This window comes from Halanaerobium congolense, assembly GCF_004366375.1.
Taxonomy (GTDB): Bacteria; Bacillota; Halanaerobiia; order Halanaerobiales; family Halanaerobiaceae; genus Halanaerobium; species Halanaerobium congolense.
Window position 1 is genome coordinate 1 of the sequence record NZ_SOEF01000009.1, and the last position, 57,671, is coordinate 57,671.

At 35.8% G+C, this 57,671-nt stretch carries 56 protein-coding genes; 54 read left to right on the forward strand and 2 right to left on the reverse strand.

Going from position 1 to position 57,671, the window contains the following annotated elements:
* The first annotated feature begins 296 nt into the window (after positions 1–296).
* The 48 genes from fba to C7954_RS04795 all read left to right on the forward strand — a co-directional run bounded on the left by fba (position 297) and on the right by C7954_RS04795 (position 47,362).
* The gene (fba, locus tag C7954_RS04560; protein WP_073158541.1) at positions 297–1,154 is read left to right on the forward strand and encodes a class II fructose-1,6-bisphosphate aldolase; all 858 of its coding nucleotides are present in this window, start codon (positions 297–299) and stop codon (positions 1,152–1,154) included.
* 115 nt (positions 1,155–1,269) lie between these two features.
* Positions 1,270–2,286, forward strand: coding sequence for a sodium:calcium antiporter (locus C7954_RS04565; RefSeq protein ID WP_089655618.1), 1,017 nt, complete (start codon positions 1,270–1,272; stop codon positions 2,284–2,286).
* A 67-nt stretch (positions 2,287–2,353) separates the two neighbouring features.
* Positions 2,354–3,613, forward strand: a complete 1,260-nt coding sequence (rho, locus tag C7954_RS04570; protein WP_073158556.1) for a transcription termination factor Rho — start codon at positions 2,354–2,356, stop codon at positions 3,611–3,613.
* Between the two features lie 151 nt (positions 3,614–3,764).
* Positions 3,765–3,992 (forward strand): 50S ribosomal protein L31, encoded by a 228-nt coding sequence (rpmE, locus tag C7954_RS04575; protein WP_089716724.1) that lies wholly within the window; start codon positions 3,765–3,767, stop codon positions 3,990–3,992.
* Positions 3,993–4,218: 226 nt separating this feature from the next.
* On the forward strand, positions 4,219–4,749 hold the full coding sequence (locus C7954_RS04580) for a thymidine kinase (protein ID WP_371807012.1): 531 nt from the start codon (positions 4,219–4,221) through the stop codon (positions 4,747–4,749).
* A 37-nt stretch (positions 4,750–4,786) separates the two neighbouring features.
* Positions 4,787–5,869: a peptide chain release factor 1 gene (gene prfA / locus C7954_RS04585; RefSeq protein WP_073158561.1), complete on the forward strand. Its 1,083-nt coding sequence runs from the start codon at positions 4,787–4,789 to the stop codon at positions 5,867–5,869.
* A gap of 1 nt (position 5,870) precedes the next feature.
* Entirely contained in the window at positions 5,871–6,731 is an 861-nt protein-coding gene (gene prmC, locus C7954_RS04590) for a peptide chain release factor N(5)-glutamine methyltransferase (RefSeq protein ID WP_073158562.1), read from the forward strand.
* Between the two features lie 52 nt (positions 6,732–6,783).
* Complete coding sequence (locus C7954_RS04595) at positions 6,784–7,917, forward strand: L-threonylcarbamoyladenylate synthase (RefSeq protein WP_081374552.1); 1,134 nt, start codon at positions 6,784–6,786, stop codon at positions 7,915–7,917.
* Positions 7,904–8,401, forward strand: coding sequence for a low molecular weight protein arginine phosphatase (locus tag C7954_RS04600; RefSeq protein WP_073158571.1), 498 nt, complete (start codon positions 7,904–7,906; stop codon positions 8,399–8,401). Before C7954_RS04595 ends, C7954_RS04600 begins: the two co-directional genes overlap by 14 nt.
* Positions 8,402–8,426: 25 nt before the next feature.
* Positions 8,427–9,074, forward strand: coding sequence for a uracil phosphoribosyltransferase (gene upp, locus C7954_RS04605; RefSeq protein ID WP_412458606.1), 648 nt, complete (start codon positions 8,427–8,429; stop codon positions 9,072–9,074).
* A 104-nt stretch (positions 9,075–9,178) separates the two neighbouring features.
* Positions 9,179–10,219: a glycosyltransferase family 4 protein gene (locus C7954_RS04610; RefSeq protein WP_073158575.1), complete on the forward strand. Its 1,041-nt coding sequence runs from the start codon at positions 9,179–9,181 to the stop codon at positions 10,217–10,219.
* Between the two features lie 80 nt (positions 10,220–10,299).
* Positions 10,300–10,521 (forward strand): AtpZ/AtpI family protein, encoded by a 222-nt coding sequence (locus tag C7954_RS04615; protein ID WP_073158577.1) that lies wholly within the window; start codon positions 10,300–10,302, stop codon positions 10,519–10,521.
* A 96-nt stretch (positions 10,522–10,617) separates the two neighbouring features.
* Positions 10,618–11,277: a F0F1 ATP synthase subunit A gene (gene atpB / locus C7954_RS04620; protein ID WP_073158580.1), complete on the forward strand. Its 660-nt coding sequence runs from the start codon at positions 10,618–10,620 to the stop codon at positions 11,275–11,277.
* A gap of 21 nt (positions 11,278–11,298) precedes the next feature.
* Positions 11,299–11,556, forward strand: a complete 258-nt coding sequence (gene atpE, locus C7954_RS04625; RefSeq protein ID WP_073158583.1) for an ATP synthase F0 subunit C — start codon at positions 11,299–11,301, stop codon at positions 11,554–11,556.
* Positions 11,557–11,640: 84 nt separating this feature from the next.
* On the forward strand, positions 11,641–12,048 hold the full coding sequence (locus tag C7954_RS04630; protein ID WP_073158586.1) for an ATP synthase subunit I: 408 nt from the start codon (positions 11,641–11,643) through the stop codon (positions 12,046–12,048).
* Positions 12,049–12,085: 37 nt separating this feature from the next.
* Positions 12,086–12,343: an ATP synthase F0 subunit C gene (gene atpE / locus C7954_RS04635; RefSeq protein ID WP_073158589.1), complete on the forward strand. Its 258-nt coding sequence runs from the start codon at positions 12,086–12,088 to the stop codon at positions 12,341–12,343.
* 116 nt (positions 12,344–12,459) lie between these two features.
* Positions 12,460–12,960: a F0F1 ATP synthase subunit B gene (gene atpF, locus C7954_RS04640; RefSeq protein WP_073158590.1), complete on the forward strand. Its 501-nt coding sequence runs from the start codon at positions 12,460–12,462 to the stop codon at positions 12,958–12,960.
* Complete coding sequence (atpH, locus tag C7954_RS04645; protein ID WP_073158592.1) at positions 12,957–13,517, forward strand: ATP synthase F1 subunit delta; 561 nt, start codon at positions 12,957–12,959, stop codon at positions 13,515–13,517. Before atpF ends, atpH begins: the two co-directional genes overlap by 4 nt.
* Before the next feature lies 1 nt (position 13,518).
* The gene (gene atpA / locus C7954_RS04650) at positions 13,519–15,147 is read left to right on the forward strand and encodes a F0F1 ATP synthase subunit alpha (protein WP_089716720.1); all 1,629 of its coding nucleotides are present in this window, start codon (positions 13,519–13,521) and stop codon (positions 15,145–15,147) included.
* Between the two features lie 2 nt (positions 15,148–15,149).
* Complete coding sequence (gene atpG / locus C7954_RS04655; RefSeq protein WP_134058856.1) at positions 15,150–16,070, forward strand: ATP synthase F1 subunit gamma; 921 nt, start codon at positions 15,150–15,152, stop codon at positions 16,068–16,070.
* Positions 16,071–16,093: 23 nt separating this feature from the next.
* Entirely contained in the window at positions 16,094–17,506 is a 1,413-nt protein-coding gene (gene atpD, locus C7954_RS04660) for a F0F1 ATP synthase subunit beta (protein WP_134058859.1), read from the forward strand.
* A 3-nt stretch (positions 17,507–17,509) separates the two neighbouring features.
* Positions 17,510–17,941: a F0F1 ATP synthase subunit epsilon gene (locus C7954_RS04665; RefSeq protein WP_089655622.1), complete on the forward strand. Its 432-nt coding sequence runs from the start codon at positions 17,510–17,512 to the stop codon at positions 17,939–17,941.
* Between the two features lie 264 nt (positions 17,942–18,205).
* Entirely contained in the window at positions 18,206–18,769 is a 564-nt protein-coding gene (locus tag C7954_RS04670) for a YueI family protein (RefSeq protein WP_089655623.1), read from the forward strand.
* An 85-nt stretch (positions 18,770–18,854) separates the two neighbouring features.
* The gene (locus C7954_RS04675; RefSeq protein WP_089655624.1) at positions 18,855–20,105 is read left to right on the forward strand and encodes a UDP-N-acetylglucosamine 1-carboxyvinyltransferase; all 1,251 of its coding nucleotides are present in this window, start codon (positions 18,855–18,857) and stop codon (positions 20,103–20,105) included.
* Positions 20,106–20,187: 82 nt separating this feature from the next.
* A complete protein-coding gene (locus C7954_RS04680; protein WP_133618040.1) occupies positions 20,188–21,141 on the forward strand; it encodes a 1-phosphofructokinase family hexose kinase in 954 nt (317 codons plus the stop codon).
* Positions 21,142–21,144: 3 nt separating this feature from the next.
* Positions 21,145–21,606, forward strand: a complete 462-nt coding sequence (locus C7954_RS04685) for a CBS domain-containing protein (RefSeq protein ID WP_134058862.1) — start codon at positions 21,145–21,147, stop codon at positions 21,604–21,606.
* An 87-nt stretch (positions 21,607–21,693) separates the two neighbouring features.
* The gene (locus C7954_RS04690; RefSeq protein WP_089719538.1) at positions 21,694–22,977 is read left to right on the forward strand and encodes a cation:proton antiporter; all 1,284 of its coding nucleotides are present in this window, start codon (positions 21,694–21,696) and stop codon (positions 22,975–22,977) included.
* 151 nt (positions 22,978–23,128) lie between these two features.
* Positions 23,129–24,163, forward strand: a complete 1,035-nt coding sequence (gene mreB, locus C7954_RS04695) for a rod shape-determining protein (protein WP_089655628.1) — start codon at positions 23,129–23,131, stop codon at positions 24,161–24,163.
* A gap of 23 nt (positions 24,164–24,186) precedes the next feature.
* A complete protein-coding gene (locus C7954_RS04700; protein WP_089655629.1) occupies positions 24,187–26,082 on the forward strand; it encodes a SpoIVB peptidase S55 domain-containing protein in 1,896 nt (631 codons plus the stop codon).
* A 38-nt stretch (positions 26,083–26,120) separates the two neighbouring features.
* Entirely contained in the window at positions 26,121–30,557 is a 4,437-nt protein-coding gene (locus C7954_RS04705) for a translocation/assembly module TamB domain-containing protein (RefSeq protein ID WP_134058865.1), read from the forward strand.
* Positions 30,558–30,567: 10 nt separating this feature from the next.
* Positions 30,568–32,295, forward strand: a complete 1,728-nt coding sequence (locus C7954_RS04710) for a BamA/OMP85 family outer membrane protein (RefSeq protein ID WP_073158624.1) — start codon at positions 30,568–30,570, stop codon at positions 32,293–32,295.
* 80 nt (positions 32,296–32,375) lie between these two features.
* The gene (locus C7954_RS04715; RefSeq protein ID WP_089655632.1) at positions 32,376–32,828 is read left to right on the forward strand and encodes an OmpH/Skp family outer membrane protein; all 453 of its coding nucleotides are present in this window, start codon (positions 32,376–32,378) and stop codon (positions 32,826–32,828) included.
* Positions 32,829–32,862: 34 nt separating this feature from the next.
* Entirely contained in the window at positions 32,863–33,750 is an 888-nt protein-coding gene (locus tag C7954_RS04720; RefSeq protein ID WP_223174466.1) for a hypothetical protein, read from the forward strand.
* Positions 33,751–33,775: 25 nt separating this feature from the next.
* The gene (locus C7954_RS04725) at positions 33,776–34,096 is read left to right on the forward strand and encodes a hypothetical protein (protein ID WP_073158626.1); all 321 of its coding nucleotides are present in this window, start codon (positions 33,776–33,778) and stop codon (positions 34,094–34,096) included.
* A gap of 31 nt (positions 34,097–34,127) precedes the next feature.
* Positions 34,128–35,192: a UDP-3-O-(3-hydroxymyristoyl)glucosamine N-acyltransferase gene (gene lpxD / locus C7954_RS04730; RefSeq protein ID WP_089655634.1), complete on the forward strand. Its 1,065-nt coding sequence runs from the start codon at positions 34,128–34,130 to the stop codon at positions 35,190–35,192.
* A 65-nt stretch (positions 35,193–35,257) separates the two neighbouring features.
* The gene (lpxC, locus tag C7954_RS04735; RefSeq protein WP_073158630.1) at positions 35,258–36,124 is read left to right on the forward strand and encodes a UDP-3-O-acyl-N-acetylglucosamine deacetylase; all 867 of its coding nucleotides are present in this window, start codon (positions 35,258–35,260) and stop codon (positions 36,122–36,124) included.
* 1 nt (position 36,125) lies between these two features.
* A complete protein-coding gene (gene fabZ / locus C7954_RS04740) occupies positions 36,126–36,575 on the forward strand; it encodes a 3-hydroxyacyl-ACP dehydratase FabZ (protein WP_073158632.1) in 450 nt (149 codons plus the stop codon).
* Between the two features lie 21 nt (positions 36,576–36,596).
* On the forward strand, positions 36,597–37,415 hold the full coding sequence (gene lpxA / locus C7954_RS04745) for an acyl-ACP--UDP-N-acetylglucosamine O-acyltransferase (RefSeq protein WP_073158635.1): 819 nt from the start codon (positions 36,597–36,599) through the stop codon (positions 37,413–37,415).
* A 10-nt stretch (positions 37,416–37,425) separates the two neighbouring features.
* Entirely contained in the window at positions 37,426–38,256 is an 831-nt protein-coding gene (locus tag C7954_RS04750; protein ID WP_073158638.1) for an LpxI family protein, read from the forward strand.
* Entirely contained in the window at positions 38,250–39,395 is a 1,146-nt protein-coding gene (gene lpxB, locus C7954_RS04755; protein WP_081374554.1) for a lipid-A-disaccharide synthase, read from the forward strand. The genes C7954_RS04750 and lpxB overlap by 7 nt, the downstream gene beginning before the upstream one ends.
* Positions 39,388–39,990 (forward strand): LPS export ABC transporter periplasmic protein LptC, encoded by a 603-nt coding sequence (gene lptC / locus C7954_RS04760; protein WP_073158640.1) that lies wholly within the window; start codon positions 39,388–39,390, stop codon positions 39,988–39,990. Before lpxB ends, lptC begins: the two co-directional genes overlap by 8 nt.
* Complete coding sequence (locus tag C7954_RS04765; RefSeq protein ID WP_073158643.1) at positions 39,983–40,642, forward strand: LptA/OstA family protein; 660 nt, start codon at positions 39,983–39,985, stop codon at positions 40,640–40,642. The genes lptC and C7954_RS04765 overlap by 8 nt, the downstream gene beginning before the upstream one ends.
* The gene (gene lptB / locus C7954_RS04770) at positions 40,632–41,351 is read left to right on the forward strand and encodes an LPS export ABC transporter ATP-binding protein (RefSeq protein ID WP_073158645.1); all 720 of its coding nucleotides are present in this window, start codon (positions 40,632–40,634) and stop codon (positions 41,349–41,351) included. Before C7954_RS04765 ends, lptB begins: the two co-directional genes overlap by 11 nt.
* A gap of 15 nt (positions 41,352–41,366) precedes the next feature.
* Complete coding sequence (locus C7954_RS04775) at positions 41,367–42,467, forward strand: LptF/LptG family permease (protein WP_134058868.1); 1,101 nt, start codon at positions 41,367–41,369, stop codon at positions 42,465–42,467.
* Positions 42,468–42,493: 26 nt separating this feature from the next.
* The gene (locus C7954_RS04780) at positions 42,494–43,789 is read left to right on the forward strand and encodes a DUF3084 domain-containing protein (protein ID WP_089716709.1); all 1,296 of its coding nucleotides are present in this window, start codon (positions 42,494–42,496) and stop codon (positions 43,787–43,789) included.
* On the forward strand, positions 43,782–44,198 hold the full coding sequence (ruvX, locus tag C7954_RS04785; RefSeq protein ID WP_089716747.1) for a RuvX/YqgF family protein: 417 nt from the start codon (positions 43,782–43,784) through the stop codon (positions 44,196–44,198). Before C7954_RS04780 ends, ruvX begins: the two co-directional genes overlap by 8 nt.
* Positions 44,199–44,521: 323 nt before the next feature.
* Complete coding sequence (locus C7954_RS04790; protein ID WP_134058871.1) at positions 44,522–46,504, forward strand: S-layer homology domain-containing protein; 1,983 nt, start codon at positions 44,522–44,524, stop codon at positions 46,502–46,504.
* A gap of 111 nt (positions 46,505–46,615) precedes the next feature.
* Positions 46,616–47,362, forward strand: coding sequence for an outer membrane protein (locus C7954_RS04795; RefSeq protein WP_134058874.1), 747 nt, complete (start codon positions 46,616–46,618; stop codon positions 47,360–47,362).
* 85 nt (positions 47,363–47,447) lie between these two features.
* Here the strand turns inward: C7954_RS04795 and C7954_RS04800 are convergent, their stop codons facing one another.
* Positions 47,448–48,140, reverse strand: coding sequence for a cytochrome c biogenesis CcdA family protein (locus tag C7954_RS04800; protein ID WP_089716706.1), 693 nt, complete (start codon positions 48,138–48,140; stop codon positions 47,448–47,450).
* A 166-nt stretch (positions 48,141–48,306) separates the two neighbouring features.
* On the opposite strand from C7954_RS04800, the gene C7954_RS04805 reads away from it, so the two are divergent.
* From C7954_RS04805 to galU, 6 genes are all read left to right on the forward strand, one after another.
* Positions 48,307–49,359, forward strand: a complete 1,053-nt coding sequence (locus C7954_RS04805) for a hypothetical protein (protein ID WP_073160452.1) — start codon at positions 48,307–48,309, stop codon at positions 49,357–49,359.
* Positions 49,360–49,386: 27 nt separating this feature from the next.
* Positions 49,387–50,319: a hypothetical protein gene (locus C7954_RS04810; protein WP_073160450.1), complete on the forward strand. Its 933-nt coding sequence runs from the start codon at positions 49,387–49,389 to the stop codon at positions 50,317–50,319.
* 71 nt (positions 50,320–50,390) lie between these two features.
* The gene (locus C7954_RS04815; protein WP_134058877.1) at positions 50,391–52,082 is read left to right on the forward strand and encodes an LPS-assembly protein LptD; all 1,692 of its coding nucleotides are present in this window, start codon (positions 50,391–50,393) and stop codon (positions 52,080–52,082) included.
* Positions 52,083–52,179: 97 nt separating this feature from the next.
* Positions 52,180–52,875, forward strand: a complete 696-nt coding sequence (locus C7954_RS04820; RefSeq protein WP_081374623.1) for a hypothetical protein — start codon at positions 52,180–52,182, stop codon at positions 52,873–52,875.
* A gap of 180 nt (positions 52,876–53,055) precedes the next feature.
* Complete coding sequence (locus C7954_RS04825; protein ID WP_089655643.1) at positions 53,056–54,801, forward strand: phospho-sugar mutase; 1,746 nt, start codon at positions 53,056–53,058, stop codon at positions 54,799–54,801.
* 137 nt (positions 54,802–54,938) lie between these two features.
* Positions 54,939–55,808, forward strand: a complete 870-nt coding sequence (gene galU, locus C7954_RS04830; RefSeq protein WP_073160444.1) for a UTP--glucose-1-phosphate uridylyltransferase GalU — start codon at positions 54,939–54,941, stop codon at positions 55,806–55,808.
* A gap of 57 nt (positions 55,809–55,865) precedes the next feature.
* Here the strand turns inward: galU and C7954_RS04835 are convergent, their stop codons facing one another.
* On the reverse strand, positions 55,866–57,503 hold the full coding sequence (locus C7954_RS04835; protein WP_134058879.1) for a radical SAM protein: 1,638 nt from the start codon (positions 57,501–57,503) through the stop codon (positions 55,866–55,868).
* Between the last annotated feature and the right edge of the window lie 168 nt (positions 57,504–57,671).

Consider the following 57,671-nt stretch of genomic DNA (forward strand, 5'->3'; position numbering starts at 1 on the left):
ATTTAATATTATAAAATAACACTGATTTTAATAAAAATAATTTACACATTATGGTTTCATTGCTATATTTTTTAAGCTTTTTGTGGTAGAATCATATCATAAATATAGAATTGTTTTCTGATAAAATTCAATTAATTTGTAATGATTGTGGAGCACGCTTAAATATAGCAGCTGTCAATGAAAATGATCTTAAAAGATTGAGACAGCTCAACAAAGTGTGTATTCACTCTATTCAGGGAAAACCAAATAACTTTTAAAAGGCCCTGAATTACTATCTAATTAAGGAGGAAATAATTATGAACTTAGTTCCAATGGCAGATATTTTACAAGATGCACACGAGAAAACTTATGCAGTCGGTGGCTTTAATATTAATAATATGGAATTTCTACAGGGTATAATGATGGGAGCGGAAGAGCTTAATTCTCCTGTTATTTTACAGGCTAGTGAAGGTGCAATTCGCTACATAGGTATTGATTATGTAATGCAGATGGTAGAGGCTGCAACCAAAAATACTAATATTCCTGTTGCTTTACATTTAGATCACGGTAGTGATTTTGAAAGTGTTATGAAATGTATCCAGGCTGGATTTTCATCTGTAATGATTGATGCTTCTAAAAAGCCATTTGAAGAAAATATAGCTTTGACTAAAAAAGTTGTAGAAGCTGCTCACAGTGTTGGAGTTAGTGTTGAAGCAGAATTAGGAACAATCGGTGGTACAGAAGATGATCATACAGTCGAAGAAAAAGATGCAATGTATACTGATTCAGATCAGGCAAAAGAATTTATTGAGGCAACTGGAGTAGATGCTCTTGCAATCGCAATTGGCACTGCTCATGGTGTATATGAAGGTGAGCCAGAATTAGATTTTGAAAGACTTGATAAAATTAAAAAGTTAATCGATATGCCTGTTGTTTTACACGGAGCTTCCGGTATTTCTGCCAAAGATTTAAAAACAGGTGTTAAATATGGTGTTAACAAAGTTAATGTTAATACTGATTTTCAGCAGGTATTTACTGCTAAGGTTAAAGAAATTTTTGCTGAAAAGCCAGAATTATATGATCCACGTAAATACTGTGGACCTGGTAGAGAAGCTATTGCCGAAAAAGTAAAAGAAAAGATTAAAATTTTAGGTAGTGACGGTAAAGCCTGGTAAGTAGTTGTTGGTGCCGGGTATCTGCGAAATATTTCCAAGTTGATTAACTTATGCTAGAATTTTGGAAATATTTCATAGATGCCCGGTATCTTTATTTCAGCTAAGGAGGATTCAGTTGACACAGCTTTGGTTAGAATTTATTTTGATGGCATTATTCATTATTATTTCGGGAACATATTTATCACGCTTTGGAGATATAATTGCAGATAAAAGTGGTTTGGGACAGGCTTTTATCGGTGGGATTTTAATAGCAATGGCAACTTCACTACCTGAACTGGTAACAAGTATCAGTTCAGCACTTGTTGGTGCTCCAGATATTGCTGTTGGTAATGCTTTTGGAAGCAATACCTTTAATCTTGTTATTTTAGCCTTTGCAGATTTACTCCAGGGCAAAGGTCCTTTACTACTTCGAGTTAACTACAGCCACATTCTTTCCGGCCTTGTTGGTGTTTTACTTTCAGCTTTGGTAGTTTTCAGCTTGATATTATCCCATTTTATGAACTTTAATTTAAATGTTTTCGGAGTAGGATTAGATAGTATAATTTTACTATTAACTTACCTTGTTAGTGTTAGGATGATTTATCGTTATGACCAGAATAATCCTCTTGATGCCAAAGATGAGGAAAAAGAAAACCTAAATTCAGAATATACATTAAATAAAGCTCTGCTTGGTTTTGCTGCCTGTGCAGTTGTGATAGTATTCAGCGGTTATCGTCTAACACTAACTGCAGATCAGATATCAGCAGTGACTGGTATTGATCAAAGTTTTATTGGTTCTATTTTAGTGGCTGCAGCTACTTCACTGCCGGAACTGGTTGCTACTATTTCAGCTATTAGAATTGGAGCCTATAATATGGCGGTTGGAAATGTTTTTGGCAGTAATATCTTTAATATGACAGTTATTTTCTTTGCCGATGTTTTTTATCGTCAGGGAGTTTTGCTGCAGGATGTCCGGATAGTTCATATTTTAACTGCAACTGTTGGTATAGTAATGGCAACAATAATTTTGATTGGTTTATTTTACCGTTCACGCCGTTCTTTTATGTGGATGGGCTGGGATGCAATTGCAGCAGCAGTCGTTTATTTTTTAGGAGTATATTTGCTGTTTCAGCTGGGCTTGAATGTGATTTAAGTTAAAATTATTAGATTTTTAATTATTTTATAAAAACAAGGTAGAATTTAAGAAAGGTGGACTCGATGTGCTTAACATCAGTGAACTAGAGAGAAAGACAATTACAGAATTACATGAAATAGCAAAGGAAATGGATGTCAGCGGTTATTCGCAGATGCGGAAAAAGGATTTAATCTTTGCTATTTTAAAAAAAGGGACAGAAAAAGGGGGTAATATTTTTGCTGAAGGAGTTTTAGAGATTATTCAGAGTGAGGGCTATGGTTTTTTAAGACCTTCTAAATATATTCCTTCCAGTGATGATATTTATATCTCTGCTTCTCAGATTAGACGTTTCGATTTAAGAACCGGAGATGTTGTTTCCGGTCAGGTGAGGGAGCCTAAAGATAATGAAAAATATTTTGCGATTTTAAGAATTGAAGCTGTTAATTATCAGGATCCAGAAAAAGCAAGAGAACGCTCCTATTTTGAAGATTTAACTCCACTTTATCCCGAAGAAAGATATAAGCTGGAATATCACAAAAATGAGATTTCCTCACGAATGATTGATTTGATTTCTCCTATTGGTAAGGGGCAGCGGGGACTATTAGTTTCCCCCCCTAAGGCGGGTAAAACGGTATTGTTAAAGAAAATAGCAAACAGCATCCGTTATAATTATCCAGAAAGTAAAATGATGATTGTACTTATTGATGAGCGGCCGGAAGAAGTTACAGATATGAGGCGCTCGGTTGATGCTGAAGTAATTGCCTCAACCTTTGATGAGCCGCCAGAAGAACATATTCAGGTAGCAAAACTGGTTCTGGAAAAAGCTAAGCGGCTGGTTGAACACAAAAATGATGTAGTGATTTTATTAGATAGTATAACCAGATTGGCTCGAGCTGCCAATGTTACAATTCCACCCAGCGGCAGAACTCTTTCCGGTGGTTTGGATCCAACTGCAATGCACTTTCCTAAAAGATTTTTTGGGGCTGCTAGAAACATTGAAGAGGGAGGCAGTTTAACAATAATTGCGACTTCTTTAGTTGATACTGGAAGCAGGATGGACGATGTAATTTATGAAGAATTTAAGGGCACCGGTAATATGGAGCTGCACTTAAGCCGCCGTCTTGCCGAAAGAAGACTGTTTCCTGCTATTGATATTAATCGCTCGGGAACCAGAAAAGAAGAAATGCTGTTAGAAGAAAAAGAACTGGAAATAATTTGGAAACTTCGCCAGCAAACTGCAGATATGACTGAATATGAGTTAATGGATACTTTTTTAAAGCAGCTGAAAAACACCACAGATAATAAAGAGCTGCTGCAGATACTGGATAAAATATTTAAGAGCTGAGCTTGAAATTTTGATTTGCTTTTTTCCTTGCATAGCGAAAAAGCCTGTGTTATAATAAATCTTAGCTTGAAGATTTATGTCTTCAGTCCGGTTGTTGAGACAGAAGTCAATCGGTGTATCAATAATTATGTGTGCAAGAGAGGTGATATAGATGCGTGAAGGAATCCACCCAGACGTAAAAGAAACCACAATAACCTGTGCCTGCGGCGAGGTTTATAAAACTAAGTCAACTAAAGAAGATATCAGGGTTGAAGTTTGTTCTAGCTGTCATCCATTCTATACAGGAAAACAGCGTAAAGCTAAAAAAGGTGGTCGTGTCGAAAGATTTAATAAAAAATATGGGATTTCAGACGAAAGCTCAGAAGAAGATGATGAGTAGAACGGGAAAGAAATCCTTTTTTCTACTGCAGGGCTTAATTGCTCTGCTTTTTTTTTAGAAAATTTTTTATGAATTGCCTTTAAAACTATATATTTTGATAAAGCTTAAATTCGAAAAAAATATTCATTTGCTTAAATTTTTTCAAAATAGATAAGTAAAAAATGACGAGGTGGCATAATTGTACAAAATAACAAAAAGCGGCTGGTTGGAAGTGATTACTGGTCCAATGTACTGTGGTAAGAGTGAAGAATTAATTAGAAGGCTGAGAAGAGTAAAAATAGCCAAACAGAAAATTAAAGTTTTCAAACCTGTCTTAGATAACCGTTACAGTAAAAAAGATGTTGTTTCTCACAGTGGAGACAGTATAGAAGCAGTTCCGGTTGATCACCCGGAAGAAATTTTAGAGAGAATTGACAATACAGTTGATGTTGTAGGTATTGATGAAGCTCAATTTTTTCATGAAGATTTAGTGCCAATTTGCGAAGAACTGGCAGATCAAGGGATTAGAGTTATTTTAGCCGGTTTAGATCGAGATTTTCGTAACCAACCATTTGGACCAATGCCGGAATTGATGGCAAGAGCCGAATATGTTGATAAACTGCATGCTATCTGTATCCAGTGTGGAGAACCTGCAAGTAGAACTCAAAGACTAATTGATGGTGAACCAGCAGCAGCAGATGATCCTGTTATTCTTGTTGGAGCAGCGGAAGTTTATGAAGCTCGCTGCAGAAGCTGTCATGCCATTAAAGGAGAATAACTTTTTAATTTAAAGATAAATATGAGGTGAAATATAAATGTTTGATTTAAATGACTTAGAAGAAAAGCTGGATAAATTAGTTGATAATTATAAAAAGCTTAATTCTAAACTGAGTGATCCAGAAGTAATTAATGATAGCGATAAATATCAAAAATTATTAAAAAAACATGCTAAATTAAAAAAAATTGTAGATAAATACAAAGAATACAAAGAAGCAAAAGAGGGAATTGAAGAAGCAGAAGAAATGATGGAGCTTGATGATGATCCAGAAATGCAGGCTTTATTTGAAGAAGAAATTGCAGAATTGAAACCTAAAAAAGAAAAATTGCAGGAAAGGCTGCCAATTATGCTGCTGCCTGATGACCCCAATGATGAGAAGAACGTTATTGTGGAAATTAGAGCTGGAGCTGGTGGTGATGAAGCTGCACTCTTTGCAGCAGATTTATATCGAATGTATACCCGTTACGCAGAAAGCAAAGGTTGGAAAGTAGAGGTCATGAGCGCCAATGAATCGGGAACTGGTGGTTTCAAAGAAATTATCTTTACTATTGAAGGTACAGATATTTTTAAATATCTAAAGTACGAAAGTGGAGTTCATAGAGTCCAGCGTGTCCCTTCAACTGAATCCAGCGGTAGAATTCACACTTCAACTGCTACTGTAGCTGTGCTGCCGGAAGCTGAAGAAGTTGATGTAGAAATTAATACTAATGATTTAACAATAGATACTTTTCGCTCTAGTGGCCCAGGTGGTCAGAGTGTAAATACTACTGATTCAGCAATCAGGATTACTCACAAGCCAACTGGACTTACTGTCTCCTGTCAGGACGAAAAGTCACAGCATAAAAACAAGGCAAAGGCGATGCGTATTTTACGGGCCCGTCTGCAGGAGAAAAAAGAGCAGGAAAAACAGCAGGAAAGAGCAGAAGCTAGAAAATCTCAGGTTGGTACTGGTGACCGTAGTGAAAAAATTAGGACCTATAATTTTCCACAGGGAAGGGTCAGTGATCACCGAATTAATTTAACCATTCATCAGCTTGATAAAATTTTAGATGGTGACCTCGATCCGGTAGTTGAAGCTTTAATTGAGGAGGATAATATCAAGAGATTGGAGAAGATCTAAAATGAATATTAAAGAACTTCTTAACCGCAGTGATCAATTTTTAGCTGCAAGAGGGATCGAAAGTTCCCGCCTTGATGCAGAAGTACTGATGGCAGATCTGCTTGATATGGAAAGAATTAATCTTTATGTAAAATATGATTATCCTTTAAAAAATGTTGAGATTGATAATTATAGAGAAAGAATAAAGAAAAGAGCTCAGAGGATTCCTGTTGCTTATATTACTGAAAAAAAAGAGTTTATGTCTTTAGAATTTAAAGTAAAGGAAGGGGTTTTAATACCTCGTCCGGATACTGAAAATCTAGTTGAGGCTGTAATAGAGTACTGCCGTAAAGAGGAACTTCAAAGCCCACAGATTATTGATGTCGGCACCGGCAGTGGAGCAATAGCAGTCAGCTTGGCCCACTATCTTGAGGATGCAAAAGTAGTCGGGGTTGATCTTTCGACAGAGGCGATAAAAGTTGCCCGTCAGAATATGGATGAACATGAACTATCTGAGAGAATGAGTATTTTAAAAAGTGATTTATTAAAAGAATTTATCAAAAGAGAAATCACGGGAATAGATATTATAGTTTCTAACCCGCCCTATATTTCTAAAAGTGAAATGGAAAAACTGCCGCCTGAAGTAAAAAAAGAACCTAAAACTGCACTAGCTGCAGGAGAAGATGGACTTGCTTATTATAAAAAACTTATTCCACAAGCTGAGAAAGTTCTTAAAAATGGAGGTAAATTATTTTTAGAAATAGGTTACCAGCAGGCAGAAGCTGTCAAAGCACTTTTCGGCAGCAGCTGGGTTGAAGTTGAGGTCAAAAAAGATTATTCAGAAAATGATCGGATAGCAGCTGCTCAGTTTAAAAAAGAATAAATTAGTTTACTTTTAAGCTGAGACTGCAGCATTAAAAATTAGGTGAAATTAAATGCAATTTAAGACTGTAATCAAAAAAACTGAATATCAGGCTGAATTAGAAGTGGGGTCTATAAAACTGTTGGCTCTGGATTCTTTTTTTCTAGAGAAATTAAAGCAGGATGCAGCAGTTGCTGAAGCTGCAGAATTTCTGCAGAAGGGGGAAGTTGTTGGTCTGCCGACAGAAACAGTTTATGGTCTGGCAGCTGATGCTCTGAATCCGAAAGCAGTTAGAAAGATATTTCAGGCAAAGGGTCGCCCTCAGGATAATCCTTTAATTGTACATATAGCAAAAAAAATACAGCTGCAGCAGCTGATAAATGAGGATATTTCTGAGAAGGCTGAGAAATTAATGTCTAAATTCTGGCCCGGACCCCTAACAATCATTTTTTCTAAAAATAAAATTGTGCCGAGTGAGACATCTGCTGGTCTGGAAACAATTGCAGTCAGGATGCCTGCCCATCCGCTGATTTTAGCGGTGATTGAAAAGACAGGACTGCCTCTTGCAGCCCCCAGTGCAAATACTTCTGGTTTTCCCAGCCCAACTCGAGCCCGTCATGTTTATAATGATTTAAAAGGGAAGATCCCACTTATTTTAGATGGTGGATCTTGTCAGGTGGGAGTTGAATCTACAGTGATAGATATCAGAAGTAAGCAGGTTAAAGTTTTAAGACCGGGCGGGATCAGCCGAGAAGAGCTTTCTCAATATTTAGGAGAAGAAGTAATTCTGGCATCTGACTTAAAAGATAAAAAAGTATTATCACCGGGGATGAAATACCGTCATTATGCTCCACAAAAAAAACTATATATTTTTAATTTTACTGATAAAAATTACGTATTAAAACAGGCTTTAAAAAAAGCTGAGATAAAAAAAGTAGCTATAATAACTGCTAGAGAAAGTAAATTTGAGGCTGAAGAGCTTGCAGATAAAAAAATTGAGATTTTAAAGGTTTTCAGTCACGATCAGCCGGAAGAATTGGCTCAAAAGCTATTTCATTTACTTAGAAAACTTGATGCTGATGACAGTATTGCTGAAATTTATATTGAAGAATTAAATTCGGAGGGTATTGCTGAAGCTGTTATGAATAGAGTTTATAAGGCTGCTGCTGCCGAAAAATATTCTCAGCCAGGAGGTGGAGACAATTAAAAGGATTTTATTTGTTTGCACAGGAAACACATGTCGGAGTCCGATGGCAGAGTATTTATTTAAAGATTTAATTAAAAATAATAAAGAATTTAAAGAAGAAAACTGGGAAGTTTTTTCAGCAGGAATTTCAGCTGTTAAGGGAGCTGAGGCCCACGATAAGGCAAAATTTGTGATGGAAGAAATCAATATTGATCTTTCAGATCACAGCTCTCATAATATAGATGAGATTGAATTAAAAAAAGAAGACATAATTATCACTATGACCCGCAAACACAGTCGAGCTTTAGTTCTCAGGCATCCTGATCTAGCTGATAAGATATTCACCTTAAAAGAGTTGAGTGGGCTGGAAACTGAATCTAAAGATATTCAAGATCCTTTTGGTCTTTCTAAAGAGTTTTATAGGGAAACTAGAGAGGAAATCAAAGAAAATTTAAAAAAACTTTTAAAAAAATTGAAGAACATTGAGCTGATAGAGAAGGATTAAGCCTCTTTTAGTAGAATAATATTATATGAAGGGAGAAATTATTTTGAGTGAATTACATGTAATGGAACATCCGTTAATTAGACACAAAATTGCAATTATGAGGGATAAAAATACCGGTCCTAAAGAATTTAGAGAGCTTGCTGATGAGGTAGCCACTTTAATGGCCTATGAGGTAACAAGAGATATGCCATTAGAAGATGTAGAAATTGAAACACCAATTACCAAAGGTAAGTTTAAAATGATTGCTGGTAAAAAAATGGGTATTGTACCGATTTTAAGAGCTGGTCTGGGAATGCTGGATGGAGTTTTGAAACTAATTCCTGCGGCTCGGGTTGGTCACATTGGTTTATATAGAGATCCTGACACTTTAGAAGCAGTTGAATATTACTGTAAGCTGCCAACTGATGTTGAAGAGAGAGATCTGCTGGTAGTAGATCCAATGTTGGCCACAGGTAATACGGCTATGGAAGCTATTAAGTTTATCAAGAAGAGAAATCCACGCAGTATTAAGATGATGGTTTTAGTTGCAGCTCCTGACGGTATAAAAAAAATCCAGGATGCACATCCGGATATTGATATTTGGACAGCTGCTTTAGATGAAAAGTTAAATGATCATGCTTATATTGTTCCTGGTCTTGGGGACGCAGGAGATAGATTATACGGTACTAAGTAAATGAAATTGGCACCGGCTGCTTGTAAAAATATACCAAATTACTAAATTTATAATGGATTATTTTTACAAATGATTTGTACTTTTTTAAAGGGGAGTTGAGGGAATTGCTATATCTAGCTGCTTTTTTAATAGCTTTAGTTTTAGCTTTAGGAATAACTCCAGTCGTAATTAAGCTGGCTAATAGGTTTAATTTTGTTGATAAACCTGGAGAAAGAAAAATAAATAAAAAGATTGTGGCAACAGCTGGTGGTACAGCAATTTATCTTGCCTTTATGATTCCATTAAGATTTTTTATACCTCTTAATCAAACAATCAAAGGTATTATAATCGGCGGCAGTTTCATGCTTGTTTTAGGGCTGCTGGATGACAAATTGGAGATCTCAGCTCCGATAAAATTCGGGGGACAAATAATAGGTGCCTTGATTTTAATTTTTTATGGTGTTAAAATTAATTTTATAACCAATCCCTTTGGTGGTTTTATTTATCTGGGTATTTATACAATACCATTCACTGTTTTTTGGATTGTTAGTATTATTAATACTATCAATTTAATTGATGGACTTGATGGCTTAGCTGCTGGAGTTTCAATAATAGCAGTTTTAACTCTTTTTGCAGTGGCTTTACAGGAAAATCAGCTTGTCGCTCCGATGCTCGCAGTTTTGCTTGCTGGAAGCTGTCTTGGGTTTCTAAAATATAATTTTAATCCTGCTGAAATTTTTATGGGTGACACTGGCTCAATGTTTATCGGTTATATAATTGCGGCTGTTTCGATTACAGGAGCTTTAAAAAGTGCGGCGGCAGTGACGATTTTTGTACCGATGCTGGCCCTAGCGGTCCCGATTCTTGATACAACTTTTGCAATAATTAGACGAGTTTTTAATGATCGTCCAATTGGAGAAGCAGATCACGGCCATATTCATCATCGATTACTGGCGATTGGTATGAACCAAAAACAGGCAGTTATTTCAGTCTATATAATTAGTGCATTTCTTGGAACAGTTGCTTTTATAATAAATGGAATTAAATTTGATCAGGCTTTAATAATTTTTATTGCTGTTATTTTAACTGTTATTTATGGAGCCAAAAAAATAGGTATTTTTTCTGTTGAACTCCCTCAGGAAGGGTGTTCTTTAGAAGATAATTAAAAAGTTTGTTGTTAAATTTACAAATTTACTTGCAACTTTAGCTTTTATATAATAAAATATTAAAAAAAGGTAAGATTAAAATGGATAACAAAGATTGGCGTCAAATTATGAGAGGACTTTCTTTGCTGACTGAAGTTGGATTGATAATAGTTTCTGCTGCCGGAATTGGTTTTGGTTTTGGTTATTTAATTGACAATTTTTTTAATCTTAATCTTTTTTTCAAATTAAGTGGTTTAATTATTGGACTGGCAGCTGGATTTTATTCTGTTTATAAATTGTTGATGTCAACTTTTGAAGATTAAAAAGTTTATTTTCTGATTATTTCATTTATTTAAATTGTTGATTTAAACTCTATTGAACTTTAAATTTAAAATTATTTGAAGAGAGGAGGAAACATTTTGAATCCAGGTCCACAGATACAATTTTATTTATTTGGTAATGAATTATTTCCAATAACTGATACTCTAATTGTTGGCTGGGTTTCTGTTATTATAATTTTGCTTGGAGCTAAGTATTTAACTTCACAATTAAGTATTCGCCCGAATGGGAAACAAAATATAGCAGAATTTATGATAGAGCTAATCTATCAACAGATCGAGCCAATGCTGCCGGGTGAAGGATGGAGATTTCTTCCTTTTATCGCAACTATTTTTATTTATATTGGAGTTGGGAATTTAATTGGAGTTGTTCCTGGTGTTACTAGCCCGACTGGTGATTTAAATACGACACTTGGTCTTGCTCTTGTAGTTTTTATTGTTGTTCAGTATGAAGGAATGCGGGAGTATGGTGTTTGGGGTTATATTAAAGGTTTTGCAGAGCCAGTTATTTTCTTGCTTCCAATTAATGTGATTGGAGAATTAGCAAAACCAATTTCACACTCTTTCCGTCTTTTTGGTAACATAGTTGGTGGTGGAATTATAATTACCTTAATTTATCAGGCAGCACCTGCTTTAATACCAGTTCCTTTACATGCTTGGTTTGGTGTTTTTGTAGGAGCAATTCAGGCTCTAATCTTTGGTATGGTTGCTATTGCCTATATATCAGTGGCCAAGTCTTAACATTTAGAAAGGAGGCAAATTATGATTGAATTTACGCCTGAAGTAGCAAATACAGTTATCACAACTGCTTCTTATGTTGCTGCTGGAGCCGCAATGATGGCTGGTATGGGTCCAGGAATAGGTATGGGTTTTGCCGCAGGAAAAGCAACATCTGCCGTGAGGAGACAGCCTGAGGCCAGAGGACCAATTATCACAACAATGTTATTGGGCCAGGTTATTTCAGCCTCAACAGGTATTTACTCACTGGTTATTGCTATCTTTTTGATTTATGGAATTTAACTTGTATTTTATTAATTAATTCATTTTGTTTTTAATGCTTAAGAGAAGTAAAGAACAAATTATATTAAACTGAAGGAGTATTAGATGAAAAACATTGATGATCCACAGAAATTACAGAAGGAAATCTTGAAAATTACATATTTGATTTCTCTTCTGCCAATAATTTCTTCTCTGCTCTTTGGTGAATATGACATAACCTTAGGTTTTGTTTTTGGCCTGGTTATTGCCACTCTTCTTTTAAGATTAAAATATAATAACATAATTAGGGCATTGAGTATGGAGGAAGATTCAGCAGAAAAATTTATTCGTAACAGGTATTTTATAGAATATGCCCTTTATTTTGTTGTGCTTTTCAGTGCAGCTAAAAATGCAAATTTAAATTTTTTGGCTGCAGCAGTAGGACTATTTATGATAAAATTTGTAGTCATACTGATGTCAATTGTTGATTTACTTAAGGATACTTTTCAAAGGAAATTTGATGAGTATAAATAAGACTTTTTGTTTTTAATATTGAAAGGAGGAAATTATAATGGTAGAGTTTTCACCAGAAGTTATTGACACAGTTATTAGAGCATCAGCACTTTTAGGAGCAGGTTTTGCAATGATTGCAGGTATTGGTCCTGGTATTGGTCAGGGGTATGCTGCTGGTAAGGCTGTAGAATCTGTAGCTAGAGATCCAGAAGCTAGAGGTAATATTATTACAACTATGCTTTTAGGCCAGGCTGTTGCTGAGTCAACAGGTATTTATTCTCTGGTTATTGCCATTGTTTTAATTTTTACAATATAGTACAGAGTAGATTAAGTCGGGAGATCATTCTCCTGACTTAATAATACTTACTATATTATGCAACTATTTTCCCATCCGATAGATGGGTAATTATATTTCAGGAGGTGAATGTACTCTTGGTTAATATTAACACTACAATGTTATGGCAGTTATTTAACTTTTTTGTTCTTCTTTTCTTACTGCGAAAATTTCTCTATTCACCAGTTAAAGAGATACTTGATAAAAGAGCAGCACAGATTAATGGTGATTTAGATGATGCTGAAGCCCGCAGAAAAGAGGCTGAAGAAATTAAGGCTGAATATGAGCAGAAATTAAAGAATGCTCATACAGAGGCACAGGAAATTGTAGATAAAGCAGAAACTAGAGCTAATAAAAAAGCTAAGAATATTATAAATGAAGCAGAAGAAAAAGCTGAGAACTTAAAGGCTAAGAAGTTAGAAGAAATTGAACAGGCTAAAAAAGAGGCAGCAGCTGAACTTAGAGACAGCATAGCTAATTATACTGTTCTGGCAGCAAACAAACTAATCCGAGAGCAGTTAGACGAGAACAAACATCAGCAGATGATTATGGATTTTATTGATGATTTAGATAAAGAAGAACTAGGTGAGCTGCGATGAGAAATGAAGTAGCCTCAAAATACAGCCGTGCTTTATTTGGACTAGGTAAAGACCATGATAATCTGGTAACTTTAAAAGAAAACATAAATGAATTCTGGGAGCTTGTCTTAGAAAATGAAGATTTAAATGAAGTTCTTTTTCACCAGCGAATCACTCCCGAAGATAAGAAAGGTATTCTGAAAAAGTTATTTGCTGAAGAAATGAATGAGGATGTTTTACATTTTCTTTTTATTTTAATTGACAAAAGAAGAGAATTCTTTTTGGAATCGATTATTAAAGAGTTTAATAATCTTGTTGATGATGCTGAAAGTATCTTACATGTAGAAGTTACATCAGCTGTAGAATTAAATGATTCGATACTTGATAAATTAAAAGAGAAACTGGATTCACTATTAGATTATAATATTCAGATCAAAAATAATGTTGATGAGGAAATTATTGCTGGTATTGTTCTGAAAATTGAAGATTACATTATTGACGGCAGTTTGCGGAATGAACTTAACTCATTGAAGCAAAAACTGCAGGCAATTCCAGTAAGTAAGTTAGGGGTGAATTAATTTGAAACTGAGACCTGAAGAAATAAGTTCTATTATAAAAAAAGAAATAGAAAATTATGGACAGAAATTAGAAGCCGTAGGAGTAGGTACTGTATTAGATGTTGGAGATGGTATTGCTCATGTTTACGGACTTCAAGATGCTATGTCCGGAGAACTTCTAGAATTTCCTAATGAAGTATTCGGGATGGCTTTAAACCTTGAGGAAGATAATATCGGGGTTGTTTTACTCGGTGACGAGACATTAGTTGCAGAAGGTGATGATGTAAAACGTACCGGACGTGTGGTTGAGGTTCCTGTTGGAGATGCTCTCTTAGGTCGAGTAGTAAATCCACTAGGTCAGCCACTTGATGGAAAAGGGACTATTGACAGTGATATATATCGTCCTGTAGAATCTGAGGCTCCTGGTGTTGTTGAGCGTCAACCTGTAGAAGTTCCTTTACAAACTGGTTTAAAATCAATTGATGCAATGACACCAATTGGTAGAGGCCAGCGTGAATTAATTATTGGTGACCGTCAGACTGGTAAAACAGCGATTGGTATTGATACAATTATTAATCAGAAAGATAATGATGTAATCTGTATTTATGTTGCTATTGGTCAGAAAAACTCAACCGTAGCCCAGCTTACAGAAAGATTAAGAGAAGAGGGAGCAATGGACTACACTATTGTAGTTTCTGCTACAGCAAGTGAGCCGGCTCCAATTAGATATATCGCTCCTTATGCCGGTTGTGCCATGGGTGAGCATTTCATGTACGAAGATGATAAAGATGTATTAGTTATTTATGATGATCTTTCCAAACATGCGGTAGCTTACCGTGCCATGTCACTTCTTTTAAGAAGACCACCTGGACGTGAAGCCTATCCGGGAGATGTTTTCTACCTCCACTCACGTTTATTAGAACGTGCGGCTAAGTTGAATGATAATTTAGGTGGCGGTTCTTTAACAGCTCTGCCGATCATTGAAACCCAGGCCGGAGATGTTTCTGCTTACATTCCTACCAATGTAATTTCAATTACTGATGGACAGATTTATCTAGAGAGTGAGTTATTTTTCTCAGGTGTAAGACCTGCTGTTAACGTAGGTATTTCTGTATCTCGTGTTGGTGGTAATGCTCAGATTAAAGCGATGAAGGATGTTGCTGGTACACTGCGTCTTGACTTATCTCAGTATCGTGAACTTGAGGCTTTTTCACAGTTTGGATCTGACCTTGATAAGTCAACTCAGCAGAAGCTGGCTCGTGGTGAAAGAATTGTAGAGATTCTAAAACAGAATCAATATTCACCAATGCCGGTAGAAGAACAAGTTATTATAATTTATACTGTAACCAATGGTTATTTAGATGATCTTCCGGTTGATAATCTACAGCGTTTTGAAGAAGAATATCTTAACTTTGTAGACAGTAATTATGTTGAAGTAAAAGAAGAAATTGTAGAAAGTGGAAAATTATCTGATGAACTTAAAGAAAAATTAGATGAAATGGTAAAAGAGTTTAAAGAGATGTTCCAGGTTCAAAAAAATACTATTGTAGATTTGGACACTGATGAATCTGATGATGCTGGAGAAACTGCAGCTGAATCTAGTGATTCTAATGAGTCTGATACCGAAGCAGAGGAAGCTGAGGTGAAATAACAATGCAGAATATGCGAGATATTCAGCGGCGGATAGGGAGTGTTAAAAATACTCAAAAAATTACCAGAGCCATGAAAATGGTTGCTGCCGCTAAGTTGAAAAATGCTCAGGATAGAGCCGAAGATGCCAGACCTTTTTTCAATAAAACAGTAGAAGTTTTGAGAGGTGTTTTTACAAGAACTAGAGAAACATCTCATCCGCTTTTAGCAGAGAGAGAAGGCGGCAGGCATTTAGTAATTGTTATTACAGGTGATAGAGGTCTTTGTGGAGCCTATAACCACAAGGTAATTGACATAGCGGAGGAAATTCTAGAAGAGGAAGAAGAAGTTTCTTTAATGGTACTCGGCCGTAAGGCAAGAGACTATTTTCGCCGCCGTGAGACAGATATCATGGCCGAATATATTCAATTAGATGATTACCCGGGTTATGGTTTTGCCAACAATCTTGCTGATGAGATCATTCATCATTTTAGGGCAGAAGATGTTAATAAGGTGTCTATGATTTATACTCATTTCAATTCTGCAATCAGCCAGACAGTAAAAACAATGCAGCTTTTGCCTGTAGAGAAATTTAACAAAGCAGAAGAGGATTCAATTGCTGTAGAAGAGCAAGCAGAACAAATGGATGCAGAAACTGCAGGAGAAGAAGCTAAAAGCAAAAAATATGTTGATTATATCTTCGAACCTTCTCCAGCTGAAGTTTTTGATAACATTTTGCCGCAATATTTAATTAATGTTATTTATTCAGCTCTTCTAGAATCAAAGGCTAGTGAATTTGGTGCTAGGATGACAGCGATGGATTCTGCTACAGACAATGCAAATGAAATGATAGATAAATTGACCTTGAAATATAATAGAGCCCGTCAGGCAGAAATCACCAAAGAAATCACAGAAATTGTTGGTGGAGCAGAGGCACTTAAATAAAGTTTTATAAAGGAGGAATTTGTGTGAGTGACCAGAACATTGGTAGAGTAGTTCAGGTTATTGGTCCGGTAGTTGATATCGAATTTCCGGATGGAAAATTACCAAAGGTTAAATATTCGGTTAAAATAGAGAATGAAGAAAAAGATATAAATCTAACCTGTGAAGTAATGCAGCAGCTCGGTGATGACCGGGTTCGTGCTGTTGCTATGTCATCAACAGATGGCTTAGTAAGAGGAATGGAAGCTGTAGATCAGGGAGCTCCAATCAGCACACCTGTCGGTGAAGCTGTATTGGGTCGTGTTTTTAATGTTTTAGGTGAGACAATTGATAATCGAGGTGAGGTAGGAACTGATGAAAGAATGCCTATTCACCGTCCTGCACCTAAATTTGAAGAACAGGAATCGACAACAGAACTTTTCGAAACTGGAATCAAGGTAATTGACCTTTTAGCACCATATACTCGTGGTGGTAAGGTAGGACTCTTTGGTGGTGCTGGTGTAGGTAAAACAGTACTTATCCAGGAATTAATTAATAACATAGCGACAGAGCACGGAGGTTATTCAGTATTCTCTGGTGTAGGAGAAAGAACCAGAGAGGGTAATGACCTCTGGTTGGAATTCCAGGAAGCTGATATTTTAGATAAGGTTGCCATGGTTTTCGGTCAGATGAACGAGCCACCTGGAGCCCGGATGCGTGTAGGTTTAACAGGGCTAACAATGGCCGAGTATTTCCGTGATGAGGCCGGTCAGGACGTATTATTATTCATTGATAATATCTTCCGTTTTATCCAGGCTGGTTCTGAGGTATCTGCCCTTTTAGGTAGAATGCCTTCAGCTGTAGGTTATCAGCCTACACTTGCTTATGATGTTGGTACCTTACAGGAAAGAATTACTTCAACTAAGAAGGGTTCAATTACATCTGTTCAGGCAGTATATGTACCTGCAGATGACCTGACTGACCCTGCTCCTGCAACTACATTTGCTCACTTGGATGCTACAACAGTACTTTCTAGAGATATTGTGGAAAAAGGTATTTATCCTGCTGTTGATCCACTTGATTCAACTTCTAATATTCTTGATCCAAGAATTATAGGAGAAGAGCACTATAGTGTAGCGCGTGAGGTTCAGGAGATTTTACAGGAATACAAAGACTTACAGGATATTATCGCCATCTTAGGTATGGACGAATTATCTGAAGAAGATAAGATAGTTGTAAATAGAGCCCGTAGAATTGAGAGATTCCTATCTCAGCCATTCTTTGTTGCTGAGCAGTTTACAGGAACTCCAGGTCAGTATGTTGAGCTGGACGACACAATTCGCGGATTCAAAGGAATTTTAGAAGGGCGTTATGATGATCTACCTGAGGAAGCATTCTATATGGTAGGGACTATCGAAGACGCAGTAGAAAAAGCTAAACAGCTGGAAGAAGGTGAGTAGCCAATGGCTGCTGCACCAAAAATTCAGTTTGAAGTAGTAACACCGCAAAAATTGGTTTACAGTGAAAAAATTGATAAATTAGAAGCACCTGCAATTGACGGTTTGATTGGTATTTGGCCTAAACATGCTCCTTTAGTGACTGCAATGAAAATTGGAGTCGTTAGAGTTGTAAAAGATGGTGAAGAAAGCCAGATTGCAATCAGTGAGGGTTTTATGGAAGTTCAGCCTGATAAAATTAATTTAGTTGTTCGAACAGCAGAATTACCAGATCAGATTGATATTGACCGTGCGAAATCTGCAAAAGAACGAGCAGAAGAGAGATTGGAAAAAGAGCGTGATAATATCGATTTTGCTCGTGCAGAAGCATCCTATGATCGTGCACTAGCCCGACTAAAAGCAGCTGGACACCAAGATCATGGTTATGACCGTCTATAATCACCGTGCACCTTCCGGGTACGCGACTAATTTATGAAAAAATAATATAAAATTATATTTATCAGCTGAATAACCTGATTTAGGTCAGGACATTTAAAACGCTGAATTAGCAAAAACATACAAGAAGGCCCCTGTGCAGGGGCTTTTTTGTATTTAATTAAGATTACTTAATCCCCAATAATTAATACCATTTATTGGAACGATAAACGGAAGGTGTACATCCTAAACTTAAAATGTTAAAATAATAAAAGGAGGGTAGAATTTATGAAAAACAATAATGGAGAGAGCAAACTTGAAAAAACTGCCCGTGAGGGTGCTTTTGGTTCAAAAGAGATCAAAAAAGGCGAAAAAAATAGATTTCTGGGAGAATTTGAAGAAAGAGTAATTACCTATTTAACTGATAAACAGGTTAAAGAAAAAGCATTATACCCTGAGATTAAAGAAGCCTTAAAAAATAAAGAAGCAGCTAAATTAATTATTAGAGGAGATATTGACAAAGAATATATCTCAGATTATATAAAATGGGCCCGACAAACGGGAGTAAGATTTAATAGGAAAAATTCTCCTGAATTCCGTGGAAATGTAGCTCTGGCAGTAGTTGGAAAAGATGCAGTATCTCAACAATTTGGTGTGATTCCAGAGCGAGAAGAAAAGTTGCAAAAAAAGGGCGTATCTGATAACATTATAGAGAATGCAGGCTCTTTGCTCTGCAGTGATTGTTGGAATGAATTAATGGAAAAAGCGCCGGAAGAAAAAATCAATTATAAAAAAGCCGGCATTTTAGATAAAATAACTGGTACAAGCTGTATAGGCTGCAGGAAAAAATAATTATCATCAGTAAGATGATAAGAAAATGATAAGGTTTGATTGACGCGGCCTTTAAAGGTATAATTTTAGAAAGGGGCTTTTAGAGGTGGACAAGTATATAATTCAAGGTTTGAATCCACTTAAAGGAGAAATTAAAGTTGGGGGATCTAAAAACGCAGCACTACCAATTATAGCTGCATCACTACTTGCTGATTCTGAGGTAGTATTAGAAGATATCCCAAGACTGAGAGATGTTACAAATTTATGTAGTATAATTGAAGATATGGGTGCAAAAGTAATAAGAGACAAAAATCGGATAGAAATTGACCCCAGATTAGTTTCTAAAACAGAGGCTGATCATGAACTTGCTAGAAAATTAAGAGCATCATATTATATTTTAGGAGTGATGCTTGCTAAATCAGGACATGCAAGAACCACCCTGCCTGGGGGCTGTAACATCGGTAACCGTCCTATTGATCTTCATCTTAAAGGTTTTAGAGCTTTAGGAGCAGAGGTTAATCTTGACCATGGAGTTGTGGATGTTAAAGCTGATAATTTAACTGGAGCCGAAATTTATTTGGACTATCCAAGTGTTGGAGCGACAATTAATATTATGATTGCTGCCAGCCGGGCTGAGGGTAAAACAATAATTGAAAATGCAGCTCGAGAACCTGAGATTGTAGATTTGGCAAACTTCCTAACTGTAATGGGAGCTAACATTAAAGGTGTAGGTACAGATATCATAAAAATTGAGGGTGTAAATGAGATGCATGGAGTTGAGCATCGAATTATACCTGATAGAATTGAAGCAGGTACATATATGATTGCATCTGCTATTACTGGTGGAGATGTTTATATCCGCAATGTTTTAACTGAACATGTTAAACCACTGATTGCAAAAATGCATGAGATGGGAATTATTGTCGAAGAAGATATAGCAGGGGTTAAAGTTAAAGCAGACGGTAAATTAAAAGCTGTTGATGTCAAAACTCTGCCCTATCCTGGCTTTCCGACAGATATGCAGTCTCAAATGATGGCTTTATTAACCCAGGCTGATGAGACAAGTTTAATCATTGAAACAGTTTGGGAAAATCGTTTTATGCATGTAGATGAATTAAAAAGAATGGGAGCAGATATCAAGATTGATGGACACAGTGCTCTCGTAAAACCTGGTTGCCTAACCGGTGCTGAAGTAAGAGCTACAGATTTGAGGGCAGGAGCTGCACTTATTCTGGCCGGATTAGCTGCTGAAGGTCAAACAGAAGTTAAAGATATCTATCATGTTGAGCGAGGTTATGAAAATATAGAAGAGAGGCTCAAGGAAGTTGGGGCTTCAATAAATAAAGTATCTGAGTAAATAAAACCTGCCGCTGATATTTCAGCGGTTTTCTGTTTTGAAATTGATTTTGGTTCTTCAATAAAACAAGGTGGTGAATAAAATGATTACAACGGTAACGTTAAACCCGTCAATTGACCGTGAGTACTTTGTTGAAAAAAATGAGGTTATGAAAAACCAGTTTATTTACAATGAAGAAAATCTAAAGGTTTATCCAGGTGGTAAAGGCTTGATTAGTGCGATTAACTTTAAAGAACTGGGTTATGGTGATGTGCAAAATATTGGTTTTGTTGGCGGCAAACAGGGTTTATTTTTCGAAAAAATGGTTCAAGAACATAATATTATAAGCAACTATATTCATACTGAAAGAGAAATAAGAAACAATGTAAAAATTATTGGTAAAGAACCTGCAACCTATACTCAGTACAATGATTATACATTTGAGGTTGAAAAGGAAGAAGTTGATGAGCTGATAATTAGGTTTAAAAGATCAATTTCGGAAAGTGAGTGTATTTTAATTTCTGGATCAGTTCCAGTTGGAGTAGATTTTGATATTTATCAGCGTTTAATTAAAATTGCTAAAGATAAAGGAAAAAGTGTTTTTCTGCAGGCCAGTGGTGAAGCTTTAAAATTAGCTTTAGAGTCAGAACCAGATGTTGTAACCCCATATTTCAAACATCATAAAACTATTTTAGATATGGAGATGGAAGAGAAAAAAGATTATATCAAAGCAGGAAAAAAAATGCAGGAAATGGGAGCCAAAAGAGTTATGATTCCCTTCCACTGTGACCGTATACTCTTTGATAAAAATGGTGATGTTTATCAGCTTTCACCCAGAGGATATTGTATCATTAACTGGTTGGGAGCAGGTGATGCCTATAACACGGCCTATTTAGATTATGCTTTTAAAACAGATAAATTTGATTTTATTGAAGCTAATTTAAGAGGGGGAGCTGCTGCCTTATGGATAGCAGAAAATAGAGCAGTTTATCTAAAAGAAAGAAAAGATTATAATGGTTGTTCAGATAGATTAGAAGTCACTAAGCTGGAGGTGTAAAAGTTGAGCCTAGTAAAAGATTATATGATTAGAACAATGAATTCAGTAACTCCTGATGATAATATCCGCAAGGCAATAATTTTAATGTATAGATCAGAACAGTCTGTATTGCCGGTAGTAGATCATCAAAACCAGTTTGTGGGAACTATTTACAGTAATAATATCCTTAAAAATATAATTCCTGAGAGCTTTGGATTTTTAGACAGCAGCCGCCTTTTTTATGAAGTAAATGAAGCAGTAGAAAATCTAAAGCATGTAAAAGATGAAAATGTTGATAAATATATGGCCCGCAACAGAGATGCTGTTAAAGAAAATAGTGATATGAAAAAAATTGCTGATATTATGCTAAACAACAAAGAATCATTACTTTTTGTTGTTAATGATCAAGGGTATTTGCGCGGTTTTATTGAAAGATCGAACCTGCTTCACTACTTACTAGATGAAGTAGAAAATAATTATGAGTAGTTATATTTGAAAATATAGTTTTGGTTGGTTAGACTGCTGATAGCTTAATAATTGTATTATAGGATTGGATAAAATGAGGTGTATTTTATGAACGAATTAATTAACTTTTCTGCCCATGAGGTTGAAGAATGGTTGGTGTTAAATGATGTTGCCAATAAAGAACTTTATTTAATTTCTTTATTGTTATTATTTGCATTTTTAGTAGTTTTACTGGCCAAAAAATATAGAATTCCAATAGTAGTTGGTTATGTATTTTTGGGTATCCTATTAAGTCCAGATATTATTTCTATTTTTTCAGTAATAGATTCGGAAACAGTTAACATGTATACTTTTGTTCTGTCTAATTTAGATTATGTTACAAATATTGCTCTGGCATTTATTGCTTTTACAATTGGTAGTGAACTTTCAATCAAAACACTAAAAAGGCTGGGGAAAAGTATATTTTCAATTGCAATAATGGAATCTGTTTTAGCCTTTGTAGTTGTTACAGCAGCATTGTATTTTATTGGTCGTCCTCTTTATATGGCACTTTTATTTGGAGCAATTGCTTCTGCTACTGCACCAGCTGCAACTGTAATGGTTTTAAAAGAATATAATGCTGAAGGTCCGCTAACTTCAACAATTATGGCTGTTGTAGGTCTTGATGATGCCTTTGCTTTAATAATCTTTTCATTAATTAACCCAATTGCTTATTCACAGTATAGAGGAGAAGGAGCAATTAAATTATCAGAGATCATTGTTTTACCTTTAATTGAAATTTTTGGAGCCATAATTTTAGGGCTGTTTTTTGGCTATATTACCCAATATTTGCTAACTAAATTTAATGAAAAAACTCGCAAAATATTAACTATTGTTACTTCCATTACTTTAAGTTCTGCTGTGTCTATTTTCTTTGGCTTATCAGCATTGATAGCAAATATGTCAGTTGGTTTTGCAGTCCGTAATTTTGCCAAAAAGAATTTGGAAATTTCTGAAGAGATGGACACACTAACAGTACCTCTTTATGCAATGTTTTTTATAATTGCTGGTACAGAAATTCGATTTTCAGAGATGGGTTCCCTCAGTTTTCTGCTGATAGCTTTTACTTATTTAATTGCGCGTATCATCGGTAAGGTGGGGGGGTCAACCCTGGCGGCGAGAATCTCTGGAGCTCCTGAAGCAGTCCAAAAATTTATTGGTTTTGGACTTTTACCTCAAAGTGGAGTAGCGATTGCTTTAGCCTATTCAGTTCAGAAACAGTATGTACAGGATACTAAGGTTGGACTATTGATTTTTAATACTTTACTGCTTACAGCGGCAATGACTGAAGTTTTTGGTCCATTGTTAACAAAATATGCAGTGATTCAATCAGGAGAAGGTAAAATAGATTAGCAGGAGAAGGTACAACAGATTAGTTATTTTGATCTTAACCAAATAATTATATTATTTTAATTTTATTTTAAGATTAATAGTCTATAATGAGGTGTAAGAATGGGAAATAATATAGAAGCAGCAGAATAAGTATTATGGAAGGAGTAATCTATTGAGTTTTCTAAATAAATTTAGCAAAAAAATTGCAATTGATCTTGGAACAGCAACAGTAATTATTTACGAAAGCGGTAAAGGAATTGTTCTGCAGGAGCCTTCCTTTGTGGCTTTGGATTCCAAGTCAAATAAAGTAATTGCTGTAGGAGAAGAGGCGCGTAGAATGTTAGGTCGAACTCCTGCAAACATAAAAGTAGTACGACCTCTAAAAGATGGGGTAATAGCAGATTTTGAAATAGCAGAAATGATGCTTAAAAGTTTTTTGGAAAAAGTGGGTGTTAAAAGTAGGTTTATCAAACCACAGATAATGGTCTGTATCCCGGTTGGTGTAACTGGTGTAGAAAGTAGAGCTGTTTTGGATGCAGCAGTACAGGTTGGAGCTCGCAAGGCTTATCTAATTGAAGAGCCAGTAGCAGCCGCAATTGGAGCTGGTCTCCAAATTGAAAAAGCTGAAGGAAATATGGTGATTGATATCGGTGGTGGAACTACTGAAATTGCTGTTCTTTCGTTAGGTGGAATTGTTGTTGGCGAATCAATTAGAGTTGGTGGCGATAAGTTTGATGCTGCCTTAGTTCGTTATGTTCGAGAAAACTATAATTTAGTTATTGGAGAATCCACAGCTGAAGAAATAAAAATAAATATTGGCAGTGCTGGCCCAGGATATTCAGCCACATACGAAGTTAAAGGGAGAGATTTAATGACTGGTTTACCAAAACATATAGAATTATCGGCTGAAGAAACAACTAAAGCTTTTAAGGAGCTTCTGGATAATATTGCCCAGGCAGCTCGAAGAGTACTTGAGCAAACTCCGCCAGAACTCTCGGCTGATATTGTTGAAAAAGGAATTATTTTAACAGGAGGGGGTTCTTTGCTAAAAGGAATAGAAAGTTTTATTAGCAGCCGAACAGAAGTTGGGGTTTTTGTCAGTGATGATCCCTTAACCTGTGTTGCTGAAGGTACAGGACAAGCTTTAAGTGAATTAGATAAAATTTCAAATGTTTTAAGTACAGGGAATCAAGGCATTTTTTCCTAAAAGTTACTGGAGAGTGATCAAAGTTGAATAAAAACAGAAGAAGAGTTTTATTATATATTTTAATAGTATTAGTTTTTCTTAATGCCCCAGTACTTGCTGCAGAAGATATTATGTCTTTAGAAGAAGTAGAGGCAGGAATGACAGGTTATGGGAAGACGGTTTTTTCTGGCAATGAAATAGAAAAATTTGAAATTGAAGTTATTGATGTACTGGATAACCGCAGTTTAGATGAAGATCTAATTTTAATTAAATTAACTGGTGATAAAGCAGAAGAATTTGGAGGTATTGCTGCTGGAATGAGCGGCAGCCCGATTTACATTGAAGACCGGCTAATTGGAGCAATTGGTTATGGTTGGAATAACAGCAGTCATCGTTATGGCCTGGTGACTCCGATTGAAAGAATGCTTAAACTTTTAGATAAAAATGATGTAAAAGCTAGAAATGATAATCTTAGTGATTTAGAAATTGATATCGATAAATTTACCCCAGATAAAAATTTAATCAGAAGTTCAAGTCCAATAATGGTCAGTGGGATCAAAGGCAGAGCTCTGGATAGATTAGAAAAAACTTTATCAGAACTTAATTTAAAGGTTGTACCATCTTCAGGAATAAAAGAAGAGGATAAAAGTTATAAAGAACCCAAACCAGGGGAAGCAATTGCTGTCCAGCTGGTTCGAGGTGATATCAGTGTTGCTTCTATAGGTACCCTGACTTATATTGACCAGGGGAACTTTTTAGCCTTTGGTCATCCATTTACAAATAGAGGTAATGTTAATTATCTTTTAAGTAGGGCTAATATTAGTGCTGTAATACCAAGTTCAGAACAGCCATTTAAATTAGGTTCCCCCTATCACAGATTATTGGGTTCAGTAACCCAGGATAGAGGAGCGGGAATTGCGGGCAGGATGAATAGTTATCCGCATATTACCCCACTCTATATCAATATTTCTGAAAATGGAGAACTGCTGAAAGAAGTTAGCTTACAGATTATCAATGATGAATATTTATTTTCATCACTTGCTAATAACTCTGCTCTGCAGGCGGTTGACTCTGCTTTGGATAGAATTGGCCCTGGCTCAGCTGAATCAAGGGTTAAGATTATGGGGAGAGGTTTACCACAGCTGCAGATAGAATCAACTGATATGTACTACAGCCAAAATGATATCGGCAGTATGGCACTCTCTGATTTCTCACAACTTTTGGATTTAATCTTAACAAATCCATTTAAAGAAATTAATCTAATAGATATTCGCTTAGAATTAGATTTTCAGAAAAAAGACAGTGTTGCTTTAATTCAGGAGGCAAAAGTTTTAAATGAGGAAATTTATCCTGGAGATGAATTAGAAGTAGAGGTAATTTTACACCGTTATCGAAATGGAACTGAAACTAAAACATTGACTATGAAGGTTCCAGAAGATGTGGAGCCGGGAATAGCGACTCTATTTATTGACGGTGGCTATACAGGAGAAACAATGCGGCCTGAAAACACTGCTCCCACACAAAGTCAGGGTGGATTAAATGAAGCTGAAATATCCGGTCATAAAAGTTTTGAATCAATTTTAAACGCTTATCTTGAGTCACCGGATAATAATGATCTAATATTACAACTTTATCCTTCTTATGCAGCCCCTGTTTATCAAGAAAGCAGTGCAGAAGCACCTGTTAAAAATTCAGATAAAAAGAAGCAGGGAGAAGAATCAAAAGAGCAGGATCCTGATAATAAAAGCAATCAGGATTTACCTGCCGCCGAAAATGAAATTAAAGAAACTTTTGCTACAGAGTATGTTTTAGAAGGAAGCTTGAACCTTGATTTAGAAATTCTAAACCCAGCAGAAACAGAAACTGCTGCAGACTCAGAAGCTGAGTCATCTGAATCGGATTCGGCTCAAGCTCAAGGCAAAACAAAAAACAAACAGTAGAGCATTAATTAAAGTCAGGGCTTTGTGGAGGTTTTTAAATGAATAAGCAAATAAAATATCTTTTGGGGGTTTTGATTTTAATGCTGATTGCAGCTTATTTTTTAAGTCTGTTAAGCGGTTTACCCCAATATTTCAAAAATGATATTATTGCTTTTCTGGAAGAGAGATTTTCAGGTGAAATTTCTTTCAGCTCTGTTTCTTTATGGCCTCTAAATCGGCTCCGGCTTGAATCATTTTCTTTTGCAGATCAAAATGGAAATCTTGTAAAAATAGAGCAGCTTAATCTTGACTATAATTTTAATTTTAGCGATTTTGATAACTTAATCAAAATTTCATTTTTAGAAGCTGAAAATGCAGAAATCATCCTGACTGGAGATTTTTCAGCTGTTGAGAAAGGAAGTCAGTCAGCTAACTTAAATAATCAAAATTCGGAAGCGGGAGAATTTAAGCTTGCTAGTTTTGATTTACCAAAATTTTTGGGAGATATTAATGTCAATCTAGTTAATTCAAAATTAACTATAAAAAATGAAGATTATGATTTAGAGCTTTCCAATTTGAATCTTGGGGCTGCTGCTCAGAGTTCTAAAGATTATGTTTTGAATTTGTCAACTTCTATTTTTATAGATCAGTTAAGTTATAATAATTTTAAATTAAATGATTTTGAAGCAGAAAAACTTGAGCTGCAGCTGAAACGAGAAAGCGAAAGTGCTGATTTATATTTTAAGACTGATAACTTGGCCGTTAATTCAATGGTCAATCTATTAGAGCAAAAAAATTATAATTTTGAAGGTTTTAACATTGACTTAAATACTTTAACTGGACTTTTTTCTGCTAAAGGTGAAATTAAATTTGCTAAAAATAAAATTTTAAATTATAAATCAGAAATTGACTTTTCTGAATTAAAAATGACTGCTTTTTATCAGCGTCAAAATCAAAGTGAAAACTTTAATTTAAGCTTTAATGACTTAAAGCTGGTCCTGTCAGGTCCCGAATTTAATTTGGCAGCAGCAGATAACAGTTTTTTGCTTGACGGTAATCTGGTTGATTTTTCTTTCAAACTGGATCAGAACTATCAGTACCAGCTCGAATTAGCAGCCGCTAACTTTAATTATAACTATGATTTATTAAAACCGGAGCTTAGCTCGGGGAATATAAGCTTTGCTCTAAAAGTTGAAGGAGATCAGCAGCAGCTTAAACGAGCTCAGGCAGATATAACTGCCGAAAATGTAGTAAGCAAATATGCTGAGCTTCAAAACTCACATTTAATTGTAAAATTAGTTGATAAAGAAATATTTGTTGAAAAAGCTGAATTTGAGCTGGCAAACAATTCAAAACTTAATCTTCAGGCAAGCTATAACCTGCAGGATGGCAATTATCTTTTAAGTGCGGAAGCCGCAGAAATGAAAATTTCTAATAACCTGATTTCTCTACTTGAAGAATACAATTTGGCTGCTGATTATTTAAATCAACTGCGAAAAATTGAAGATGACAGTCTTGATTTTATTTTAGATATTGCCGGTTATTATAACCATGAAAGTGGGATTTCTGCTGCAGGTGATCTTGACTTCGACTTCAGCTTTGTCGAAGAAGAGAGCGAAATTCAGCTGGAAAGTAAGTTTTGGTATACTGATCAGAAATTATTCTTTGATTCCTTAAAATTGATTAGTGATTTTGCATATTTGGATTTGTTAGGAGAAATAGATTTTGCAGCAGAAAACTTTGATCTTCGTTATGCTGCTAAAAATATTGAGCCTGCTTTTTTGAATCAGCTTTTTGACTTAAATCTTAATTATTTGACTGAGATTAATCCAACAATTAATTATATAGAAGGCCATCTGGCTGATAGTTTCAGCAACCCGACTTTTAGTTTAGATTTGGAGATGGACGAACTTCGCTATCAAAACTATGTTCTAAAAGATATTAAAATGAGGGCTGATTATGCCGATGATAAACTGGAATTAGCTGAAGCAAAAGCTTCCGTTAGTCAGGCGCTGCTGCGGGCAAAGGGTAAAATTACTGATCTCACAGGAACAGCAGCAGTAGACTTTAATATTAGAAGTGAAAACTTATATTTTCAAGATATAGCGGCTGCGGCAGGAACTGAGATCCCTTTAACAGGACAGCTGCAGTTAAATGCTGATTTAAGCGGTCCTCTTAGAGATTATGATTTAGATTTTAGTATCAACACTTCAAATCCTGCATTTACCTTTGGTGATCGGGAATTTGAACTCTCAAATTTAAGCAGTAATATTAAAAAGGAAAATGGAAATTTTAAGATTGAAAATTTTTCTTTTAAATATCAAAATTTAAATTTTAAAGCTGATGGAATTTATAATCCGGCAGCAGGTTTTGATTTGAACTATCAATTAACAGGTTTGGAAATTCAGAGTTATTTAAATAGTTATCCCAACCTGACTGAAAAAATTACAGGAAGCTTAAATTTAAATGGAAGCTTAAATGGTCCTTTAGAAGCATTAAGTCTCAATTTCAAGCTTGGATCTGAAGCTTTATATTTTGATGGTTTTGAATTAGATATTCAAGAAAACAATTTTGAATATAGTTTCCAGGCTGATCAGCTTGATATTAATCAATTTAACTTTAGTTTTGCTTCAGGCAGCTATCAAATAACAGGTGAGGCCTTTGATTTTAATACAGTACCTCAATCAAAGCTTAACTTTAAACTGCTTGAGGTACCAACTGAAGAATTTTTTCAAAAATATTTAACCTTTTATCCTTTTGCCCAGGAAGTAATTTTAAAGGGAGAAAGCGAGATTGAAACAAACGGCAGTGAATATAATATTTTCTTAGATATTGCAGCTTATTTGGGACAATCAGCTCAAAGTAGTTTTGCTATAAATGGTGAAATAGGAAAAGAGATAGCTTTAAATTTCAGCGGCTCAGAATTACCACTTGCAGTTGCAGTTGATCAGTATGGTTTTAATTTAGATTTACAATCAGATCTTGATCTTAGTGGTAATATAAGTGGTGGTTTAATGACACCAGTTTTAAACTTGAGCCATACTCTGACCAATATTGAAATCAATGAAACTATTATAGAATCAATAACAGGTGATATTTTAGTTGAAAACCGCAGAAGATTTTCTGCCTCCGAAACTGTTAACTTTAGTGAGGGTGGGAATCTAACTCTAGATGGTAGTTATTCTTTAAATGACAAGCAGCTGAGTTTGACTTCCGATCTGCAGTCACTACCTCTGGCCTTTATTTTATCTTTCTTTGGCGAAGAGATTTCCAGTGATGGCCATCTAAATGGTAACTTAAGGGCTGAAGGAAACATTGATGATCTGCAGTTTAGCGGAGAATTAGCAGCACGGGGAGAGACTCTGGAAGTTGGAATCTGGTCCCCAATAAAGAATTTTGAGGCTGAGATTAATTTCCAGAATGAAAAAGCTCTGCTGCAAAATGTAAACGGTCAATTTGGAGAGGGAAGATTTGAAATCGGAGGTGCTTTTAATCTCTTAGATTCAGATAATTTTTGGGATCTAACTCTAACCGGTCAGGATTTATACTTTGACTATGGATCTTTAACTGGAAACTTTGACAGTCAGTTAAGCTTTAGTGGTTCTCTTCAGGATCCACTCTTGGCAGGAGAACTGCAGATATTTGATTTTATAATTGGCATTCCTTTTAAATGGCCTGCTGGGGGAGGAAAAACTGGAGCTGAAGCTGATGGAGCTGGAGGCAATACGTTCATCCCGCGTATTGATTTAAAACTTGTTCCGGGAAACAATGTAAGGGTAAAAAATAATAACATGGATATTTTAGTTCAAAATGGTGATTTGCACCTTGACTTTAACCACCGCCGTGAAAATCGGTTGATGATGGAAGGCAGACTTAGAAGTAGTGAAGGTAGATTTACTTACTATAATTCTCGCTTTACTTTAAATAGTGCAGAAATCACATTTACACCGGTTGATGAGGGAGATATTCCTAACCTACTGGTTAATGCGACAACTTATGCTGGTGGTAGAGAAATTAATATAATCCTTAATGGACCGGCAAACAATATGCGGATTAGTTTTAGTTCGAATCCCGAAATGACAGAAGAAGAAATTTTAAACCTTCTTTCAAGTAGAGGCGCTCTGGGTTCGGCAATAATTGGCGGTGAAAACATTGGAATCCAGCAGATAATCTTACAGGAACTAATTAGAATTGCTAGTGGATTTCTGCAGGAAAATTTAATTTCCGGTATTGAATCCGACTTTAAAACAGTTTTATCATTAGATAGAATAGAAATTGATACCCTGCAGTATGGTACAGAAAGAGAAGTTGCAATTTATCTCGGTAAAAATCTCAGTCAGCGCTTTTATCTTGAGTATGCAGCATTTTTTGGTGAGGAAGAAAGAAATAACGAGATATCTTTTCAATATAGATTAAATGAGATTACGACCTTAAAAGGAAGTTATTTAGGTGAAGATGAATATCAGATAACTTTAGAAAATGAAATTGAATTTTAGGAGGAAAAAAATGCGGAAGAAGTTGTTTTTGGGTGCAATAATTGTTTTAGCTGCTCTGTTATTTTTTACAGGAATAACTGCAGCGCAAAATATTCCTATTGATGAGGTGACTAAAATTACAGTTGATGGGAATCAATATGTCAGTGATTTTGAAATTTTGACTGCTGTTACAACAGAGGTTGGAGATCAAACTGACCAAGAATCTTTAAGAGCAGATATGCAGTCTATCTTTGAGCTTGGTTATTTTTCAGATGTGAATATTGTTTTTGAAAATTACCAGGGAGGACTTAATGTTATTTTTGAAGTTGTAGAAAACCCGGTTTTAGAAGAAATAGAGATATCGGGTAATGAGCCTATTTACAGTCGAGATAAAATTATCGAGATTTTGGATCTGGAATTAGGTGCTGTTTTAAATGTAAAAAAAATGAATAAAAATCTTAAATCCCTGCAGGAAAAAATGCAGAATGACGGCTATATATTAGCACGGTTTAAGGATGTCAATATTTCTGAAGAAGGAGTATTAACAATAGATATTAGCCCAGGTTATTTAGCCGATGTAAAAATTAAGGGTAACACTAAAACTGACGATAAGGTTATCTTAAGAGAAATTCCGATTACAGCCGGTGATGTTGTTAATATCAACAAGATTCAAAAAGGTTTTCAGAACTTAAGCCGTTTGGGTTATTTTGTTAACCTTAATCCAACTTTAGAGCGAGTAGGTACAGAAGGAAACACAGTAAATTTAGTTATTAATTTAGAAGAAGGGAAAACAGGTAACTTAAAGTTTGGTGGAGGTTATAGCTCCAGTGATGGCTTGATAGGTTTTGTAGATGTCAGCGAAAAGAACCTTTTTGGTAATGGTCAAAATATAGGGGTTAAATGGCAGTTTGGTGATACTACAACTTATTCACTTAATTTTTATGAACCTTATCTCTGGGACAGTGATTTTTCCTTTGGTTTCAGCATCTATGATCGAGAAACAGATAGAACAACTTTTGAAGACTTAGATTACATTAAAAAAAGTAAAGGTGGCAGTATTAGTTTAGGCCATCCACTGCCTAATGATTGGAGAACTTCTTTAAGATATAGAATTGAAGACACAGAAGAGACTTGGGACGAAACAAATCTCAATTATAATGATGTTGTAGAGGGAAATACTTTTTCTGATAATAAACTGCGCTCGATAACTCTTTCTTTTAATCGCGATACTTCAAATAATAGATTTCACCCGACCTCAGGTTCGATAAATAATGTTAGCTTCGAAAATGCTGGCGACTTTTTGGGTGGAAATATGGATTTCACTAAAATTCAATGGGATACCAGAAGATACTTCCCTGGTTTTAGCGATCATGCCTGGGCTCTGAGAATGAAAGTGGGTTTAAGTGACCCACGTACTGATTCTGGAGGTCTGGAAAACGAAGAATATGACCTTGGTGGATCAGATACCCTCAGAGGTTATGACCGAAGTGACTTTGACTTTGAAGACCGTTATAATAACGATCTCTTATTATTTAATGTAGAATATAGAATACCATTTAATGATAGTTTTACTGGAGTTTTATTTACAGATGCTGGTAATGTCTGGGAAGAAAGAGACAGCATCTCTCTAAATGATTTATACTATGGTTATGGATTAGGAGTTCGGATGAATACACCTGTCGGTCAGCTGAGACTTGATTATGGTTGGAATGAAGATTCTGATGGTCAGCTGCATTTCAGTATCGGAAATACATTTTAGGTAGATTATAATTTAACTAAATAAACTTGGCAGTAATCAATCCAGCAGAGTGATAAAATAATTTTTGGAGGCAGATAGTAATGGAATGGAGTGATCGCAAGTTTCAGTTAGCAGTAATTTTACTGCTGCTTGTTATCTTAACATCAATCTTTCTTTTGGACTTTTTAAAGCAGGATGAAAGCGTTGATAGTGTAGCTTATGTAAATTTAAAAAGGGTTTTTGCTGAGCATCCTGCCAAAACAGCAGCTGAAAAAAAGCTGAATCAAAAGGCGGCAGAATACCAACAGCAGCTTGAGCAGAAAGGTGAAGAACTAACTGGAGCAGAACAGAAAGAGCTCCTGCAGTCATACCAAAAAGAGCTCGAGAACTTAGAAGCTGAATTGCTGGCTTCAGTTTTAAACGAAGTAGAAACAATCATTATCGAAACAGCCGCAGCAAAAAGGGTTAAGTTTGTACTAGAAGAAGAAGACGTGCTTTATGGCGGCTATAATTTAACTGATGATGTACTGGCTGAACTAAAAGCCAATTGGTAAAAAGCAAACTTAGAAATTTAAAGGAGGGGGCTTAATGCTGGATGCAAAAGATTATCATCTAATTTCACTTAAATTTTTATATGCCATTTTGCTGGCCCTGTTTTTTGCCTTCCTCTTTGTTTTTGTTTTTATACCAGAGACCAAAGATAGTTATCCGATTTACAGTTTTGAGCGAGAAAGCATAGCTGACTCGAAGAAAATTGAGGTTTTTTCAGAGAATAAAAATGGCAGTTTGCTTTTAGATCTTTCTAAGCAGGAGAACTTTGAGACAGAACTCAAAAATCGGAGTTTTCAAATTATGGAAGCAGCTAAAGGAGCAGTTCTAATCGTTTTAACAAGTAATCATTTAGACAGAATCAATGGTTTACAGGAAAAGGAAGAGCTGCTTTTAACCGAACTAAAAATGCGTTTGAATAATGAAAGTGAAGAACTGCTGCAGCAGAAAAGGCAGGAGCTAGAAGCCAAGCTCTCAGATAAACTACAGACTGTTAGAAGAAATATTCGAGAAAAATATTCTGATTACAGTCAGCAGAAAATTAGAGATAATTATTTAAAAATAATTAATTTAAGGATTGCAGTTGAGGTTCTAGCCAGTAATGAAAGTGAAAAAGAAAAATATCAGTCAGAGCTGAAGCAGGTGCAGCAGCAGCAGAATCAGCTGTTGGCAGAAAAAAATAGTGTTTTAAATGAAGATATTTCTGCTGAAACTAGAACTTTAATTATGGATTTCAACCGTGAATATGCTGAATACAGACAGCAGCTTGAAAACAGACATCAGGAATTAATTGCGGCAAGAGAGGCTGAAATTGAAGAAAAAGTAGCAGCCTACAGACAGGAAATCAAGGCAGAACTCAGCACTAAAAGAGAAGCAAAAGTGGCAGCAATGGATCAGCTGATTGCTAAAAGCAGAAAATATTATTAAGAATAAAAAATAGGGGTTAAAGCAAATGGAATATTATCGAAAAGCAGCAGCAATTTTTATTGTAATTATTACACTAACACTTCCCTTTTATTTGGAAGTTGAATCAGAGGTAGCGGTGGTTGAAATCGAAGCTTTGATTGCAGAAAGTGAATACCTCAGTCAACTAGCAGCTCAGGATATAAAAAAAGAGGCTGTTGAAGCTGAGATAATGTCAGTAATTAAAGAATCTGCAGCAGAATATGCGGCCGCAAATAATTACAGCAGTGTGGTTACAAAACATCTTATTTATAAGGGTGGTAAAAATATAAGCAGCCAATTGGCTCAAAAAATTGATGCTGAAAATTAATTTTATCTAAAAATGGGGAGGACATATTACATTGATAGCAGAAAACGTGAAAGAAAATAAATATAAAATATCTAAATTAGCAGAGATGACAAACTCTGAGGTTAAAGGTGATCAGGAAATTGTTGTAGATAATGCATGTGGGGTTGCTGAAAGTATAAACAGCTCTGTCACTTTTGCTGATCAAAAAGAGTATTTAAGTGAAGCTTTAAAATCTAAAGCTGCAGTGATTGTCAGCAGTTATAAAATTTGCGAAGAGATGGAATCTGATTTAAAAGCTAAAAAAACATTTTTATTAACAGATCATCCACGTCGAGTTTATGCTAAGATTGCTGACATTTTAACACCTCGTCCTTATGAAAATGGAAAAATTTCTAAAAGAGCAGTAATTGATCCAAGCTGTCAACTGGGTAAGGGACTTTCTATTCACCCGGGAGTTGTGATTGCAGAAAATGTTAAAATCGGTGATAACAGTATTATTGCCCCAGGAGTAATTATAGGACCGGATGTTGAAATTGACGAAAATTGTCTGCTTCATCCAGGAGTAATAATAGAAAGAGATACTATTATTAAAAATCATGTTATTATCCAATCCGGTGCTGTAATTGGTTCTGACGGCTTTGGCTTTGCTACAGATAAGAGTGGACATCATAAGATTCCCCAGCAGGGTAATGTAATTATTGAATCAGAAGTAGAAATTGGAGCCAATGTAACTATTGATAGAGGTGCAAGCGGCCCCACAATTATTAAAAAAGGAACAAAACTTGATAATTTAATTCAAATCGGTCATAATGTTGAAGTAGGAGAGGAATCTTTACTTGTGGCTCAATCTGGAATTGCAGGCAGCACAAAATTAGGCCGCAGAGTTACCTTAGGTGGTCAGGCAGGAGTTGTTGGTCATATTAATCTGGCTGATAATACTATTGCTGCCGCTAGAGCAATGGTCACTTCCAGAACTAATGAGGGTGATTTCATTTCTGGCGCTCCAGCTCAACTTCACCGTGATGCGCTTAAGGAACAGGCTTATTTAAGGCGTTTGCCCAAATATATTGAGCGAATTAAAGAACTGGAAAAAAGACTTTCTGAATTAGAAAAATAAATAATTCTTGAATTCTACTGTCAGGAAATATATAATAGACTATTGAAAGGCATTAGAAAGAAAGGATGACGGATTTGTATATAGAAAATGAAGTACAGCAGACGCTAAAAAAAGAAATTGTTGTTCAGGGAATTTCCCTGCATTCTGGTAAGGATGCAGAAATTAGACTGATACCTGCAGCTGAAAATACTGGTATAGTATTTTACCGTGCAGATTTAGATAAAAAAATAAAGATATCAGCTGAACCAGCTTCAGTTGTTAACTTAATCAGAAATACTACAATTGGAAGTAAAGAAATAAAAGAAGCTAAAATAAGCACGATAGAACATCTTATGGCGGCAATCTGGGGTAGTGGGATTGATAATTTAGAAATTGAGGTATCTGGTCCGGAAATACCGGTAATTGATGGCAGTGCTTTTCCATATTATCAGGAAATGATCAAAAGTGGTTTAAAAAAACAGCAGGCTAAAAGAAAAGTCTACCAAATAGAGGAAACAATTTTTGCTAGAGAAGAAGATTCATATATAGCTATTCTCCCTTATGATGGTTTTAAAATTTCATATACTTTAGATTATGATCATCCTGTAATTGGCAGCAGCTACTTTGAATTTGATGCTGCAAAAATGAATTTTGCTGAGGAAATTTCTAAGGCTAGAACATTTGGTTTTGCTTTTGAGATAGAAAAACTGCACGAACAGGGATTAGCCCTGGGTGGAAGTCTTGATAATGCAATTTTAATAGAAGAAACGAAAACAGTTAATTCACTTAGATTTGAAAATGAATTTGTAAGGCATAAGATTTTGGATGTTGTTGGAGACATGTTTTTAAATGGTAGGATCAGGGGTCACATTATGGCCGTTAAATCAGGCCACAGGCTCCATGTAAAATTAGCAGAAAAAATCAGAGAAAAAATGCTTGAGGAGGAAAATTAATTTGAATGAGGTAAACGAAATAATTGATATCAGTGTAATAAGATCGATACTCCCACATCGTTATCCTTTATTATTAGTTGATAAAATTGAGGAAATAAAGAAGAAAGAATCTATTGTAGGAATCAAAAATGTTACTATTAATGAGGAGTTTTTTCTGGGACACTATCCAGAACATCCAATTATGCCGGGAGTTCTAATTGTAGAGGCTATGGCCCAGGTTTCGGGCATTTTAATCTATTATAGCTCTGAAGAAATGGAAGGGAAACTTCCAATCTTTACCAGCATAGATAAGGCAAAATTTAGAACACCTGTTAAGCCAGGTGATCAACTAAGAATAAAGGTTGAAATAGTAAGATTACGCAAAAAGATTGCCAAAGTTCGTGGTGAAGCTTATGTGGGCGATGATCTTGCTGCAGAAGCCGAAATGATGTTTACTTTTGAAAAAATATAGTTCGGAGACCTAGGAAGGGGAATGATAGTCTTGGCAGCAGAAAAAAAGGGGAAAGTGCTCCACATGAGCAATATTCATAAAACAGCAATTGTTGCTCCTGGAGCTAAAATTGGGAAAAATGTAGAAATTGGTCCTTATGCTATTATTGAGGAAAATGTTGAAATAGGAGAAGGAACAGTAGTTGGTCCTCACGTTGTAATCAAAGGTTGGACCACTATTGGCAAGAATAACGAAATATTTCATGGAGCATCTATAGGTTTTGAACCTCAGGACTTAAAGTTTGACGGAGAAAAGAGTTATCTCTTTATTGGAGATAATAATACAATAAGAGAAAATGTAACTATTCACCGGGGGACTGCTGATGGTGGTGGGGAGACAAGAATTGGTAATGATAATTTAATTATGGCCTACTGTCATGTAGCACATGACTGTCAATTGGGCAGTCATATTGTAATGTCTAATGCGACAAACTTAGCAGGTCATGTAGTAATTGAAGATCATACAGTTATTGCAGGTATGGTTGGAGTCCACCAATTTGTCCGCATCGGTAAGATGAGCATGGTTGGTGCCCATTCTAAGGTTGTAAAAGATGTACCTCCTTATATTTTAGTAGACGGTCATCCAGCTGGAGTCAATGGAATTAATGTAGTTGGCTTGAGAAGAAATGGCGTGACCCCTGAAAAAAGAAGAGAAATTAAAAGAGCTTATAAAACTCTTTATAGATCTAAATTAAATATTGATGAAGCAATAGAAAAAATGGACCAGGAATTAGATGCCAGTGAAGAAATTGAGCATTTCCTGCGTTTTTTACGCAATGCCAGCCGCGGAATTTGCCGGTAGGTGAAAATAAATGACTAAAAAAGCTTTAATTGCAGGCTGGGGTGATTTACCAGATCTCTGGGCCGCAAGGGCTCAGGCGGTAGGAGAAGATTTTATAATTTTAAAAATAGCAGAAGAAATTACAGCCGATTTTTCTGAGCTGTCTGTGGAAGAGTATACTGTTAATTTAACTCAATTTGCAGAAATCATAAAAATTATAGAAGAAAATAAGATTGAGGAGATTATCTGGCTGGGTAAAGTGCAGAAGGCTCATTTGTTTGATAATTTTAATCCTGATCAGGTTCTACAGCAGATATTGACTGAGCTGCCTGATTATAACGATGATACAATTTTATTAGCTCTGGCCGAAGAATTTATAAAACGAGATATTAAACTTTTGCCTCAAACTTATTTACTGGAAGATCACTTAGCTGAAGCAGGTATTTTAGCAGGTGAACCTGATTCCCAAATAAAAAAAGAAATGAAATTTGCCTTTGAGGTTGCTTATAATTTAGGCCGTTTTGATATTGGTCAAACTGCTCTGGTTAAAGAGGGGGCAGTAATGGCTTTAGAGGCAATAGAAGGAACTGATGCAGCGATCAAAAGAGCTGCCAAATATGGTGGACCGGGTGTTGTGATGGCTAAATGTAGTAAGAAAGAGCAGGATATTCGTTTTGACCTGCCAACTGTTGGCTTAAAAACTCTGGATAATCTGATCGAAGCTCAGGCTAAAGCTCTAATTATTGAAGCAAATAAAACATTTATTTTAAATAAAGAAGAGTTCTGTCAAAAAGCAGCTGCTAATGATTTAATTGTGGCGGCAGCAGAATTTAATAAAGGAGAATTGATTCTACCTTGCTGAAAATAATGGTTTCTGCAGGAGAAATATCTGGTGATATGCATGCTGCTGCAGTGCTGAAAAAAGTAAAAGGAAAATATCCGGAAGTTGAAATTTTTGGGATGGGATCTACTGCCTTAAAAGAAATGGGAGCGGAAATTTTAATTGACCCAACTGAAATTAGTACGATTGGCTATATTGAGGCTCTCAAAAATCTAAGGCAGCATTTTAAGCATTTATCTAAGATGAAAGAACTGCTTCGAGAAAGAAAGCCGGATCTAGTTTTTTTGGTAGATTATTCTGCTTTTAATATGAAATTAGCTAAAGCCTGCAGTCAGGCTGGGGTTAAAGCGGTTAATTATTTTCCTCCATCTGCCTGGGTTTATAATAAAAAAAGAGCAGCTAAGATGGCTTCTTATGGGACTAAAATTGCGGCTGTTTTTCCGATGGAAAGGGAAGTCTACGCAGAAGCGGGTGCAGATGTGAGCTTTGTCGGTCACCCACTTTTAGATATGGTTTCAGTTGAGGCTGAACCCGAAGAACTGAGAAAAGAATTTAAACTTTCTGATTCAGAACGGTTGATTGGTCTTTTCCCCGGCAGCCGCCGCGGAGAAATAGAATCATTATTACCTGAGATGCTGAAAGCAGCTTCTGAACTAAAGAAAGAAAAGGACGATCTCAAATTCTTAGTTTCAGCTGCTGATGGAATTAAAGAGGAATATCTACAGTCTTTTGTTGATCAGAGTCAAATTAAAGCTCAGATAATAGGTGAAAGTAATTATAAGATTATGAAGGCAGCGGAATTTATAATTACAGCTTCCGGGACTACTGCACTTGAATCTGCAATTTTAAATACACCGCAGATTATCTGTTATCAGGCAGCCTGGACCTCTTATTTTCTGGCTAAGTATGTTTTTAAGATTGAATTTGTTGGTCTGCCAAATATTATTTACGGCAGTCAGATTGTTCCAGAATTACTGCAGAATGATTTTGAAGCAGCAAAGATTGTAGAAATTGCTTTAGAGTGGTTAAACGATCAAAACCAATTAAATAAAATAAAAAATAAACTGCAGATCGTCCGAGAAAAACTTGGCGGTGGTGGTGCAGTAAATAAAACAGCAGAATTACTGCTAAAAGAAGGAGGGCTAAAAAATAGTGGATAAAAAAAGTATTTTTTTAGTGCTCTTTATTTTTATCATTATAGCCTTGGCTTTTTATTTCAGCCTGGATGAAGTTGGTGTTGTTCCCGAAGCAGCTCCACCAGCAGATAATTCTGCCGAAGAAAAATTAAAAGGTGTTAACTTTACAGTTTATAATGACCAAAAAAATCAGCGGTTAAAGCTGATCAGTGAAGAGGTAGATAATTTTAAGAGTGAAAGCCGGATGGAATTAAAACCTATTAAAGGCGAGGTTTATTCTACTGAAAGTGGAAAACTGCTTTATACCTTAGATGGTGATTTTGGTACTTACTACACTGAACTCAAGTATTTAGAAATTAGAGATAATGTTGTTTTAGCTAGTGAAGAATATCATATTCTGGCAGATGAGCTGGATTATGATATGCAGCAAAACTACCTGGAAGGTAGAGGCTCGGTTAAAATTACGGGCAGTGAATTCAAATCATTTGCTGAGGCTTTTAATTCTAATCTTAATTTAAATGACCTTGAGTTATCCAAAAAAAGCAGCCCGGAAAGAGCAAAAATAATTTTTGATGAGCTGCCGGAGGATTCTAAAACAGAGGAGCCTAATAATGAATAAAAAAATTTTTCTTATTTTATTAATAATATTTTTAATTGTACCTGCTGGAGCAGATGCAGCCAGAGAACTGAATGGTGACCAGCTGGACCTGCAGCAGACTGAAGCCGGTCAGGTAATAATTGCCAAAAATAATGTGGAGCTGATCTACGATGAACTTCGGATTACAGCAGAAGATGAGGCTATTTACCGCCGCTATAATGGTGAAATTGAATTCAGAAATAATGTGGAGTTCTTTTACCGCCAGTATGAAGGACAGTCAGTTGAACTAACAGGTAACTTAGAGCAGGAAATTATTCACTTAATCGGTGAAGCTCAAATCACAGGCCCTACTTCTTATATAGAAGCTGATAAAATCGATTTTTATCAGGCTGAAAATAGAATAGAAGTGCAGGGTAATGTTTATCTAGAATATCAAGATTTTTGGGCTGAGGCTGATCAGCTGACATATTATACAGAGCGAAAGTTTATGCATTTAGAAGGAAATGTTAAAGGAGAAAGAAATGGTGAAAGCTTTACAGCTGATGCTGCAGATATAAATCAAAAGACAGAAGAGGTTAAGCTGCAGGGACAGGCACGGGTAACTCTGCCGCGAGCAGAAGAATCAGAAAGCTCTACTGATGAGAATTCGGAGGCAGCAGAGAATGACAATTAGAGCAGAGGCTTTAATCAAAGAATATAATAAAGAAAGAGTAGTTAACGAAGTCGATCTGCAGGTAGAAAGAGGAGAGATCGTTGGCCTTTTGGGTCCCAATGGTGCTGGTAAAACAACAACCTTCTATATGATTCTGGGTTTAATTAATCCTGATGGAGGCGAAATTTATCTTGACCAGCATAATATTTCTAAGTTTCCGGTTTACAAAAGAGCCCGACTCGGTATCGGCTATTTACCACAGGAAGCTTCTATCTTCCGCAAGTTAACAGTTGGCGAAAATTTAAAAGCAATTTTAGAGTATAGAGATTTAAGTAATCAGGAAATGGAATCAATTATTACTGAACTTTTAGCTGAATTTCATATAGAAAATTTAAGAAATCGTAAAGGTTTTCAGCTTTCAGGTGGAGAAAGAAGAAGGGTTGAAATTGCCAGAGCCCTCGCAGCTGATCCGGCTTTTATTCTGCTTGATGAACCTTTTGCCGGGGTTGATCCAATTGCGGTTAATGATATCCAGGAGATTATTAAATATTTAAAAAATAGAGGTCTGGGAGTTTTAATAACCGATCACGGTGTTCGGGAAACCCTGTCGATTACAGATAGAGCTTATATTATGCATGAGGGTAAGATACTTTTATCGGGAACTGCAGACGAAATAGCAGATAATGAACTGGCCCGGAAATTCTATCTGGGCGATAAATTTAAAATTTAGTGAGGTGCATCTTTTTTGAAAACAATTAACAAATATATTTATAAGGAATTGATTGCACCATTTTTCTTTGGCGTAGCAGCTTTTACCGGTATTTTTATCGGGACTGATTTAATTTTTGAGCTGACAGAATTTTATACTGAATGGGGAGTAGATGTTTTTACCCTGATTAGACTTTTCTTTTTAAGTCTGCCCGAAATTATAGTGCTTACCTTCCCCATGGCTTCACTTCTGGGAACTATTATGGCCTATAACCGGCTTTCGGGTGACAGTGAGATTACAGCAATGAGAGCTGGAGGGATCAGTATTATTTCTCTGGTTTTACCTGCTTTAATTATGGGGCTTGTGACCAGTGGGGTGACCATCGGTATTTCAGAATTTCTAGTTCCCAATGCCAATTATCAGGTGGAACAGATAATGTATCGGGCCCGCCACGGAGAGCAGCGGCCGGAAACTCAGTACGATTTGTTTTTAACACCAATGGACAGCAGCACCCGCCGCCCTGATTACATGCTCTATGCTCACAGTTTTAATGGAGATAATGGAGTAATGAAAGATGTAGTTATCCAGAGCTTTGAAGACGGCAGGCCCGATTCAGTGCTGGAGGCAGAAAGTGCTGAATGGTTAAGTGATGGCTGGCATTTCTATAATGGTACGGTCTATTTTTTAGATCAAGAAAACAGACAGCCGGCCCTGAAATTCAGCACCTATCGTTCACGGGAGGAAATTCATTCTCCCTCTCAGACTGGAAAATTGGGTAAGGATATAGATGAAATGAATATTCGGGAGTTAAATGAATATATAGCCTTAAAAGAGAAGCAGGGTAGTACGGCTTATGAGGAGAGAGTTGAGCTGCACAACCGTTTTTCTATTCCTTTGGCCAGCTTTATCTTTGCTCTGCTGGCAGCACCGCTTGGAATTAAACCCCAGCGCTCTGCCGGTTCAGCTACAGGTTTTGGAATCTCAATTATCATCATTTTTATTTATTATGTTTTAATGACAGTCGGTGATGCCTTAGGCAGTCAGGGCAGTATTCAACCCTGGTTTGGTGCCTGGCTGCAGAATATAGTTATCTTTATTGTGGGAATTGGACTGCTTATTAAAACAGCCAGACAATAATTTAGAATAACACAATAGGAGAGGAGGTGGAGATTATTAACGCATTTGTCATTATAATTTCATTAGTTATCTTAAGTGGTTTAATAGCCTTTATTGGTGATAAAATTGGAATGAAAATGGGTAAAAAGAGGGTTTCGCTATTTGGTCTCCGCCCCCGTTATTCATCAATTATTATTACAATTTTAACTGGTGTTTTAATCGCTGTTCTTTCGATTACTATTCTGCTTGGAGTTTATTCTGAGCTGAGAAATGCTTTATTTAATATCAATGATGTTTTAAATAGATTAGAAAGATTGGACCAGCAGCTTGCAGAAAGAGACAAGCAGTTATCGGAAAGAGATCAAAAACTGGCAGCAAGAGACAAAGAATTATCTAAACTGCAGCAGGAAATTGAAAGCAGGGAAGCAGAAATCAAGGCTAAGGAAAATGAAATCGCTGAAAAAGAAGCGGAACTGGCAGTTAAGGATCAGGAGCTGCAGGAGGTAGAAAATGAGCTGCAGCAGCTGACCAAAAATCGAAATGAGCTGCAGAGCCGAGTTAATGAACTGAGCTCCCAGCGAAATGATTTGGAGGAACAGGTATCTGAACTTGAAAATCAAATTGCAGACTTAGAAGCTGACTATGATGATTTAAGAGAGGTTGCAAATCAGCTGCAGGCCGGTGTGATCTATTATATGGGTGAGGATATGGTCTATCAGAAAGGTGATGTTATCTACAGTGATGTTCTGGAAGGCGGCCGCAGTGAGCAGGAAACTATTTCTGCTTTAAATAGATATCTGCAGGAAGCAAATCAGGTTGCAATGGAACAAGATATTCAGGTTAATGAGGAAACAGGAATGGCTTTACGCCTACAGACAGAGGATATACTAAATGCAGCTAGAATTATTTACAATATGGATCAGGGAAGCAGAGTCATTGTTTCTTTAATTTCTCGGGTTAATGTTCCTAAAAATGACTGGCTTTATGCAAACTTTCAGCTCTACGAAGATTTTGTTGTCTTCAAAAAAGATGCGTTAATCAGCAGCCGGGTTATTAGCTCTGCTCAGAGCAGTGAAGAAATAGAAACTGAATTAGAAGCTTTACTGCAGGACGTTAATGAAAAAGCAGTTAATCAGGGCTTACTACCTGATAATTCAGGTCAGGTTGGCTCAATTAACTTCAGTCAGTTTTATGAGCTTGTAAACAGAGTTAGATCCAGTGAAGCTGAGGTTAAAGTTAATGTCTATGCAGCTGCCAATATCTGGCGTGAAGATCGACTGAGCGATAATCTTAAGTTTGAACTGGAAGAAGTTAAAGCTGAGGAGCAGAATAATGATGGATAAGTATTTACTTGCTTTAGATCCCGGTAGTGATAAAGTCGGCACAGCTGTTTTAGATTATCAAGCTCAGGAAAAAGAAAAAACTATTGTTAAAATAGATGAATTAATTGACCATTTAAAGGAAATATTTAAACACTATCAGATAGCAGAGATTATAGTTGGCAATGGGACTGGAGCTGAAAAAATAATAAAGATGGTTAAGAATAATTTTAAGCAGAGTAAAATTTCTTTAGTGGAAGAAGAATTTACTACAGAAGAGGCTCAGGCCCGTTACCTGCAGGAAAAACCAATGTCTAATTATGAGAAGCTGCTCAGGAAGATTGTCAGCTGGAAGCTAAAAAAGCCTCTAGATGACTATGCAGCCCTAATCATTGGCGAAAAATATCTCGAAAAACTTGACAAAAAGCAATAAAACCTTTACAATAGGGGTTGAAGATAAAGTTTATAAAAATTAAATTTGACAGGTATATAAATTTGCTGTTATAATTTAATTTGCAAATTGATAATTTAATAATGCTTATCAACTCAAAGCTAAAATGTGGCGGAAAGGAGGTGCCCCCGAAGCTGCGGAGCTGTAGAGTTATAAGAGTTCTATAATACTTATATTTACATCGATTGGACAGATGAAGAGGAAACTAGGAAACTCGCTCGGATGTCCTCTATGATTGTATAGGTTATATTAGAACTTATATATGAAAAAAGAAAGATTACAAACAATCAAGGGGGATTTTAATAATGAAGAGACTTACAATTACAATTGCTTTAATGTTAGTCGTAGCGTTAGCTATGCCAGCATTTGGTGCTTCTTTCTCAGATGTACCTTCTGATCACTGGTCATATAATGCTATTAACAAGTTGGTTGCTGCTGGTATCGTTGAAGGATATCCAGATGGCGAATTTAAAGGTGAACAGTCAATGACTCGTTACGAAATGGCTGTTATGGTTAGCCGTGCTCTAGATAACATTGTTGATGAAATGGAAGCTATGGGTCAAGGTCTAACTACAGGTCAAGCTGAAGACGTAACTGCTATCGTTAAGTCCTTAATGGAAAAGAACACTAATGAAACATTAAGCGATGCTCAAGCTGAAGAAGTAGCAGATATCGTTGATGCTTTAACATTCGAACTAAGATCTGAACTTAAAGTTCTAGGTGCAGACGTAGATGCTTTAGGTAAAGATATGGACGAATTAGAAGCTAAAGTAAATGCTTTAGAAACAGATATGCCAAAAGATAACATTGAATTTAGTGGTAAAGTTACTGCTGTTTTCCAGGCTGGTAGCTATGGTGATGATAAAAGTGCAACAGCTGAAGCTCTAGCTGATGGTGATGCACTGGATATTGATTTACCACGGGCTGAAAGAACTGATGCAAATGGTAATGTTCTTTACCCTGGAAATGATGGTGGCGACTATGATGATTTTCCAGCTGAACAGGCATTTTACCAGGAATTTGACTTTGTTGTAAATGCTGAGGTTAGCGGAATCAATCTGGATTTTGTTGTTGATACTATTACCAATGGTTTTACTGATTACGAAGGTTATAGATATGATAACTATGAATATGTACTTGGTGACCAGGGTGATGGTAAAGATATAATGATGGATACCGGACGTTTAGATATTTCCAAAGATAACTGGATGCTTAAAATTGGAGATATGGACGATTATGATGTAGATGAGAATGCATACTTCTTTGATGTAGAAGATGCTGAAGGTGTAGAATTTACCGGTCCTGTTTATGGTCTGGATCTTAAAGCCTTTGCTATCGGTCTTGATGAAGGTGATGAAGATGAATATTATGGTGCAGCTGCTACCAAAGACTTTGGTAAAACTCAGGTAACTGGTAAAGTCTATCAGGGAAGCATTGACAGTGAAGGTGAAAGAGTTACTGATGTTGCAGTAGCAGTTCAATCTGCTCTAACTGATGCTCTGACTGTAACTGGAGAAGCTGTTTATAATGAGTTAAACGAAGCTGATACTGATGACAGTCTATTCCAGATTGGTGCAGATTATAAATTGAGTGATATCTGGAGTTTCCGCGGTAGTTACCAGACTGTTGGTGATGAATTCAACGGTGGTGAAGATTATTATACTGGTGTTGAATCAGATCTGGAAGAAGACTATGATTTTGATAAATATACACTGGGTACTTCCTATGTTGTAAATGATAATAATAGTCTTGATTTTGATGTAATGATGGTTGAACATGAAGCAGATCAGCCACCTGTACAGGGACTGTACAACACAGGAAAAACTGATGAAGATAAGATGGAATATACTGTAGGCTGGAATAATGTTTACGGTAAATTTACCAATCACTTCAGGGTTTCTTATATAGAAAATGACTATTATACTGATGCGATAGATGATGATGCAACAGTAGTTGAACTGGGAACAGAGTTTCCCTGGACAGAAAAAACTACTGTAAGTGCCAGTGTAGTTAACAAACAGGCAGACCTTTATGATAATGAAGGTATCTGGGACAAAGATATGCAGTATACCTATCTTACAGCCGGTTTTGATCACAAGTTAACCGATAATGTAAGCTGGTTGACAGAGGTAATGTATATTACTGGTGATGTTGAACAGTTAGATAACGAAGCCGATGATTATGATAGTGCTGTCGATGCCGCAGGATTTAGTGACAGAATTATTGGTGAGGGCGATGCTGATATCGATGGTAGCTTTATCACAACATCTCTATCAATTAGCTTCTAAATATAGCTTACAGCTAAAAGATAGATAAAAAAACAACCCGGGGGATTTATTCCCTCGGGTTTTTTATGCCTTAAGAAAAAAATAACAAAATATAGAGGAGGAATTCAAAAAGTGAAGAATAAAATTATAGTATTAATGATGGCTTTAATGATAGTAGGGCTTGCAGCAGGTAATGCAGCAGCATCTGAATGGGAAGCAGTTGGTGGGCTGGCAATTACAGAAACAACTTTAGATGTTTGGAATGATGTAATAGATGATCTGAATTATTCATTTGAAAATGGATTCAAAAATGAATCGGGATCTGTAATTCCAACAAGAAATGAAGAAGAGGTAGATAATATAGATAGAGTGCCGATGTTATATTTGGGTGCTAGAAAAGAAATAAATGATAAATGGACTGGAGAACTCAGATATGAGTATATTTTTGGAACAGTTGAAGGGGAAGCAGAAGCTGTAATTGCTGGAAACACTCCTGCTGATTTTGTTTGGCAAAAACAAGAAGCTAAAATTGATGTTAAATTACATGGAATAACTGCTCTAGCTGATTATCAATTTAATGATAGGTGGACAGTTGGTGGTGGTATTGGGTTTTATAAAGGTACTAAAAATAAAGATTTTGAAGGAGCAATTTTTCAAGCAATTAATGCAAGTGGTGCGAAAGTAACGCCAGATGATAAAGATTTCGATCTTGATGCAGTAAGTTATCGTCTTGGTGTAGGATATGAAAAACCTTTTGCAGAGAACTGGGATTTTAATGCTAATCTGGATTATCTCTATATGGAAATAGATGATGAAGATGACGGAAATATTTACAGTAACGGATTTTCATATGGTGTTGGTGTAACTTATAGTTTCTAAATTAGATAAATTTGTATAGTATTGAGAAAAGCCCTTAAGGCAGAGATTTTAATTCTGCTTTAAGGACTTTTGTACTTAAATTTAATTATAATAGCATTCTATTTAATACTTCCAAATAACCTGTGGCCATCATTAAACCAAATATAATTAAAAGTATCCCAGTTATTTTATTTACTACAGGTAAATACTTATTAAAAGTCTTCAATTTTGGCAAAAAATAATCCATAAAGACTGCTGTTAAAAAGAATGGTACTGCCAGTCCAACTGCATAAAAAAACAAGAGCACTCCACCTTCAGCTATATTAGCTCTGCTGCTGGCTGCAATTAAGATTGAACTTAGAATAGGACCAATACAGGGTGTCCAACCTAAAGCCAGAACAATTCCCATCACAAAAGCTTTGAAATTACCATTTAGATAGGGTGGAAGTTCTAATTTTTTTTCTCGATAAAAATAATTTATTTCAAAAATACCGGTTAGATGAAGCCCAAAAATAATTATTATAATTCCGCCAACTGTTGTTAAAAAATTTTGGTTTTGAATTAAAAACTTTCCTAAAAAAGTTGCTGATAAACCAAGCAGTACAAAAATAACTGTGAAGCCTAAAATAAAACTGATTGAGCTAATAATTAAAGATAAATTTCTTTCTTTTTTCTTAGTTTTAGCATAATCACCCAATAGATATGATAAATAAGTAGGGATTAGGGGTAAAATGCAGGGTGAGAAAAAGGAAAGTAATCCCGCTGAAAGTGCAGCTATCAAAGAGACTTCAACCGCCATTTGATCACTCCTTTTTTATATTTCCTTTAATTATAACATAGTTAATTTCTCTTGTATAATATTTGAAAAGTACAATCTGAAATATTTTTTCAACTATCTGGATTATTCTATAAATATCTGTTATACTTAAAGTGTGTAAATAGATTTAGAAAGGAGGCAGGTAGAGATGAAAAAAATAATTGCATTACTAATTGTTTTTCTGCTCTTAGTTTCATTTAATGTTTTTGCTCAAGAAAATGATCAATTAAATACTGAAGCGACAAGTTTAGAAGATCTTAACCTGTCTCAGGAGAAGAATTTTTCTCGATCTGCAAGAGAGGAACTGCTTGGTATTGCCTCACAGTTTGACAGTGCAGAAGATCAGGAAATAGATCAATTAACTTTTGAGAGTGAGAATTTCTCATTAACAGAGTCAACACTTAATAATTCGCAGCAGTTAAATATTTTAAATGACTTAACCTTTGATGCAGATTATTCTAAAGCAGAAGATGAAAAATTGGAAACAGCAGCTGATTTTCAATTAGAATATGCTCTTAACTCCAGAACTTTACTTAGAGCAGGTTATTCCATCTTAAATGAAGAATGGTGGGATGTTCGCAGTAAAACTGCCGCTGCTGAAGAGCCGTCAACAGCTGATGATGGTAGTGATTCTGTTTCTAAAAATAATATTATTAGTGATGGAAGTGCTGCTGAAGATTTCAGTCCAGAAAATGATAATCCTGCTGCAGCCAATAACAATGTGCGTAAGGTTTATCAAAACGAATTGGAGAGCAGCCGCAGTCTTGGTGTAGCTTACAGAACTAACAACCGATTTACTTTATCAGCTGATTTTATAGATAATAATGAATTTGGAAGTTATTATGATGAGGACTGGGAGATTGCGGGAGAATCAACAGTTTTTGGAGTAGAATATAGTTACCCGAAAGGTTCTTCAATTAGAGCTCGTTATCAGGTTGACACTGCAGATGATATTACTCAAAGAGTAACCGGTTTTGATTTTGATTTTAATAACTTAGCAACCTTTAGTGCTTCTTACAAATTACTAGATTTAAATCGATTAGCTAATGATTTAAATCAGCAAAAGACTGCCTGGGATTTAGGTTTGGGAGTTAACATTAGTGAAAATTATGGGTTGAATTTTGGTTATGAGAGAATAGAAGCTGAAGGCGAGGAAGAAGCTGAACAGAAAGTTAGAGCTTCTTTTGAAATAAACTTTTAAATAAATATATAAGGATGGTGTAGTTCTTTGTCATTAAAAATCAGAAAGATAATCAGTATTTTTGTACTAGCAGTTTTAGTTTTCACACCTTTTTTGAAATTTAGCTCTGTTCAGGCAGCAGGGATCATTCCGTTGGCTGAGCTGGGAGAAATTGAAAAAATTCTTTACGGATCTGTTTCTGAAAAACCAATCTTAACTAGAGTTGATGATGTAGAAAAGACGGTTTATAAGACTAATCAGTCAGGTTCAATATTAGAGCGGACAGACAAATTAATTGATGACATTTTAGTTACTACTGAAAAATCTCCTTCACTCTTATTTTTATACAACACCATTGAATGGTCAATTAAAGGAGAACTTGCAGGGGGAAATCTAATTCAGAGATTAGATGGACTGGAAAAAATGGTAAAGGGTGAAGTAAACAAAGGTCCGATCAAAGCTAGGATTGAGGAACTGTATAAATTAACCATTAAGGGCCAGGAAATGCCGATTAAGAAGGTAGAAACTAGAAATAAGCAATTAATCAGGGTTGAATTATTAGATAAAATTAATTCTAATACTGCCCGCCGGGGAGAAAAAGTTTCCTATAAAGTGTTGGAAGATATTAAAGTTAAAAACACTTTAATTATTCCTAAGGGTACTAGAGGTCAATTAGAAATTACAGAAATAGAAGAAGCTGGCCGGATGGGTAAGGATGGGGATATAAAAATAGGTTTCCCGCATTTGGAAACAATAGATGGTACCGATTTGGCTGTAGCCATCCAGCAAGAAGCCCAGGAAAAGAATGAAAGTCAAAAGCTTGCAATTGGAGCTAGTGTCTTAGGTACAGCTATCCTTGGTTTACCAGGAGTAGTTGCCGGTTATTTTGTAGAAGGTAAAGAGGAAGAAATACCTGCGGGTTCTGAAATGTATATTCAGGTAACTGAAGTTAAAGAACTATATGGAATAGTTGTCAAATAAATCTTTAATTATTAACCTGCCTTGAGCTGTTTAACTCGGGCAGGTTTTAAAAATTAATTAGGAGAATTATTGTGCTAAATAATATCTTAAAAAATAAATTAATTTTAATATTTTTTTTCTGCCTAATTTATGCTTTGGCTTTTTCTGCAGCAGTCTCAGCTGCAGAAGAGCCAGGAGATAACTATATTTTGACTGCTGATCAAATAACATTTATGGAAGCAGCAGGTATCGTAATTTTTGAAGGTAATGCTTCTTTTAAATCTTCTGACTTTGTGGTGGAATCAAATAAAATGACAGTTGATACAAACACAAAAACTGTTAAGTCATCAGAAAAAGTGGTAATTCACTCTGATAAAAATGACATTTATGGAGACAGCTTAACTTATAATTATGAAAGCGAAGAAGGAAAACTCTATGGAGCAGAGGGAAGTTTGGGTGAACTAAATTTTTCCGGAAAAACTTTAAAAATACTTTCGGTTACTCCGATAAAAGCTGAAATTAATTCTGCTGCTTTTACTCCCTGTATCAGAGAGGATCCACACTATCATTATAAGGCTAAAGAAATCAAAATCAATGAAGATGGGACTCTGGATATTTTTCATATAGTTCCTTATCTCTGGAAAATACCCGTTTTTTACCTACCTTATTATTCGGCTACATATGATCCTGATGACGAAGAAAAACCTTTAAAAAGTACATATCCAATGCCTAAGTTCGGTTATGATAGTGACCGGGGAATTACAGCAGAACTTAATTATCCTTATCAGCTGAGTCAGCGCAGCAGTGGAGAAATTTACTATTTAACAGAGGGTAGAGATTATGATCGATATGAGCTTCGCCGTTTTATTAATAATTACAAACTGACAGACCGGCTGACCCTTAAGAACCGCTATGACTATTTATATAATTATGACCTTGATGATGAGGAACTAGACGATCATGAGGAAGAATTTTTTAGTTCCTTAGAATATAGTACCGGCAAATATGCTTTAGAGGCCGGTATTGGGCAAGATTTAATGGCTGAAGATGAAGATAATGAGAGATATCTATTTGCAGGGCACTATTACTTTGATAATGGTTTAAATACCAGCTTCAGACAGGAGTATAATTTCGATTGGAAAAGGGTTAAGGAAAGATACATAATGTCTTACAATCAGCACTCAATCAACTGGAATCTGAAATATATTGATGGAGAAAGCTATAACTATTATCCCTACTTAACCCTCAATTTACCACCGCTAATGGGGGTTAGAACAACTCTTGGTACTGGCCGGGTAGAAAATGGCGGGGTAGAGCTGAATAAAGAAAGAGTTAATTTGCGCTACAACTTTGCTTATCCCTTAGGAGCGGGACTTTCTTATCACTTAGGTTATAGTTATCGCTTGGATCATTACCGCAGTTCTTATGATTATAATTATTATTATACCACTTTAAATACGGGCTTCAGATATAATAAACGTTTAAATCAAAAAGTAGGACTAAATTCTTCTCTCTTTTTTGAAAAAAATTATCCCTGGGGTAAAAGTCCGCTGCCAGATGATAGGGAAGATCAGGATAGATTAATCAAATCTGCTTTGAGTTTAAATATTGACCGTGATTTAAAACAGTCATCTTATAGTATTTCGGTTAATGCAGATTATGATTTGGATTTAGAGGACTGGGATGAAATCAATTTAAGATTAACTCAAAAAGAAGACTGTTACAACCTTTATCTTAACTATGAGTTTATAGATCAAAGCATCAGTTTTGGCTTTGAAATTTAACATTTATGGAAATAATTAAAAATATTTCATAAAAATCACTAAAAAATAAAGGATATTCTTTATAAGTCGGGAACTTAAAAAAGAAAGGGTGATTTTTGTGAAAAAGAACACAATTAAGTTAGGCATGAGTTTTCTTTTAGTTTTAGCTATTTTAACTCTTTCAATTTCGACTTCGACAGCAGTGGCTAAAAAGTACCAGCCTGAAATCAGCGGCAGTATTGAAAAAGGTGATCGACTTTATAGTGACCCTGGTAATTGGGAAAATGATGATCCTTTAGACTATTACCGCTATGATAAACAGTGGCTGAAATACAGGCAAAAGCTGGCAGTTGGCGAATACTACTACTTGAAAGTTCAGCGTCAGGAGAAAATTTATGAGCAGAGCCAGAGCTACAACAGCCTTAACTTAGAAACAGAAGCTAATTATACATTCTATTTAAACGATAAATTGAGAAATAGATTTAAAGTATTGGTTAGAGATAAAGATTATCTAGAAGAAAAATATGATTATAAGGATTATCAACTGGCTCGACTGCAGTACACTCTGCAGTATAAAAGAAATAAAATTCATGATTATGAGCTAATCTTACAAAAGCAGTGGACTCAATATCAGCTGAGCCCTGATTCTGACTATCAGCGCGAGCGAATAGCTTTAAAATGGGGCTGGAAGCTGAGTCAGAATTTAGAGTTAAACAGTAAAATACAGTATGACTGGCAGCGAAATGATAATGACTCGAGCCGATCTAATAAAGATGGACGTAAAATTTCAATGAACTTCAAATACAAACTCTAAAATATCTCAAATTTTTTAATGATTTTTTAAAATCGCTGTGATTGTTAAATTGTATAATTAAATGCACGGGCTGATTTGATTTCTACAAAAACTTTATAAAAAAAATTATTTGTGATATAATATTTTCAATGAGTAGAATAATAATTTAGCAGTGTTAATCAACAAAGGAGTTGATCAATTTTGAATTATATGTCTAAATATCGTGATTGGCTTGTAAGTGATTATTTTGACGAAGAAACCAAAAAAGAATTAGAAGCTATTAAGGATAACGAAACAGAAATTGAAGATCGTTTTTATAAAAATTTAGAATTTGGTACCGGTGGAATGAGAGGTAAAATGGGGGCTGGAACCAACAGAATTAATAAGTATGTAGTTCGTAAAGCTACCCAGGGACTAGCAAATTATATAATCAATTATAGTGATAATGGGCAGGACAAAGGAATTGTTATTGCTTATGATTCTAGACATAATTCACCAGAATTCTCTTTAGAGGCAGCTTTAGTTTTGGCCGCTAATGGAATTAAAACATATTTATTTACCGGAATGAGAGCAACTCCAGAGCTTTCTTTTGCAGTAAGAGAACTAGATGCTATTGGTGGAATAGTTATTACTGCCAGCCACAACCCACCCGAATACAACGGCTACAAGCTGTACTGGGAAGATGGGGGTCAGGTTGTACCTGAGCAGGCAAGAGATATTATTGCAGAAATTGAAGAAATAGATGATTTTTCTATTGTTAAAACAATGGACGAAATGGAAGCAGTTAACCAGGGACTTCTAAATTATATTGGTAGTGAAGTTGATGCAAGTTATCAGAAAACTTTAAGAGGAGTTTTACCAGAAACTGGGCTTGCTGCTGAAAAAGGTAGTGACCTCTCAGTTGTTTATACACCCTTACATGGAACAGGAAGTACAGTTGTACCACAGCTTTTAAGTGATTTAGGTTTTTCTAACCTGCATGTTGTAAAAGAGCAGGCAGATGGAGATTCCGATTTTTCAACTGTAGATAGTCCTAATCCTGAAGATCGAGATGCCTTTGAACTGGCTTTAAAACTGGCTGAGGAAAAAGATGCAGATTTAATTATTGCTACTGATCCTGACTGTGATCGAATGGCACCTGCTGTTAAAGATGCTGCTGGTAATTATCAGTTCTTAAACGGGAATGAAGCAGGAGTTTTATTTGCAGATTATCTTTTACAAACCAAAAAAGAAGCAGGTACTTTAGGAGATAATGGGGTAATTGTTAAATCTATAGTATCTACAGACATGGTTGCTGACATTGCAGCTGATTATGGAGTAGAAGTTCAGGATGTTTTAACTGGATTTAAATTCATTGGAGAAAAAATGACCGAGTTTGAAGAAACAGGGGATAAAGAATTTATTTTAGGATTTGAAGAAAGTTTAGGTTATTTAATTGGCAAATATGCCAGAGATAAAGATGCTGCTGTTGCAGCTGGTCTGGCTGCTATTATGGCCTTGAAGTATAAGGAAAAAGGAATGACTCTCCTTGACAGACTGGCCGAGTTGAGAGCTGAATATGGTTATTATTTAGAGGACCTTCACTCAATCAGACTTGAGGGTAAGGAAGGTCAGGAGATTATAACTAAAACTATCGCTCACTTAAGAGAAAAGAGCCCGGAACAAATTGCGGGCTATAATGTCGAGATTGCCAGAGATTATAAGGAATCTAAGATTTCTTATCTTAAGGAAGATAGAGAAGAAGAGCTCAAACTGCCTAAATCTAATGTGCTGCAGTATGTGCTTGAAGGCAATTCTAAACTAACAATTAGACCATCTGGAACTGAGCCAAAGTTAAAGTTCTATTTTGCAGTAAAAGATAAAGATCAGGCTGCTGCTGAAAGAAAACTGGCTGAGTTTAAAGAAAAAGTTATAGCTCAGATGGACGAAATAATGGAGAATGTTTAATTTAAAAATTAAATTTTGAAAATATCAGTTGAATATTTATGCTTAATTAAAGAGAGGCTCTGCGGCCTCTCTTTTTTAACATTTATTTAAAAAAATGTTATAATAGAATTGATAATAAAAATGTTAGGAGTGGTATAATGAAAATTAAAAAAGCAGTAATCCCAGCGGCAGGTTGGGGAACCAGATTATTACCTGCAACTAAAGCTCAGCCTAAAGAAATGCTGCCAATTGTTGACAAGCCTGCAATTCAGTATATGGTCGAAGAGGCAGTAGCAGCAGGAATTGAAGATATATTAATAATTACCTCAAAAAATAAACAGAGTATTGAAGATCATTTCGACAAATCTCAGGCCTTAGAACTGGTCTTAGAAAAACAGGGGAAAACTGAACTGCTGCAGGAAGTGCGGGATATATCGCAAATGATTACTATTCATGCTGTCAGGCAGAAAGAACAAAAAGGATTGGGTCATGCCATCTACTGTGCAAAAACTTTTGTTGGAGATGAACCCTTTGCTGTTTTATTAGGTGATGATATTATTCATTCTAAAGAGCCGGTAATTAAACAGATGATTGAGGTTTATGAAGAAAAAGAAACAGCAATTTTAGGGTGTCAAACTGTTGCTAAAAAAGATGTTAATAAATATGGAATTGTAGATTTCAGTCAAAAAGAGGGCGATATTTATAAGGTGGAGGATCTAATAGAAAAGCCAGCTCTGGCTGAAGCACCATCTGAACTGGCTATTTTAGGCCGCTATATTATTACACCTGATATTTTTGAGATATTAGAAAATACTCCTCCGGGTAAGGGGGGCGAGATTCAGCTGACTGATGCTTTAAAAACCTTATTGGACAAACGCGCAGTTTATGGTTATGACTTTGAAGGTAAACGCTATGATATTGGTAATAAGATGGGCTTTCTGAAAACAACGGTAGAGCTGGCCCTGGCCCGTGAGGATTTGGGACCTGAATTCAGAGAATATCTCAAGGGAATAGCCAAAGAGCTTTAATTAGCAATAGATCTAGCCAATCATATTAGTTTTTATGGTTTTAAGTCTGATAAATTTTTAGAATTTAAAAAACTGCTCAAATATTTTAGATTCGAAATTAGCTCCTAAGAGCTGTGTTAGTTCAGATTGTGTTTCAGGTTTTTTAAAAATAATGCTGGAAGCTCTTTTGCTGCCAATACCCGGAATTGATTCCAATTCCTTTTTGCTGTACTCGCTGACCTTTTTTGGCCATTTGAGTGCAGTAATTGATCGATAGCCGTGATCAATAACTTTGACCTGTTCAAAAAAATCATCATTTTGGTCAATAATTGCTGTTAAAATTGGATAAGTTCCCAGCTGTCTGCAGTAATTTAGGCTTCCTTTCTTTTTTTCTGAATAAAGATCTTTTAAAATAACTCCAGTGGGGAAGACTCTTTTCAGCATCTGCTGATTAATTTTCTGATTTATTTTTTCTTTGTATTTTTTAAATTCACCCAGGCTGTATTTAACTTCGGGATAACTGCCCAGTCTTACAACCTGGCGAATATTGATTCGTCTGAGCATTAAATCATCCTGCAGCAGTTTTTTTAGAAATTCATAGTTATAGTTTAGGGTTTCTTTTCTTTCGCCAATTAACCCATGGAGAAAGTTTAATCCCGGCAGCAGTTTAGGAACACCATCTTTGCGTTTGCCGCCAATTTCATTCATTAATTTAATAGCAAAGTAATTTTCTTCAGCTGTACTATCAATATTATTTTTTTTAAGTACCAGGGGGTCAGCAGATTCCAGACCAAAAGCTGCAGTATCACCTGCGGTATTGTATTTAGTGATTATTTCAATTATTTCGGCGGCCTGATCGGGATTTCTTGCTATTTCAGCAGGATTCATATTGTCCATATGCAGAACCTTAAGTTCGGGATCTGCCTTTCTAATTCCCCGATAAAGTTCTCTGATCTGAGCTGGATTTAGCTTAAAATCATTACTTTTTCTCTGTGCACCATAAAGAAGCAGATCGGTTTGGCTGCCAAGTCTGTAGTGGTGCAGACCAGCTGCAGCCAATGCTTTAACTTCAGAACTGACTGCTTCAGGCTGCCGACTGTAGGTTAATTTTTTTAGTCTTTCACTGCAGAAGCTGCAGTGGCTTGCTCTTGGACAGCCCCTAAAAGTTTCCAGTTCTGCTATCAGATGGGGATAGTTAGGGTGTTTTTTAACAACCTGAGCCCCTCTAACTGCAAATTTATTGATATAATCGTTTCTTTCAGCTGCAGATATTTCTGCTGACTGCAGACGCTGGTAAAGGTCTAAGGCTGCAATTTCAGCAGTCAAAATATCATAGTCAGCTTCAAATTTTTCTCTCATTTTTTTAATCAATGTAATCGGTCCAGCTAAAACTTTAGTTGGATAAAATATTTTTTCGCCAATTTCTTTAATTTCAGCTGCTGAAGCTGGTTGGCCGCCTAGATAATGGCCGGGGACTGTAGTTCCGGCAACCAAAATAACAATATCCAGCGCCTCCATTTTTTCTAATTCATCATTTTGGTTCTGACGCAGCTGGTCAATTGTGATATAATTTAAATTGACAGGGCTAATCCCAGCTTCCAAAAGTGCTCCCCAGAGGTAACGAATGTGGGGAGAGATATAGGGAGGGACTCCCAGACAGGAAGGTTCATCTAGATAACCATCGATTACAGTTATTTTTATTTTATTATTTTTCATATTCAAATCCTTTCTTAACAAATTTATTTGATCGATTTTAAGTGATTAATTTCAGGTTCTGCTAAATATAGTATAACACAAATAGCTTTTAGTAAAAAAATAGCTAAATAAATGTTTTTTAGGCAGGATTTAGGCTTTTGAGATTAAATATATATAAGTAAGGAAAAA

Bases quoted from the DNA above. Each gene is read 5' to 3' on its own strand.
- C7954_RS04595 (WP_081374552.1), top strand. From the start codon at position 6,784: ATGCAATTTAAGACTGTAATCAAAAAAACTGAATATCAGGCTGAATTA.
- atpG (WP_134058856.1), top strand. From the start codon at position 15,150: ATGCAGAATATGCGAGATATTCAGCGGCGGATAGGGAGTGTTAAAAAT.
- C7954_RS04670 (WP_089655623.1), top strand. From the start codon at position 18,206: ATGAAAAACAATAATGGAGAGAGCAAACTTGAAAAAACTGCCCGTGAG.
- fba (WP_073158541.1), top strand. From the start codon at position 297: ATGAACTTAGTTCCAATGGCAGATATTTTACAAGATGCACACGAGAAA.
- galU (WP_073160444.1), top strand. From the start codon at position 54,939: ATGAAAATTAAAAAAGCAGTAATCCCAGCGGCAGGTTGGGGAACCAGA.
- C7954_RS04705 (WP_134058865.1), top strand. From the start codon at position 26,121: ATGAATAAGCAAATAAAATATCTTTTGGGGGTTTTGATTTTAATGCTG.
- rpmE (WP_089716724.1), top strand. From the start codon at position 3,765: ATGCGTGAAGGAATCCACCCAGACGTAAAAGAAACCACAATAACCTGT.
- prfA (WP_073158561.1), top strand. From the start codon at position 4,787: ATGTTTGATTTAAATGACTTAGAAGAAAAGCTGGATAAATTAGTTGAT.
- C7954_RS04715 (WP_089655632.1), top strand. From the start codon at position 32,376: ATGGAATGGAGTGATCGCAAGTTTCAGTTAGCAGTAATTTTACTGCTG.
- C7954_RS04680 (WP_133618040.1), top strand. From the start codon at position 20,188: ATGATTACAACGGTAACGTTAAACCCGTCAATTGACCGTGAGTACTTT.
- C7954_RS04765 (WP_073158643.1), top strand. From the start codon at position 39,983: ATGAATAAAAAAATTTTTCTTATTTTATTAATAATATTTTTAATTGTA.
- C7954_RS04750 (WP_073158638.1), top strand. From the start codon at position 37,426: ATGACTAAAAAAGCTTTAATTGCAGGCTGGGGTGATTTACCAGATCTC.
- atpH (WP_073158592.1), top strand. From the start codon at position 12,957: ATGAGAAATGAAGTAGCCTCAAAATACAGCCGTGCTTTATTTGGACTA.
- C7954_RS04630 (WP_073158586.1), top strand. From the start codon at position 11,641: ATGAAAAACATTGATGATCCACAGAAATTACAGAAGGAAATCTTGAAA.
- lptB (WP_073158645.1), top strand. From the start codon at position 40,632: ATGACAATTAGAGCAGAGGCTTTAATCAAAGAATATAATAAAGAAAGA.
- C7954_RS04710 (WP_073158624.1), top strand. From the start codon at position 30,568: ATGCGGAAGAAGTTGTTTTTGGGTGCAATAATTGTTTTAGCTGCTCTG.
- lpxC (WP_073158630.1), top strand. From the start codon at position 35,258: ATGACGGATTTGTATATAGAAAATGAAGTACAGCAGACGCTAAAAAAA.
- C7954_RS04580 (WP_371807012.1), top strand. From the start codon at position 4,219: ATGTACTGTGGTAAGAGTGAAGAATTAATTAGAAGGCTGAGAAGAGTA.
- atpE (WP_073158589.1), top strand. From the start codon at position 12,086: ATGGTAGAGTTTTCACCAGAAGTTATTGACACAGTTATTAGAGCATCA.
- lpxA (WP_073158635.1), top strand. From the start codon at position 36,597: ATGATAGTCTTGGCAGCAGAAAAAAAGGGGAAAGTGCTCCACATGAGC.
- C7954_RS04805 (WP_073160452.1), top strand. From the start codon at position 48,307: ATGAAAAAAATAATTGCATTACTAATTGTTTTTCTGCTCTTAGTTTCA.
- C7954_RS04835 (WP_134058879.1), bottom strand. From the start codon at position 57,503: ATGAAAAATAATAAAATAAAAATAACTGTAATCGATGGTTATCTAGAT.
- atpE (WP_073158583.1), top strand. From the start codon at position 11,299: ATGATTGAATTTACGCCTGAAGTAGCAAATACAGTTATCACAACTGCT.
- C7954_RS04725 (WP_073158626.1), top strand. From the start codon at position 33,776: ATGGAATATTATCGAAAAGCAGCAGCAATTTTTATTGTAATTATTACA.
- upp (WP_412458606.1), top strand. From the start codon at position 8,427: ATGAAGGGAGAAATTATTTTGAGTGAATTACATGTAATGGAACATCCG.
- C7954_RS04615 (WP_073158577.1), top strand. From the start codon at position 10,300: ATGGATAACAAAGATTGGCGTCAAATTATGAGAGGACTTTCTTTGCTG.
- C7954_RS04790 (WP_134058871.1), top strand. From the start codon at position 44,522: ATGAAGAGACTTACAATTACAATTGCTTTAATGTTAGTCGTAGCGTTA.
- prmC (WP_073158562.1), top strand. From the start codon at position 5,871: ATGAATATTAAAGAACTTCTTAACCGCAGTGATCAATTTTTAGCTGCA.
- C7954_RS04690 (WP_089719538.1), top strand. From the start codon at position 21,694: ATGAACGAATTAATTAACTTTTCTGCCCATGAGGTTGAAGAATGGTTG.
- ruvX (WP_089716747.1), top strand. From the start codon at position 43,782: ATGGATAAGTATTTACTTGCTTTAGATCCCGGTAGTGATAAAGTCGGC.
- C7954_RS04800 (WP_089716706.1), bottom strand. From the start codon at position 48,140: ATGGCGGTTGAAGTCTCTTTGATAGCTGCACTTTCAGCGGGATTACTT.
- C7954_RS04720 (WP_223174466.1), top strand. From the start codon at position 32,863: ATGCTGGATGCAAAAGATTATCATCTAATTTCACTTAAATTTTTATAT.
- C7954_RS04665 (WP_089655622.1), top strand. From the start codon at position 17,510: ATGGCTGCTGCACCAAAAATTCAGTTTGAAGTAGTAACACCGCAAAAA.